Annotated in this window: 56 protein-coding genes (2 of these 56 running past the window's edge); 31 read left to right on the top strand and 25 right to left on the bottom strand. The window is 72.0% G+C overall.

From position 1 onward, the window contains the following. The 4 genes in view from ACIPSE_RS01020 to ACIPSE_RS01005 are tightly spaced (at most 56 nt apart) and all read left to right on the top strand, a layout consistent with a single transcriptional unit that may run on beyond the window. A protein-coding gene (locus ACIPSE_RS01020) for a S41 family peptidase (protein WP_401655995.1) crosses the window boundary here: on the top strand, positions 1 to 914 show its end. Its footprint begins 2,287 nt before the window's first position; 914 of the gene's 3,201 nt are visible here — the last part of the coding sequence; the start codon falls outside the window, past its left edge; it ends in the stop codon at positions 912 to 914. 56 nt (positions 915 to 970) lie between these two features. Beyond that, positions 971 to 1,324 carry a histidine triad nucleotide-binding protein gene (locus ACIPSE_RS01015; protein ID WP_401657616.1) on the top strand — a complete coding sequence of 118 codons (354 nt, stop codon included), beginning with the start codon at positions 971 to 973 and terminating at the stop codon, positions 1,322 to 1,324. Positions 1,325 to 1,330: 6 nt separating this feature from the next. Continuing rightward, the gene (locus tag ACIPSE_RS01010) at positions 1,331 to 2,236 is read left to right on the top strand and encodes a ribonuclease Z (RefSeq protein WP_401655993.1); all 906 of its coding nucleotides are present in this window, start codon (positions 1,331 to 1,333) and stop codon (positions 2,234 to 2,236) included. Positions 2,237 to 2,271: 35 nt separating this feature from the next. Then, positions 2,272 to 3,261 (top strand): adenosine deaminase, encoded by a 990-nt coding sequence (locus ACIPSE_RS01005; protein ID WP_401655991.1) that lies wholly within the window; start codon positions 2,272 to 2,274, stop codon positions 3,259 to 3,261. A 143-nt stretch (positions 3,262 to 3,404) separates the two neighbouring features. On the opposite strand, the gene ACIPSE_RS01000 is transcribed toward ACIPSE_RS01005, so the two are convergent. Further along, entirely contained in the window at positions 3,405 to 4,586 is a 1,182-nt protein-coding gene (locus tag ACIPSE_RS01000; RefSeq protein ID WP_401655989.1) for an MFS transporter, read from the bottom strand. A gap of 187 nt (positions 4,587 to 4,773) precedes the next feature. Continuing rightward, a complete protein-coding gene (locus ACIPSE_RS00995) occupies positions 4,774 to 5,556 on the bottom strand; it encodes an IclR family transcriptional regulator (protein WP_401655987.1) in 783 nt (260 codons plus the stop codon). A 157-nt stretch (positions 5,557 to 5,713) separates the two neighbouring features. Here ACIPSE_RS00995 and ACIPSE_RS00990 point away from each other — a divergent pair, with 157 nt between their 5' ends. From ACIPSE_RS00990 to ACIPSE_RS00980, 3 genes are all read left to right on the top strand, one after another. After that, entirely contained in the window at positions 5,714 to 6,610 is an 897-nt protein-coding gene (locus tag ACIPSE_RS00990; RefSeq protein ID WP_401657614.1) for a 5-dehydro-4-deoxyglucarate dehydratase, read from the top strand. Beyond that, on the top strand, positions 6,607 to 7,896 hold the full coding sequence (locus tag ACIPSE_RS00985) for a glucarate dehydratase family protein (protein ID WP_401655985.1): 1,290 nt from the start codon (positions 6,607 to 6,609) through the stop codon (positions 7,894 to 7,896). Before ACIPSE_RS00990 ends, ACIPSE_RS00985 begins: the two co-directional genes overlap by 4 nt. Before the next feature lie 93 nt (positions 7,897 to 7,989). Beyond that, positions 7,990 to 9,069, top strand: a complete 1,080-nt coding sequence (locus ACIPSE_RS00980) for a carbohydrate kinase family protein (protein WP_401655983.1) — start codon at positions 7,990 to 7,992, stop codon at positions 9,067 to 9,069. A gap of 30 nt (positions 9,070 to 9,099) precedes the next feature. Here ACIPSE_RS00980 and ACIPSE_RS00975 read toward each other — a convergent pair whose 3' ends face one another. After that, a complete protein-coding gene (locus ACIPSE_RS00975; protein WP_401655981.1) occupies positions 9,100 to 9,819 on the bottom strand; it encodes an FAD binding domain-containing protein in 720 nt (239 codons plus the stop codon). 278 nt (positions 9,820 to 10,097) lie between these two features. On the opposite strand from ACIPSE_RS00975, the gene ACIPSE_RS00970 reads away from it, so the two are divergent. From ACIPSE_RS00970 to ACIPSE_RS00935, 8 genes are all read left to right on the top strand, one after another. Beyond that, entirely contained in the window at positions 10,098 to 11,171 is a 1,074-nt protein-coding gene (locus ACIPSE_RS00970) for a PhoH family protein (RefSeq protein WP_401655979.1), read from the top strand. Positions 11,172 to 11,200: 29 nt separating this feature from the next. Further along, a complete protein-coding gene (ybeY, locus tag ACIPSE_RS00965) occupies positions 11,201 to 11,698 on the top strand; it encodes an rRNA maturation RNase YbeY (RefSeq protein WP_401655977.1) in 498 nt (165 codons plus the stop codon). Continuing rightward, positions 11,695 to 12,984 carry a hemolysin family protein gene (locus tag ACIPSE_RS00960; protein ID WP_401655975.1) on the top strand — a complete coding sequence of 430 codons (1,290 nt, stop codon included), beginning with the start codon at positions 11,695 to 11,697 and terminating at the stop codon, positions 12,982 to 12,984. Before ybeY ends, ACIPSE_RS00960 begins: the two co-directional genes overlap by 4 nt. Further along, on the top strand, positions 12,981 to 13,340 hold the full coding sequence (locus ACIPSE_RS00955) for an MmcQ/YjbR family DNA-binding protein (RefSeq protein WP_401655973.1): 360 nt from the start codon (positions 12,981 to 12,983) through the stop codon (positions 13,338 to 13,340). The genes ACIPSE_RS00960 and ACIPSE_RS00955 overlap by 4 nt, the downstream gene beginning before the upstream one ends. 63 nt (positions 13,341 to 13,403) lie before the next feature. Further along, positions 13,404 to 13,757 carry a cytidine deaminase gene (locus ACIPSE_RS00950; protein ID WP_401655971.1) on the top strand — a complete coding sequence of 118 codons (354 nt, stop codon included), beginning with the start codon at positions 13,404 to 13,406 and terminating at the stop codon, positions 13,755 to 13,757. A 242-nt stretch (positions 13,758 to 13,999) separates the two neighbouring features. Then, the gene (locus ACIPSE_RS00945) at positions 14,000 to 14,470 is read left to right on the top strand and encodes a hypothetical protein (RefSeq protein WP_401655969.1); all 471 of its coding nucleotides are present in this window, start codon (positions 14,000 to 14,002) and stop codon (positions 14,468 to 14,470) included. 147 nt (positions 14,471 to 14,617) lie between these two features. Next, positions 14,618 to 15,946, top strand: a complete 1,329-nt coding sequence (locus ACIPSE_RS00940; protein WP_401655967.1) for a beta-xylosidase — start codon at positions 14,618 to 14,620, stop codon at positions 15,944 to 15,946. Further along, a complete protein-coding gene (locus ACIPSE_RS00935; protein WP_401655965.1) occupies positions 15,946 to 16,989 on the top strand; it encodes a WxL protein peptidoglycan domain-containing protein in 1,044 nt (347 codons plus the stop codon). The genes ACIPSE_RS00940 and ACIPSE_RS00935 overlap by 1 nt, the downstream gene beginning before the upstream one ends. Before the next feature lie 4 nt (positions 16,990 to 16,993). Here the strand turns inward: ACIPSE_RS00935 and ACIPSE_RS00930 are convergent, their stop codons facing one another. Together ACIPSE_RS00930 and ACIPSE_RS00925 are read right to left on the bottom strand one after the other, a co-directional pair. After that, positions 16,994 to 17,332 (bottom strand): P-II family nitrogen regulator, encoded by a 339-nt coding sequence (locus ACIPSE_RS00930; protein WP_401655963.1) that lies wholly within the window; start codon positions 17,330 to 17,332, stop codon positions 16,994 to 16,996. Continuing rightward, complete coding sequence (locus tag ACIPSE_RS00925) at positions 17,329 to 18,636, bottom strand: ammonium transporter (RefSeq protein WP_401657612.1); 1,308 nt, start codon at positions 18,634 to 18,636, stop codon at positions 17,329 to 17,331. The genes ACIPSE_RS00930 and ACIPSE_RS00925 overlap by 4 nt, the downstream gene beginning before the upstream one ends. A gap of 192 nt (positions 18,637 to 18,828) precedes the next feature. Here ACIPSE_RS00925 and era point away from each other — a divergent pair, with 192 nt between their 5' ends. Further along, positions 18,829 to 19,833 (top strand): GTPase Era, encoded by a 1,005-nt coding sequence (gene era, locus ACIPSE_RS00920; RefSeq protein ID WP_401655961.1) that lies wholly within the window; start codon positions 18,829 to 18,831, stop codon positions 19,831 to 19,833. A 31-nt stretch (positions 19,834 to 19,864) separates the two neighbouring features. Here era and ACIPSE_RS00915 read toward each other — a convergent pair whose 3' ends face one another. Further along, entirely contained in the window at positions 19,865 to 20,710 is an 846-nt protein-coding gene (locus ACIPSE_RS00915) for a helix-turn-helix transcriptional regulator (protein ID WP_401655959.1), read from the bottom strand. Between the two features lie 119 nt (positions 20,711 to 20,829). Here ACIPSE_RS00915 and ACIPSE_RS00910 point away from each other — a divergent pair, with 119 nt between their 5' ends. Further along, complete coding sequence (locus ACIPSE_RS00910) at positions 20,830 to 21,684, top strand: NAD-dependent epimerase/dehydratase family protein (protein ID WP_401655957.1); 855 nt, start codon at positions 20,830 to 20,832, stop codon at positions 21,682 to 21,684. A gap of 19 nt (positions 21,685 to 21,703) precedes the next feature. Here the strand turns inward: ACIPSE_RS00910 and ACIPSE_RS00905 are convergent, their stop codons facing one another. Genes ACIPSE_RS00905 through ACIPSE_RS00895 form a run of 3 tightly spaced genes read right to left on the bottom strand, consistent with a single transcriptional unit; the run spans position 21,704 to position 24,444 of the window. Further along, positions 21,704 to 23,038, bottom strand: coding sequence for a GH1 family beta-glucosidase (locus tag ACIPSE_RS00905; RefSeq protein WP_401657610.1), 1,335 nt, complete (start codon positions 23,036 to 23,038; stop codon positions 21,704 to 21,706). Positions 23,039 to 23,086: 48 nt separating this feature from the next. Beyond that, positions 23,087 to 23,353 (bottom strand): protealysin inhibitor emfourin, encoded by a 267-nt coding sequence (locus tag ACIPSE_RS00900; RefSeq protein ID WP_401655955.1) that lies wholly within the window; start codon positions 23,351 to 23,353, stop codon positions 23,087 to 23,089. 20 nt (positions 23,354 to 23,373) lie between these two features. Then, the gene (locus tag ACIPSE_RS00895) at positions 23,374 to 24,444 is read right to left on the bottom strand and encodes a M4 family metallopeptidase (RefSeq protein WP_401655953.1); all 1,071 of its coding nucleotides are present in this window, start codon (positions 24,442 to 24,444) and stop codon (positions 23,374 to 23,376) included. 333 nt (positions 24,445 to 24,777) lie between these two features. Between ACIPSE_RS00895 and leuA the strand changes: the two genes are divergently transcribed. Then, the gene (gene leuA / locus ACIPSE_RS00890) at positions 24,778 to 26,499 is read left to right on the top strand and encodes a 2-isopropylmalate synthase (protein WP_401655951.1); all 1,722 of its coding nucleotides are present in this window, start codon (positions 24,778 to 24,780) and stop codon (positions 26,497 to 26,499) included. Between the two features lie 221 nt (positions 26,500 to 26,720). Then, complete coding sequence (locus ACIPSE_RS00885) at positions 26,721 to 27,416, top strand: TerB family tellurite resistance protein (RefSeq protein WP_401655949.1); 696 nt, start codon at positions 26,721 to 26,723, stop codon at positions 27,414 to 27,416. Between the two features lie 84 nt (positions 27,417 to 27,500). On the opposite strand, the gene ACIPSE_RS00880 is transcribed toward ACIPSE_RS00885, so the two are convergent. From ACIPSE_RS00880 to ACIPSE_RS00865, 4 genes are all read right to left on the bottom strand, one after another. Beyond that, a complete protein-coding gene (locus ACIPSE_RS00880) occupies positions 27,501 to 28,436 on the bottom strand; it encodes a dihydrodipicolinate synthase family protein (protein ID WP_401655947.1) in 936 nt (311 codons plus the stop codon). A gap of 68 nt (positions 28,437 to 28,504) precedes the next feature. Continuing rightward, complete coding sequence (gene bla, locus ACIPSE_RS00875) at positions 28,505 to 29,425, bottom strand: class A beta-lactamase (RefSeq protein WP_401655945.1); 921 nt, start codon at positions 29,423 to 29,425, stop codon at positions 28,505 to 28,507. A 110-nt stretch (positions 29,426 to 29,535) separates the two neighbouring features. Beyond that, a complete protein-coding gene (locus ACIPSE_RS00870) occupies positions 29,536 to 29,739 on the bottom strand; it encodes a DUF397 domain-containing protein (protein ID WP_401655943.1) in 204 nt (67 codons plus the stop codon). Further along, the gene (locus tag ACIPSE_RS00865; RefSeq protein WP_401655941.1) at positions 29,721 to 30,554 is read right to left on the bottom strand and encodes a helix-turn-helix domain-containing protein; all 834 of its coding nucleotides are present in this window, start codon (positions 30,552 to 30,554) and stop codon (positions 29,721 to 29,723) included. Before ACIPSE_RS00865 ends, ACIPSE_RS00870 begins: the two co-directional genes overlap by 19 nt. Before the next feature lie 114 nt (positions 30,555 to 30,668). Between ACIPSE_RS00865 and ACIPSE_RS00860 the strand changes: the two genes are divergently transcribed. From ACIPSE_RS00860 to ACIPSE_RS00835, 6 genes are all read left to right on the top strand, one after another. Next, the gene (locus ACIPSE_RS00860; RefSeq protein ID WP_401655939.1) at positions 30,669 to 30,875 is read left to right on the top strand and encodes a hypothetical protein; all 207 of its coding nucleotides are present in this window, start codon (positions 30,669 to 30,671) and stop codon (positions 30,873 to 30,875) included. After that, positions 30,872 to 31,096 carry a hypothetical protein gene (locus ACIPSE_RS00855; protein ID WP_401655937.1) on the top strand — a complete coding sequence of 75 codons (225 nt, stop codon included), beginning with the start codon at positions 30,872 to 30,874 and terminating at the stop codon, positions 31,094 to 31,096. The genes ACIPSE_RS00860 and ACIPSE_RS00855 overlap by 4 nt, the downstream gene beginning before the upstream one ends. A gap of 38 nt (positions 31,097 to 31,134) precedes the next feature. Further along, positions 31,135 to 31,758, top strand: coding sequence for a DUF1266 domain-containing protein (locus tag ACIPSE_RS00850; RefSeq protein WP_401655935.1), 624 nt, complete (start codon positions 31,135 to 31,137; stop codon positions 31,756 to 31,758). Positions 31,759 to 31,785: 27 nt separating this feature from the next. Beyond that, on the top strand, positions 31,786 to 32,532 hold the full coding sequence (gene recO / locus ACIPSE_RS00845) for a DNA repair protein RecO (RefSeq protein WP_401655933.1): 747 nt from the start codon (positions 31,786 to 31,788) through the stop codon (positions 32,530 to 32,532). 64 nt (positions 32,533 to 32,596) lie between these two features. Further along, positions 32,597 to 33,451: an isoprenyl transferase gene (locus ACIPSE_RS00840; protein WP_401655930.1), complete on the top strand. Its 855-nt coding sequence runs from the start codon at positions 32,597 to 32,599 to the stop codon at positions 33,449 to 33,451. 49 nt (positions 33,452 to 33,500) lie between these two features. Then, complete coding sequence (locus ACIPSE_RS00835; protein ID WP_401655928.1) at positions 33,501 to 34,841, top strand: histidine-type phosphatase; 1,341 nt, start codon at positions 33,501 to 33,503, stop codon at positions 34,839 to 34,841. A 191-nt stretch (positions 34,842 to 35,032) separates the two neighbouring features. Here the strand turns inward: ACIPSE_RS00835 and ACIPSE_RS00830 are convergent, their stop codons facing one another. The 4 genes from ACIPSE_RS00830 to ACIPSE_RS00815 all read right to left on the bottom strand — a co-directional run bounded on the left by ACIPSE_RS00830 (position 35,033) and on the right by ACIPSE_RS00815 (position 38,154). Next, positions 35,033 to 35,449 (bottom strand): Fur family transcriptional regulator, encoded by a 417-nt coding sequence (locus ACIPSE_RS00830; protein WP_401655926.1) that lies wholly within the window; start codon positions 35,447 to 35,449, stop codon positions 35,033 to 35,035. Between the two features lie 62 nt (positions 35,450 to 35,511). Beyond that, complete coding sequence (locus ACIPSE_RS00825) at positions 35,512 to 36,414, bottom strand: metal ABC transporter permease (RefSeq protein WP_401655924.1); 903 nt, start codon at positions 36,412 to 36,414, stop codon at positions 35,512 to 35,514. After that, complete coding sequence (locus ACIPSE_RS00820; protein ID WP_401655922.1) at positions 36,414 to 37,172, bottom strand: metal ABC transporter ATP-binding protein; 759 nt, start codon at positions 37,170 to 37,172, stop codon at positions 36,414 to 36,416. Before ACIPSE_RS00820 ends, ACIPSE_RS00825 begins: the two co-directional genes overlap by 1 nt. 22 nt (positions 37,173 to 37,194) lie before the next feature. Continuing rightward, positions 37,195 to 38,154 carry a metal ABC transporter substrate-binding protein gene (locus ACIPSE_RS00815; protein WP_401655920.1) on the bottom strand — a complete coding sequence of 320 codons (960 nt, stop codon included), beginning with the start codon at positions 38,152 to 38,154 and terminating at the stop codon, positions 37,195 to 37,197. 187 nt (positions 38,155 to 38,341) lie between these two features. On the opposite strand from ACIPSE_RS00815, the gene ACIPSE_RS00810 reads away from it, so the two are divergent. Then, the gene (locus ACIPSE_RS00810; RefSeq protein ID WP_401655918.1) at positions 38,342 to 39,724 is read left to right on the top strand and encodes a glycine--tRNA ligase; all 1,383 of its coding nucleotides are present in this window, start codon (positions 38,342 to 38,344) and stop codon (positions 39,722 to 39,724) included. A gap of 116 nt (positions 39,725 to 39,840) precedes the next feature. Next, positions 39,841 to 40,413, top strand: coding sequence for a 1,4-alpha-glucan branching protein (locus ACIPSE_RS00805; protein WP_401655916.1), 573 nt, complete (start codon positions 39,841 to 39,843; stop codon positions 40,411 to 40,413). 22 nt (positions 40,414 to 40,435) lie between these two features. Here ACIPSE_RS00805 and ACIPSE_RS00800 read toward each other — a convergent pair whose 3' ends face one another. Next, entirely contained in the window at positions 40,436 to 41,482 is a 1,047-nt protein-coding gene (locus ACIPSE_RS00800; protein WP_401655914.1) for a chitinase, read from the bottom strand. Between the two features lie 249 nt (positions 41,483 to 41,731). Here ACIPSE_RS00800 and ACIPSE_RS00795 point away from each other — a divergent pair, with 249 nt between their 5' ends. Together ACIPSE_RS00795 and ACIPSE_RS00790 are read left to right on the top strand one after the other, a co-directional pair. After that, positions 41,732 to 42,742, top strand: a complete 1,011-nt coding sequence (locus tag ACIPSE_RS00795; protein ID WP_401655911.1) for an aldo/keto reductase — start codon at positions 41,732 to 41,734, stop codon at positions 42,740 to 42,742. A gap of 26 nt (positions 42,743 to 42,768) precedes the next feature. After that, positions 42,769 to 43,374, top strand: a complete 606-nt coding sequence (locus ACIPSE_RS00790) for a TetR family transcriptional regulator (RefSeq protein ID WP_401655909.1) — start codon at positions 42,769 to 42,771, stop codon at positions 43,372 to 43,374. Here ACIPSE_RS00790 and ACIPSE_RS00785 read toward each other — a convergent pair. The 3 genes from ACIPSE_RS00785 to ACIPSE_RS00775 form a co-directional block, all read right to left on the bottom strand. Continuing rightward, entirely contained in the window at positions 43,371 to 43,898 is a 528-nt protein-coding gene (locus ACIPSE_RS00785; RefSeq protein WP_401655907.1) for a GNAT family N-acetyltransferase, read from the bottom strand. The genes ACIPSE_RS00790 and ACIPSE_RS00785 overlap by 4 nt on opposite strands. Positions 43,899 to 43,909: 11 nt before the next feature. Continuing rightward, a complete protein-coding gene (locus ACIPSE_RS00780) occupies positions 43,910 to 44,122 on the bottom strand; it encodes a hypothetical protein (RefSeq protein WP_401655905.1) in 213 nt (70 codons plus the stop codon). 112 nt (positions 44,123 to 44,234) lie between these two features. Then, entirely contained in the window at positions 44,235 to 45,665 is a 1,431-nt protein-coding gene (locus ACIPSE_RS00775) for an MFS transporter (RefSeq protein WP_401655903.1), read from the bottom strand. Positions 45,666 to 45,775: 110 nt separating this feature from the next. Here ACIPSE_RS00775 and ACIPSE_RS00770 point away from each other — a divergent pair, with 110 nt between their 5' ends. Further along, positions 45,776 to 46,663: a helix-turn-helix domain-containing protein gene (locus ACIPSE_RS00770; RefSeq protein WP_401655901.1), complete on the top strand. Its 888-nt coding sequence runs from the start codon at positions 45,776 to 45,778 to the stop codon at positions 46,661 to 46,663. Positions 46,664 to 46,986: 323 nt separating this feature from the next. Here ACIPSE_RS00770 and ACIPSE_RS00765 read toward each other — a convergent pair whose 3' ends face one another. Further along, on the bottom strand, positions 46,987 to 48,423 hold the full coding sequence (locus ACIPSE_RS00765) for an MFS transporter (RefSeq protein ID WP_401655899.1): 1,437 nt from the start codon (positions 48,421 to 48,423) through the stop codon (positions 46,987 to 46,989). A gap of 97 nt (positions 48,424 to 48,520) precedes the next feature. Between ACIPSE_RS00765 and dusB the strand changes: the two genes are divergently transcribed. Beyond that, positions 48,521 to 49,720, top strand: coding sequence for a tRNA dihydrouridine synthase DusB (gene dusB / locus ACIPSE_RS00760; protein ID WP_401655897.1), 1,200 nt, complete (start codon positions 48,521 to 48,523; stop codon positions 49,718 to 49,720). Between the two features lie 517 nt (positions 49,721 to 50,237). On the opposite strand, the gene ACIPSE_RS00755 is transcribed toward dusB, so the two are convergent. The 3 genes from ACIPSE_RS00755 to ACIPSE_RS00745 form a co-directional block, all read right to left on the bottom strand. Further along, complete coding sequence (locus tag ACIPSE_RS00755; RefSeq protein ID WP_401655895.1) at positions 50,238 to 52,004, bottom strand: CDP-alcohol phosphatidyltransferase; 1,767 nt, start codon at positions 52,002 to 52,004, stop codon at positions 50,238 to 50,240. 96 nt (positions 52,005 to 52,100) lie between these two features. Further along, positions 52,101 to 54,038 carry a glycogen debranching N-terminal domain-containing protein gene (locus tag ACIPSE_RS00750; RefSeq protein ID WP_401655893.1) on the bottom strand — a complete coding sequence of 646 codons (1,938 nt, stop codon included), beginning with the start codon at positions 54,036 to 54,038 and terminating at the stop codon, positions 52,101 to 52,103. Next, a protein-coding gene (locus ACIPSE_RS00745) for an MGH1-like glycoside hydrolase domain-containing protein (protein ID WP_401655891.1) crosses the window boundary here: on the bottom strand, positions 54,035 to 54,753 show its 3' portion. It continues 646 nt past the right edge of the window; 719 of the gene's 1,365 nt are visible here — the last part of the coding sequence; the start codon falls outside the window, past its right edge — the gene reads right to left on this strand; the stop codon is at positions 54,035 to 54,037. The genes ACIPSE_RS00750 and ACIPSE_RS00745 overlap by 4 nt, the downstream gene beginning before the upstream one ends.

The following is a 54,753-nucleotide window of genomic DNA, read 5'->3' as shown; positions in this document are numbered from 1 at the left end:
GCCACGAGGACGGCAGCTGGCGCATCGACCGGATCCTGCCCACCGAGACCTCCGACCCCGACGCCCGCTCCCCGCTCGCCGCGCCCGGGGTCGCCGTGCGCGCCGGGGACGCGATCGTCGCCGTGGGCGGGGTGCCCGTCGACCCGGTCACCGGACCCGGACCGCTGCTCGTCGGCACGGCGGGCAAGGCGATCGAGCTGACCGTCTCCCCGTCCGGCGGCGGCGAGTCACGGCACGCCGTCGTCGTCCCCGTCGCCGACGAGGAACCCCTGCGCTACCACGCCTGGGTCGAGGACCGGCGGGCCTACGTCCACGAGCGGTCCGACGGACGGCTCGGCTATCTCCACGTGCCCGACATGCAGGCGCCCGGCTGGGCCCAGATCCACCGTGACCTGCGGGTCGAGGTCGCCCGCGAGGGCCTCGTCGTCGACGTGCGGGAGAACCGGGGCGGCCACACCTCCCAGCTCGTCGTGGAGAAGCTGGCGCGGCGGATCGTCGGCTGGGGCGTGCCGCGCGGCATGCGGCCCTACAGCTACCCGATGGACTCCCCGCGCGGACCCGTGGTGGCCGTCGCGAACGAGTTCTCCGGCTCCGACGGCGACATCGTCAACGCGGCCATCAAGGCGCTCGGCATCGGCCCCGTCGTCGGCACCCGTACCTGGGGCGGCGTGATCGGCATCGACAGCCGCTACCGCCTCGTCGACGGCACCCTCGTCACCCAGCCCAAGTACGCGTTCTGGCTGGAGGGTTACGAGTGGGGCGTGGAGAACCACGGTGTCGACCCGGACGTCGAGGTCGTCCAACGGCCGCAGGACCACGCCGCGGGCCGCGACCCCCAGCTCGACGAGGCGATCAGGATCGCCCTGGAGGCCCTGGAGACGACCCCGGCCAGGACACCTCCGTCGCTGCCGTAGCCCGCCCGCTGGATACGATGCCTCCACACCTGATCGAGCTGGCCGAAGGGACCGACATGGCAGGGGAACCCCAGGACGACTGTCTGTTCTGCAAGATCGCCGCGGGACAGATCCCGGCGACGATCGTGCGGGAGACGGAGACCACCGTCGCCTTCCGGGACATCAGCCCGCAGGCCCCCACCCATGTCCTGGTGATCCCCAGGGCGCACTACGAGAACGCCGCCGCGCTCGCCGCGGGCGCGCCCGAGGTCGCCGCGGACGTGCTGCGCGAGGCACAGGCCGTCGCCGACGAGGACAAGGCGGAGAGCTACCGCGTCGTCTTCAACACCGGTGCCGGCGCCGGGCAGACCGTCTTCCACGCGCACGCCCACGTCCTCGCCGGCCGCGGGCTGCACTGGCCCCCCGGATAGCCCGCGATGTCCGTACGCGAACTCGTCGTCCTCGGGACCGCCAGCCAGGTCCCCACCCGGCACCGCAACCACAACGGCTATCTGCTGCGCTGGGACGGCGAGGGCATCCTCTTCGACCCCGGTGAGGGCACGCAGCGGCAGATGCTGCGCGCCGGGGTCGCCGCGCACGACCTCAACCGGATCTGCGTCACCCACTTCCACGGCGACCACTCCCTCGGCCTCGCGGGTGTCATCCAGCGCATCAACCTCGACCGGGTCCCGCACGAGGTCACCGCGCACTACCCGCGCTCCGGGCAGCGCTTCTTCGACCGCCTGCGGTACGCCACCGCCTACCGCGAGACGGTCGCGCTCACCGAGGCGCCGGTCGACGCCGACACCGACCTCGCCGTGACCGGCTCGTACACCCTCCAGGCCCGCAAGCTGTCCCATCCCGTCGAGTCGTACGGCTACCGGCTCGTCGAGCCCGACGGGCGCCGCATGCTGCCCGAGCGGCTCGCCGCGCACGGCGTCAAGGGGCCGGACGTGGGCCGTATCCAGCGCGAGGGCGCGGTGGGCGGGGTGACGCTGGCGGACGTCAGCGAGGTGCGGCGCGGGCAGCGGTTCGGGTTCGTCATGGACACCCGGCTCTGCGACGGCGTGCACGCGCTCGCCGAGGGCTGCGACCTGCTCGTCATCGAGTCCACGTTCCTGGACGAGGACACCCACCTCGCCGTCGAGCACGGCCACCTCACGGCGGGGCAGGCCGCCGCGGTCGCCCGGGAGGCGGGCGTACGACACCTGGTCCTCACCCACTTCAGTCAGCGCTACTCCGACCCCGACGAGTTCGAGCGGCAGGCCAGGGCGGCCGGTTTCGAGGGCGAGCTGACGGTGGCGCACGACCTGCTGCGGGTGCCGGTACCGAAGCGGCGGTGACATGTTCCTTAACCGAACCGCCGTACGATACTTCGATGCCCCTCCCCAAAGCTGAACTGCACCTGCACATCGAAGGCACCCTGGAACCGGAGCTCGCCTTCGCGCTCGCGGGCCGCAACGGCGTCGCCCTCCCTTACGAGACCGCCGGCGACCTGAGCAAGGCGTACGAGTTCGAGGACCTCCAGTCCTTCCTGGACCTGTACTACGAACTCATGGCGGTCCTGCGGACCGAGCGGGACTTCGAGGACCTCGCCGACGCCTACCTCGCGCGGGCCGCCGCGCAGGGCGTGCGGCACGCGGAGATCTTCTTCGACCCGCAGGCGCACATCGCCCGCGGAGTACCGCTGGGGACCGTCGTCGAGGGGCTGTGGCGGGCGCTCGGGGAGAGCGAGGCACGGCACGGGATCTCCACCCAGCTCATCATGTGCTTCCTGCGGGACGAGTCCGCCGAGAGCGCGCTGGAGACCCTGGAGGCCGCGAAGCCCTACCTGGACCGGATCGTCGGCGTCGGCCTGGACTCCGCCGAGGTCGGGCATCCGCCGGTCAAGTTCCGCGAGGTGTACGAGGCCGCCGCCGCGCTGGGCCTGCGCCGCGTGGCGCACGCCGGCGAGGAGGGCCCGCCGGAGTACATCACCGAGGCGCTGGACGTGCTCGGCGCGGAGCGGATCGACCACGGGCTGCGCTGCATGGAGGACCCGGAGCTGGTCGAGCGACTGGTCCGCGACCAGGTCCCCCTCACCCTGTGCCCCTTCTCCAACGTCCGCCTGCGCACGGTCGACACCCTCGCCGACCACCCGCTGCCCGCCATGCTCGACGCCGGGCTCCTGTGCACGGTCAACTCCGACGACCCGGCCTACTTCGGCGGCTACGCGGGCGACAACTTCGACGGCGTCCGCGACACCCTCGGCCTCACCGAGGACCGCCTCCGCCTCCTCGCCCGCAACTCGTTCACCGCGTCCTTCCTGAACCACGACGAGGCCCGCCGGGCGAGGTACCTGGCCGAGGTGGACGCGTACGAGTTCTGACCACCCGCCCCCGCTGGGCCCGCGCCCTCTTGAGGGCGCGGGGAACTGCGCGATCGGCCACGACGGCGCCGCAGCCGGAAGCCGACCGGCCGTGACGGTGCCGCAGGCGGGAGGCAACTCGTACGGCGCCCTCGGCGAAACGCTTACGCCGCCGTCGTCGTCCGCGGGGTCGGGGAGTCGACCGGGATCTCCATGACGGTGACCGTGCGGCCCCCGGTGCGCAGGGCCACCGCCGTCATCGGGACGGCGATGACGAGCAGACCGGCCGCCAGCAGCAGACCCATCGCCGGGAAGCCCGCCTGGGCCGACAGGAGGCTCCCGGTCAGGGGACCCGCCGCCGTGCCGAGGGAGGACGCCGAGCCGACCAGGACCGCCCAGCGCCCGCGCGGGTCGAGGGAGGCGGCGAGGCCGAGGACGTACGACAGGACGACCGGGTAGGCGAGGTTCCAGGCGATCTCGCCGGTGGCGAAGGTCGTCAGGTCGGTCGCGGAGGCGCTCAGCGCGATGCACCCGGCGATCAGGACCGTGCCCGCGCCGATGGGCAGCGCCCGGCCGAGCCGCGGCCCGAGGGCGCCCGCGCCGACCACGCCGAGCAGTCCCGCCCCGAGGGCGATCGCGAAGATCACGCCGACGGTCGCCTCGGACAGGTGCGCCTGGTGCAGCCCGATCCGGCCGCTGACGCCCCAGAGGGAGTTCTGCGCCATGGACCAGCAGGGCAGCGTGGCGGCGAGGAGGAGTCCGGCCCGGCGATGGGGCAGCGGGGTGCGTTCCCGGCGGACCCGTGAGGTGCCCACGCGCCGGGGGAGACGGCCCGTCAGGGGCCAGACGGCGAGCGCGGTGAGGGCGATCGCGGCCAGCGGCTGGCCGTGCCCCGCGCCGAGGTGCGGGACCGTCAGATAGACGGCGCCCGCGAGCGCGGACACCGCGAGCAGCCCGACCGTGGTCGTACGGTGCGCGTCCCGCTCGGCGGCGATGCCGGTCGCGGCGACCGCCGTCGCCGTACCGGAGCCGAAGCCGCCGAGCAGGGCGCCGACGACGACGGCCGGGACGTCGGTGGTGAGGGCGGCGCCGCCGTAGCCGAGGACGGCGAGGGTCAGACCGGCGCGGGCCAGGACGCGCGGGCCGATCCGGTCGACGCGCGAGGCGAACAGGAAGCCCGCCGCGGCCGAGCAGAGCAGCAGCGCGCTGCCCACGGCACCGGCTTGGGTGGCGGTCAGCGGAAGGCCCGCGTCGAGTCTGCCGACGGTGGTGGGCAGGAGGTACGGGGCGAGGTACCCGGCCGTGAAGAGGGCGATCAGGGGCCAGGGGGTGGTGCGGGCGAACACGGGCGTTCCCAGGGCATGCGAAAGGAGCGGTTCAAGAAGGGGGAGGGGCGCAGCCGTCGACGGACAGGGACGCGCGGGCAATTTGTATCAAGCACGCGGTTCCTGAAAGAAGGGGCACAGATGTGATCTGGAGCACCTTTTGTTTGGTGACAGGGGTCCCGGGTAGACGAGCGCGTTTCCGCTGGTGTCAGCGCCAGTTGGGGGCGCCCCCGGCGCCCGGTGCGGTCGCCTCGATCCGCGTCCTGATCTCGCGCATCACCGCGATGATCTGTTCCTCGTGCGCGGGCGTCAGCCGGGCCACCGGGACCGAGCAGCTGATGGCGTCCTGGGCGGGCGAGTCGTAGCGCAGGGCGAAGCCGAAGCCGATGATGCCGGTGACGCCCTCTTCGCGGTCGACGGAGAAGCCCCGGGACCGGATGTTCGTCAGATCGGCCCGCAGGGACTCCCGGTCCGTGTGGGTGCGGGGCGTGAGTGCCTCGTAGGGGCCCTGGGGCAGGTCGGCGTCGGGGCGTTCGGCGAGCAGCGCCTTGCCCAGGGCGCCCACATGGGCGGGCAGGCGGCGTCCGACCCGGCTGATGGTCCGCAGGTATTCGTGCGACTCCCGGGTCGCCAGGTAGGCCACGTCCCGGCCGTCGAGGCGGCCCATGTGGACGGTCTCGCCGAGCGCCTGCGACGCCTCGTCGAGATACGGCCGTACGGCGCGCACGCGCGGGTCGGTGTCCAGATAGCTGGTGCCGGTCAGCAGGGCGTGGATGCCGATGCCGTAGAGCGAGCCGGTGCTGTCGGTGCGGACCCAGCCGCGCGAGATGAGGGTCTGGAGCAGCGCGTACATCGAGCTGCGCGGCACCTGGAGCTCCTCCGCCAGCTCCTGGAGCCTGGCCGGCCGGTCGCCGCGGGCCGCGAGGAGTTCGAGCAGCTCGACCGTGCGCGCGGCCGACTTCACTTCGCGGACGCCGCCTGTCTCTGACATGGGCCGATGGTAATCCGGCAGGGCGGCCCCATTGACGGCTTCCGTTCGCGTATCTAACCTCCATCTACATACGCAGATAGCGTCTACATAGGGAGATGTCAGGGAGATGCTCAGGGTGCCGATCGACACGGACACCGTCCGGCGGCTGCGCGACGGGATGGCGGCCGGAGTGCTGTCCTTCCCGCTCACCAGCTTCCACGACGACGGCTCGCTCGACCCGGACGGCTTCCGCGCCCACGTCGCCGCCCAGCTCGCCACCGCACCCGGCGCCGTCTTCCCGGCCTGCGGCACCGGCGAGTTCTTCTCCCTCGACGAGGACGAGTACCGGCAGGTCGTCACCGTCGCCGTCGAGGAAGCGGCCGGCCGCACCCCCGTCGTCGCCGGCACCGGATACGGCTGGGCCCAGGCCCTGCGGTTCGCGCGGATCGCCGAGGAGGCCGGCGCGGACGCCCTGCTGGTCCTCCCGCACTACCTCGTCGCCGCCCCGCAGGACGGACTCGTCGGCCAGCTCGAACGCATCGCCGCCGGCACCCGGCTGCCCCTCATCGCCTACCAGCGCGGCCAGGTCACCTTCACCGCCGACACGGTGCGGCGCATCGCCGCCGTCCCCGGCGTCATCGGCCTCAAGGACGGCCACAGCGACCTCGACCGCCTCCAGCGCCTGACCCTCGCCGCCCCCGAGGACTTCCTCTTCTTCAACGGCGCCTCCACCGCGGAGATCCAGGCCCGCGCCTACGCGACCGTCGGCGTCCCCGCCTACTCCTCCGCCGTCCACGCCTTCGCCCCCGAGATCGCCGACGCCTTCTTCCGCGCGCTGCGCGACGGCGACGACAAGACGGCGAACCGGCTCCTGCGGGACTTCTACGTCCCCCTCGTCGAGATCCGCGACCGCGTCCCCGGATACGCCGTGTCCCTCGTCAAGGCCGCCGCCCGACTGCGCGGACGCCCCGTCGGACCCGTCCGCGCCCCGCTCACCGACCCCACGGACAGCGACCTCGCCGACCTGCGGACCCTGCTCGCCACCGGCCTCGACCTCGTAGGAGCCACGCTGTGAACCTCACCGTCACCGACGTACGCCTCACCCCGATCCTCGTCGCCGACCCGCCGCTGCTGAACACCCAGGGCGTGCACCAGCCCTACACGCCCCGGCTGATCGTCGAGGTCGAGACGGCCGACGGGATCGTCGGCGTCGGCGAGACCTACGGCGACACCAAGTACCTCGAACTCGCCCGCCCGTTCGCCGAGCACCTCGTCGGACGCCAGGTCGGCGACCTCAACGGCCTGTTCACCCTCGCCGACCAGGTCGCCGTGGACGCCTCCCGGGTCTCCGGACAGGTCGACGTCGGCGGGCTGCGCGGCGTCCAGACCGCCGACAAGCTGCGGCTGTCCGTGGTCTCCGGGTTCGAGGTCGCCTGCCTCGACGCCCTCGGCAAGGCCCTCGGACTGCCCGTGCACGCGCTGCTCGGCGGCAAGGTCCGCGACAGCGTCGAGTACAGCGCCTACCTGTTCTACAAGTGGGCCGGCCACCCCGACGGCGTCGCCTGCGAGAAGGACGACTGGGGCGCCGCCCTCGACCCCGCCGGAGTCGTCGAGCAGGCCCGGCTGTTCAAGGAGCGGTACGGGTTCACCTCCTTCAAGCTGAAGGGCGGCGTCTTCCCGCCGGACGAGGAGATCGCCGCCGTACGCGCCCTCGCGGACGCCTTCCCCGGGCACCCCCTGCGGCTCGACCCCAACGGGGCCTGGAGCGTGGCCACCTCGCTGCGGGTCGCGGCGGAACTCGGCGACGTCCTGGAGTACCTGGAGGACCCCGCCCTCGGCACGCCCGCCATGGCCGAGGTGTCCGCGGGGACCTCGGTGCCGCTCGCCACCAACATGTGCGTGACGACGTTCGCGGAGATCAAGGAGGCGTTCGCCGCGGACGCCGTGCAGGTCGTGCTCTCCGACCACCACTACTGGGGCGGGCTGCGCAACACGCAGCAACTCGCCGCGATCTGCCGGACGTTCGGGGTGGGGGTGTCCATGCACTCCAACACCCACCTCGGTATCTCGCTGGCCGCGATGACCCATGTGGCGGCCACCGTCCCCGACCTGCACCACGCCTGCGACTCCCACTACCCCTGGCAGTCGGAGGACGTGCTGGAGGAGCGGCTGGTGTTCGAGGGCGGGCGGCTCGCGGTGCCGGACGGGCCCGGACTGGGGGTCGCGCTCGACCCGGAGAAGGTGCGCGTGCTGCACCGGCGGTGGCTGGACGACGACGGGACGCTGCGCGAGCGGGACGACGCGGCGGCGATGCGCGTCGCCGACCCGGCCTGGGTCACCCCCGCGGTGCCCCGCTGGTAGGGACGGCTCCTGCGTGCGGCGGGGCGACACGTGGTGCGGGGGGCTCCGGAGTGACCGGGGCCGGGGTGAGGGGTGGTGGCAGACTGGCTGGATATGGATGCTGTCGACCCCCTCGCCGCCCTGCGCGCCCCCGGCGACCCGGGCTGTGACGTCTACCTGACCGGCACCGTCTTCCTGGACATCGTCTTCACCGGCCTGGCCACCGCCCCGGTGCGCGGCACCGAGTCCTGGGCCCGCGGCATGGGATCCAGCCCCGGCGGCGTCGCCAACATGGCCACCGCCCTCGCCCGTCTCGGCCTGCGCACCTCGCTCGCCGCCGCGTTCGGCGACGACCACTACGGCGAGTACTGCTGGGACGCCCTGGAACAGGGCGAGGGCATCGACCTGACCCCGTCGCGCACCGTACGCGGCTGGCACTCCCCGGTCACCGTCTCGATGGCCTACGAGGGCGAGCGCACGATGGTCTCGCACGGCCACGAGCCGCCCCCGGAGGAGCCCGCCCCCGACTGCCCGCCCCGCGCGAGAGCCGCCGTCGCCTCCCTCACCCCCGGCGAACGCGCCCCGTGGATCGCCCAGGCGGCGAGCGGGGGCACCCGGATCTTCGCCGACGTCGGCTGGGACGACACCGGCGCCTGGGACCTGGCCGGACTGGCCGACCTGGAGCACTGCGAGGCGTTCCTGCCCAACGCGGAGGAGGCGATGCGCTACACGCGCACCACCTGCCCCCGCGAGGCCGCGCACGCCCTCACCGAACACGTCCCGCTGGCGGTCGTCACCCTCGGCGCGGACGGCGCCTACGCCGTCGACCGCCGCACCGGCGAGACCGCCGAGGTCCCCGCCATCGCCGTCGAGGCCCTCGACCCCACCGGCGCGGGAGACGTCTTCGTCGCCGGGTTCGTCACCGGCACCCTCGCGGGCTGGCCGCTCGCCGACCGCCTCGCCTTCGCGGGCCTCACCGCCGCGCTCTCCGTGCAGGAGTTCGGCGGCTCGCTGTCCGCGCCCGGCTGGTCCGAGATCGGCGCCTGGTGGCGCCGCATCCAGTCCTACGACGAGCAGGACCCGGCCGCGCTCCGGCGCTACGCGTTCCTGCGGGACCTCGTGCCCGCGGAGCAGGCGCGACCGTGGCCGCTGCGCCGGGCCGTCCCGACGATCGGCTTCGGCCGTTCCGCGTAGCGGCGACGGGACGATCAGGCGACGGGCCGGTCAGACGCCAGGCCGGTCCAGGATCTCCGTGACCTGCTCCCGCACCACCGCCCGGGCCTCGACGGGCAGCGCGCTGATCGCCGTACCGCCGAGCGCCTGCATGGCCTGCTCCGGGCCGCCGTCGGTCGGCACGCTCTCCGACAGCACCTCGTACCCGTCCCGGACCGCGACGCGCAGCACCGGGCGCGGGCCCGTCGTGTGCACGGCGGTCGCCACCACCAGCGGGGGCGGGCCGCCCGCCTCCTCGGCGAGCTTGCGGTAGCCGGAGACGGCCGGATCGCGCCAGCGCAGGCCGAGGAGCAGCGGCTGCTTGGCGATCAGCTCGGCGAGGTCGGTCTCGTAGGGGCCGTCGGTGTCCAGGACGACCGCGCGCGCGTCCAGGACGAGCGCCGCGGGCAGCAGACAGCGCAGGGTGCTGCCGACGATGTTGCCGCCGACCGTGGCGGTCCGGCGCACCGCGCCCGTGCCGACTCCGCCGGCCGCCCGGCGCAGCACCTCCGGGACCCGCTCGTCGACGACCCGGTGCAGCAGCACCGCCGAGCCCAGCTCCCCGGGGCCCTGGACGTTGGCCTCCGGCAGCTCGCGCAGCGACATCGCCTGCTCCGGGAAGCCCTCCCGTTGCCAGACGGCCCACTGGAGGGTGGCACCCCCGATGGGTATCGCCCCCTCGGACAGGCACTGCTGTGCCTCGGACACGGACGTGGGCAGACGCAAGAACACGACCGACCTGCCTTCCCCGGACTCACGGCGACGAGCCATGCCGCCGGCCTTGACGCGTGTAACGCTGACGGCGCGAAGCATGCCCACGCACGCGGGGGGCGTATGCAGGGCTCACCGTTTCACTCAGGGCGCCCTCACGTGGCGACCCGCTCGGTGAAGCCCGCGCGAAAAGGCCTTCGGGGATGTCAGTGGCCCGGCGTACCCTTGAAATCGCCAGGCCGCCCCTGTGGCGGAGGAGTCTTTTCGAGGAGGACGAGCAAGGCCTACAGAGCCGGCCCATGACTCAGACACCCACAGATCGCACACCCGCGCAGGGACAGGCGAGAGCACATTTCACCGTCCCCGCCCAGCACCCCATGGTGACCGTGCTGGGGTCCGGCGACTCCCTGTTGCGCGTGATCGAGAAGGCCTTCCCGGCGGCTGACATCCATGTCCGGGGCAATGAGATCAGCGCGGTCGGCGACGCCGCCGAAGTGGCCATCGTCCAGCGCCTGTTCGACCAGATGATGCTGGTGCTCCGCACCGGGCAGCCGATGACGGAGGACGCAGTGGAACGCTCGATCGCCATGCTCAGGGCGAGCGGCAACGGCGACGGGGACGGCCAGGAGACCCCGGCCGAGGTGCTCACCCAGAACATCCTGTCCTCGCGCGGCCGGACCATCCGCCCCAAGACCCTCAACCAGAAGCGGTACGTCGACGCGATCGACAAGCACACGATCGTCTTCGGCATCGGCCCCGCCGGCACCGGCAAGACCTACCTCGCCATGGCCAAGGCGGTGCAGGCCCTGCAGTCCAAGCAGGTCAACCGCATCATCCTGACCCGTCCCGCGGTGGAGGCGGGGGAGCGGCTCGGCTTCCTGCCGGGCACGCTCTACGAGAAGATCGACCCGTATCTGCGCCCGCTGTACGACGCGCTGCACGACATGCTCGACCCGGACTCCATCCCGCGGCTCATGGCGGCGGGGACGATCGAGGTCGCGCCCCTGGCATACATGCGTGGTCGCACGCTCAACGACGCCTTCATCATCCTCGACGAGGCCCAGAACACCTCGCCCGAGCAGATGAAGATGTTCCTGACCCGGCTCGGCTTCGACTCGAAGATCGTGATCACGGGTGACGTGACCCAGGTCGACCTGCCCTCGGGCACCAAGTCCGGTCTGCGTCAGGTCCAGGACATCCTGGAGGGCCTCGACGACGTGCACTTCTCGCGTCTCACGTCCCAGGATGTCGTCCGGCACAAGCTCGTCGGCCGTATCGTCGACGCGTACGAGAAGTACGACAGCACGCACGGCACCGAGAACGGCTCCCGCAAGGGCGGCCGGGGCAGAGCGGCCGGCCACAGCGCGCTGTAACACCTGACAGCAGGAGACACCGCCGCACCATGTCGATCGACGTCAACAACGAGTCCGGAACCGAGGTCGACGAGCAGGCGATCCTCGACATCGCCCGCTACGCCCTCGCGCGGATGCGCATCCACCCGCTCTCCGAGCTCTCGGTGATCGTCGTGGACGACGACGCCATGGAGCAGCTGCACATCCAGTGGATGGACCTGCCGGGGCCGACCGATGTCATGTCCTTCCCGATGGACGAGCTGCGTCCGCCGTCGAAGGACGACGAGGAGCCCCCGCAGGGCCTCCTCGGCGACATCGTGCTCTGCCCCGAGGTCGCCAAGAAGCAGGGCGAGGAAGCGGCCACGCAGCACACCATGGACGAGGAGCTCCAGCTGCTCACCGTCCACGGTGTGCTGCACCTGCTCGGCTACGACCACGAGGAGCCCGACGAGAAGGCCGAGATGTTCGGTCTCCAGGCGGCCATCGTGGACGGGTGGAGGGCGGAGAAGGGGATGGAGGGTCCGTCGCCGGCCCCGACCGTGTCATGAGCCTTCCCCTGGTCTCCGGCGCGATCGCCCTGGTCGTCGTCGCCTGGCTCGCCGCCTGCGCGGAGGCGGGCATCGCACGGGTCTCCAGCTTCCGTGCCGCGGAAGCCGTCCGCTCCGGGCGGCGCGGCGCCGCCCGGCTCGCCCAGGTCGCCGCCGACCCGACCCGCTATCTCAACGTGGCGCTGCTGGTCCGGGTGGCCTGCGAGATGGCCGCGGCGGCCCTGGTCACCTACGCCTGCCTGAACGAGTTCGACGGCACCACCGAGGCCCTCCTCGTCGCGATCGGCGTCATGGTCCTGGTGTCGTACGTGGCCGTCGGGGTCTCCCCGCGCACCATCGGCCGCCAGCACCCGATCAACACGGCGACGGCCGCGGCGTACGTGCTGCTGCCGCTCGCGCGGATCATGGGCCCGATCCCCTCGCTGTTGATCCTCATCGGCAACGCGCTCACCCCCGGCAAGGGCTTCCGGCGCGGTCCGTTCGCCTCCGAGGCGGAGCTGCGCGCGCTGGTCGACCTCGCGGAGGCGGAGTCGCTGATCGAGGACGACGAGCGCCGGATGGTGCACTCGGTCTTCGAGCTGGGCGACACCCTGGTGCGGGAGGTCATGGTCCCGCGCACCGATCTCGTCGTCATCGAGCGGTACAAGACGATCCGTCAGGCCCTCACCCTGGCCCTGCGGTCCGGTTTCTCGCGCATCCCGGTCACCGGGGAGAGCGAGGACGACATCGTCGGGATCGTGTATCTGAAGGACCTGGTCCGCAAGACGCACATCAGCCGGGACGCGGAGAGCGAGCTGGTCTCCACGGCGATGCGCCCGGCGGCCTTCGTCCCGGACACCAAGAACGCCGGTGACCTGCTGCGCGAGATGCAGCGGGACCGCAACCACGTCGCCGTCGTCATCGACGAGTACGGCGGCACGGCCGGGATCGTCACCATCGAGGACATCCTGGAGGAGATCGTCGGGGAGATCACCGACGAGTACGACCGTGAGCTGCCGCCGGTGGAGGACCTCGGCAAGGACCGCTTCCGGGTCACCGCCCGCCTCGACATCACCGACCTCGGCGAGCTGTACGGCCTCGACGAGTACGACGACGAGGACGTGGAGACCGTCGGCGGGCTGCTGGCCAAGGCGCTGGGCCGGGTGCCGATCGCCGGTGCCTCGGCGCTCGTGACGCTGCCGGACGAGCGGGAGCTCAGGCTGACCGCGGAGGCGGCGGCCGGCCGCCGGAACAAGATCGTGACCGTGCTGGTGGAGCCTGTCGAGGTGCCCGGGGAGGCGGCGTGACCCCTGAGGAGCTGCGCGGCTTCTGTCTGTCCTTCAACGCGGCGGCGGAGGATTTCCCCTTCTCGCCGGAGATCTCGGTCTTCAAGGTGCTGGGCAAGATGTTCGCGCTCTCCTGGACGGACCGCCGTCCGCTGAAGGTCAACCTCAAGTGCGACCCGGAGGACGCGGTCCGGCTGCGCGCCGAGCACGAGGGCCTGGTCCTGCCCGGCTACCACATGAACAAGCGGCACTGGAACACGGTGATCGTCGACGGTGAGCTCCCGGACCGGGTGGTCCGGGAGCTGATCGAGGACTCCTACGACCTGGTCGTGGCCGGGCTGCCGCGCGCCGAGCGGCTCCGCCTCGACCGTTCCTGACCGGGCCGGGGGCGCGGCCGGGCGGGGTGATGAGCGTTCCGCCGGCTTACGTATCCTCACCTCATGACCGACAGCAGCGCGCTCGACCCCGAGGACCGCAAGATCGTCACCCTGGCCCGTTCCGCGCGGGCCCGCAACGGTGTGCCCGAGGGGGCGGCCGTGCGGGACGAGACGGGGCGGACGTATGTCGCGGCGACCGTCGCGCTGGAGTCGCTGAGGCTCAGCGCGCTGCGGACGGCGGTGGCGATGGCCGCGGCGTCCGGGGCGAAGGCGCTGGAGGCCGCCGCGGTGGTGACGGAGGCGGAGTCGGTGTCCGCCGAGGACCTCGCGGCGGTGCGGGACCTGGGCGGGGCGGGGACCCCGGTGCTGGTGGCGGGGCCCGACGGCACCGTGCGCACGACGCTCGCCGCGGGCTGAGCGGCCCGACCGCGCCAGCTGATACCGGCGGTAACACTTGGCCGGAATTACTGCTTGCCGTTGCTCTTCCCTCGCGTATCAATGGAACCGGTAGTTCCGACGGTCCGTCAGATCTACACCGTTCCACCTTCACGCCACCCCCCACTCGACGCGTTCCGCGCCACGCGTCGCAGGCGACCGCTCGGAGCTCCCGTCCATCCCCACATGGCAATTCCCCCCACGGGAAGGGAGCCGGAACCCCCATGAAGCGAATAGCAACAGGTGCGGCGTTGGTGACCGGGGCGCTCGCGGTCACCGGGCTGGTGCTCGCGCCCTCCGCCCTCGCCGTCACACCCGACACCGCGACGATCAACGCGGACTGCGGCGCCTTCGGCGGTGGTGAAGCCACCATCACCGCCACGCAGGACGGCACCGCCGCGACCATGACCGTCGATTCCTCGGCCATCACCGCACCCATCGGTCTGGCCGCGGACTCGATCACCTCCACCCTCACCCTGGTGAACGCCTCCGGCGGCACCAGGTCCTTCACCGCCACCGAGAACCCGGCGATGGCCGCGGGCGACCCCGTACAGGTCGGTCCGCTGCCGGGCACCGTGGCCTCCGGGGACAGCCTTGAGGCCTACGGCGGTTCGCTCACGATGACCGTCTTCGGCATCACCATCACCTGTACGGCCACCGCGGCGCAGTCGCCGAGCCCGTTCGTCTTCGACTGAGCCGTGCACGTTCGCTAGGCGGACCGTCAACTTCCGACCGGTGCAGGAAGTTGACGGTCCATCAGTTCACAGCTTCATCTCCATTGACTTCTCACGCGATCCCCACATCAATGCCCCCAACGAGCCATCAGAGAGGGGGCACACCCAATGGGTTCGACATCCGGCTCGACCTCACGAAGACGCCGCTGGGCCGCGCTGCTCGGAGCGGGCGCGCTGGCGGTCGCCGGGGCCGGCGGACTGGCCGGTCCGGCCGCCGCCGCGACCGACGTGGCCTTTGCCACCCACTGCATCCCGCCCGCCGTCGCCGGCATCCCGCCGATCGACGGCACCACCACCGCGCGCATCACGGTGGACAACGCCACCCCGGAGGTCGGGGACACCGTCACGGTGACCTACACCGTGGTCACACCCGCCGCCAGCAACCCCACCGCGATCAGCCTGCCCGCCGACATCATGACGCCGTCCGGCAAGGTGGTCCTCGGCGGGGCGCAGACCGGGGACGTGACCGTGGCCGGGCCCAAGAAGAACGATCCGGTGGCGGGCAACGCGCCCTTCCCGGGGTTCTCCATGACCGGCACCTTCACCGTCACCGCCCCGGGAGCCATCACGCTCTCGCCCGGCGACTACAACATCCACACCAGCTACATCCTGGAGCTGGACACTCCCTGCACCGTCACCAACCCGCCCGCGCCGGTCTCCGAGACCGTCACCGCGAGCGACGCACCGGCGCCCAACACCCGTGCCATCCAGCTCGGTTCGGCATCCGGCAGCCCCGGCGCCGGCGTCACCGTCACCGGCAGCGACTTCACGCCGGGCGCCACCGTCACCCTCGCCGGACGGTCCGGGGCCACCCAGACCGCCGACACGGCGACCGTCACCGCGGACGCCGCGGGCGACTTCAGCGGTTCCCTGACCGTCAACGACAAGACGACGACGGGCATCGTGGCCTACGAGGGCGCCGCCTGGAGCAGCGACCTGGGGGCCGGACCGGCCACCTACGTCGTCATCGACGACACCCCGATCCCGGACAACGCCCAGAAGCTCACCACCACGGTGCGCGCCGGCACCCTGTCCATGACCCAGGCCGGGGACTCCGTCTCGATGGGGGCGGTCGACTACGGCGTGGGCGGAACCTCCTCCGGCGACCTGAACACCGTCACCGTCAAGGACTTCCGCGGCGGCCCCGCCGGCTGGTCCCTCACCGGCAAGGTCACCGACTTCACCGGACCCGGCGCCAAGATCGACGCCGGAGCGCTCGCCTGGACTCCCGCCTGCGCCACCGAGACGGGCAGCCCGAGCACCTGCGTACCCGGCTCGCCGGGCACCGTGGGCTCCTCCGGCGCGACCCTCGCGTCCACCCCCAACGGCACGCTCACCGGCGGTGAGTTCACCGTGGACGCCTCGCTCGCCCTGAACGTACCGGCGTACACGCCCCCGGGCACGTACTCCGGCGTCCTCACCCTCACGCTCAGCTGATGACGGGGCGTCCGCACCCGCCCTTCATCCGGGGGTCCGCAGCCATGCGTCCGTACCGCACCGCCTGTGTCCTGCTCGCCGGGCTGCTGCTCGGCCTGTTCGCCGTGCCCGCCGCCCGCGCCGCCGACAACGGGAGCTGGTCCGTCTACCCGGTCTCCTCGCGGATCGCCGCCCGGCCCTACTTCTATCTCTCCGCCGATCCCGGCCAGACCCTCACCGACAAGGTCGTCGTCGCCAACAAGACCGACGAGCCCATGACGTTCCGGCTGTACGCCGCCGACGCCTACAACACCGCGCGCGACGGCGGCTTCGCCGTACGGACGCTGGACGAGCGGATGCGCGGCGTCGGGGTCTGGGCCGAACCCGCCCGCACCCGGATCGAGGTGCCCGCCCGGGGAAAGGTCACCGTCCCCTTCACGCTCAAGGTCCCCGAGGGCGCCGAACCCGGCGACCACCCCGGCGCGCTGGTCGCCCTCGACGAACGCGTCGACCGCGGGGACGGCTCCGTCGCGCTCGGCGTGCAGCGGGCCGTGGCCGCCCGGGTGTACCTGCGGGTCGGCGGGCCCGCCCTGTCCGCGATCGCCGTGGAGAACGTCCGGGTGAGCCACCACCAGCCGCTCGTGCCCGGCTTCGGCGACTCCACCGCGACCGTGTCGTACACCCTCCACAACACCGGCAACGTCACCCTGAACCCGAAGGTGGAGCTGCGCGCGACGGGTCTGTTCGGCCGCACCCTGCTGGCCCGGGACCTCACGAGGATCCCCGCCGAGCTGCTGCCGGGGGAGAAGGTGCGGCTCACCGAGCCCTGGCGGGGGGCGCCCCAGCTCGACTGGGGGGACGTGAAGCTGACGGCGAGCGCCAAGGACACCAGGGAATCGGCGAGCGCCGGGTTCTTCGCCCTGCCGTGGCTGGTGGCGGTGGTGCTGCTGGTGGCCGCCGCCGTCGGGACGGTGCTGCTGGTCCGGGCGCGCCGGGCCCGCGCCGCCCGCCCGGCGTCCGACGGGGCGCGCGGCTCCCCGGCGCGGGACGTTCAGCGGGCGTGAGGTGTCACAGGGCGTCCGGGCCGCGTTCCCCGGTGCGGACCCGGACGACCGTCTCGACGGGCAGGGCCCACACCTTGCCGTCGCCGATCTTGCCGGTCTGGGCGGCCTTGACGATCGCGTCGATCACGGCCTCGGAGTCGGCGTCCTCGACGACGACCTCGATGCGGACCTTGGGCACCAGGTCGACCTGGTACTCGGCGCCGCGGTACACCTCGGTGTGGCCGCGCTGCCGGCCGTAGCCACTGGCCTCGCTGACGGTCAGGCCGTGGATGCCCAGCTCCTGGAGGGCGGTCTTCACCTCGTCGAGGCGGTAGGGCTTGACGATCGCGGTGATGAGCTTCATGGCTGGCTCTTGACCTTCTGGGCGCTGGAGAGGGACGAGCTGACCGGGGCGCCGTGGCCCAGGACGCCGTGATCGTATGCGGTCTCGGCGTGCACCGTAAGGTCCAGGCCGGTGTGCTCGTGCTCCTCGTCGGCGCGGAAGCCCATCACCTTGTCGATGGCCTTGCCGATGCCGTACGTGACGGCGAAGGCGTACAGGCCGACGGCGATCACCGCCACGAGCTGCTTGCCGAGCTGGCCGAACCCGCCGCCGTACGCCAGGCCCTCGGCGCCGCCGGTCATCGACTCCACGGCGAAGACGCCGATGAGCAGGGTGCCGATGACACCGCCGACCAGGTGCACGCCGACGACGTCGAGGGAGTCGTCGTAGTCGAAGCGGAACTTCCAGCCGACCGCGTAGGAGCAGACGACACCGGCGGCGAGGCCGACGACCAGCGCGCCGGGCAGCGAGACCGAGCCGCAGGACGGGGTGATCGCGACCAGGCCCGCGACCGCGCCGGACGCGGCGCCCAGGGTGGTGGGGTGGCCGTCGCGCCGCTGCTCGACGAAGAGCCAGCCCAGCAGGCCGGTGCAGCCCGCCGCGAGGGTGTTCAGGAAGGCCGCGGCGGCGAGACCGTTGGCGCCGAGCGCGGAGCCGGCGTTGAAGCCGAACCAGCCGAACCACAGCAGACCGGCGCCGAGCACCACCATGGGGAGGTTGTGCGGGCGCATCGCGTCCTTCTTGAACCCGAGCCGCGGTCCGAGGACCAGGCACAGGGCCAGTCCCGAGGCGCCGGAGGTGATCTCGACGGGGAGGCCGCCCGCGAAGTCGAGGGCGTCGAGACGGTCGAGGATCCAGCCGCCGGGGCCCCACACCCAGTGCGCCACGGGAACGTATACGAGCAGCGCCCACACCGGGACGAAGACCAGCCACGCGGCGAATTTCGCCCGGTCCGCGATCGCGCCGCTGACCAGGGCGGCCGTGATGATCGCGAAGGTGAGCTGGAAGGTCGCGAACAGCAGGGTGGGGACCGTCCCGTGCACGCTGTCGGGCCCGAGACCGGCCATGCCGGCGTGCTCCAGCCCGCCGATGAGGCCGCCGCCGGCGTCGTCCCCGAAGGCGAGGGAGTAGCCGGCCGTCAGCCAGACGACCGTGACCAGCGCGATCGACACGAAGCTCATCATCAGCATGTTCAGGACGCTCTTCGTGCGGACCATGCCGCCGTAGAAGAGGGCCAGGCCCGGGGTCATCAGCAGGACCAGGGCGGTGGCGGCGAGCAGCCAGGCGGTGTCACCGGTGTCGATGCCCTGGGCGGCCAGGGGCATGGGGTGCGGGGAGCTCAGGGAGGTCATGGATGTCTCCGACGAGGTGGGGGCTCGTCAGAGGGTCACCGGCGTGCGTTTCCGGAGGCGTACCGATGTGTTTCGTCCAGGTTTCATTGCGTGAGGGTTTCCGGAAGCTCACGTGTGTGCGGGTGATCGGTCTGTTGTGCGGCGCGGCTCTGTGGATCAGGGAGAATGGGCGCCATGAGCGTTCGCAGTCAGTCATCCGAGCCGTCCGGGCCGTCCGGGTCGTCCATGGCGTCCGAGCCGTCCGTGACGTCCGCGGCTCCCCACCGCGCCGGCTTCGCCTGCTTCGTGGGCCGCCCCAACGCGGGCAAGTCCACCCTCACGAACGCTCTGGTCGGGCAGAAGGTGGCCATCACCGCCGACCAGCCGCAGACCACCCGCCACACGGTGCGCGGCATCGTGCACCGGCCCGACGCCCAGCTGATCCTGGTGGACACCCCCGGGCTGCACAAGCCGCGCACCCTGCTGGGCGAGCGGCTGAACGACGTGGTCCGCACGACCTGGGCCGAGGTCGACGTGATCGGCTTCTGCCTCCCGGCGAACGAGAAGATCGGCCCCGGCGACCGCTTCATCGCCAAGGAGCTGGCCGGGATCAAGAAGTCGCCGAAGGTCGCCATCGTCACCAAGACGGACCTCGTCGACTCCAAGGCCCTCGCCGAGCAGCTCATCGCGATCGACCAGCTCGGCCGGGAGCTGGGGATCGACTGGGCGCAGATCGTGCCGGTGTCGGCGACCGCGAACAAGCAGGTCGACCTGCTCGCCGACCTGCTGATCCCGATGCTGCCCGAGGGACCCGCGCTGTATCCGGAGGGCGACCTCACGGACGAGCCCGAGCAGATCATGATCGCGGAGCTGATCCGGGAGGCCGCGCTGGAGGGCGTCCGCGACGAGCTGCCGCACTCGATCGCCGTCGTCGTGGAGGAGATGCTCCCCCGCGAGGACCGGCCGGCCGACAAGCCGCTGCTCGACATCCACGCCTTCGTGTACATCGAGCGGCCCAGCCAGAAGGGGATCATCATCGGCCCCAAGGGCAAGCGGCTCAAGGAGGTCGGGATCAAGTCCCGCAAGCAGATCGAGGCGCTGCTCGGCACCCCGGTCTTCCTCGACCTGCACGTCAAGGTCGCCAAGGACTGGCAGCGCGACCCCAGGCAGCTGCGCCGCCTGGGCTTCTGACCCCGCCCAGGCCCGCCCGGCCCCGCGCCGCTCAGCGGGACCGGGTCAGGTCCTGGAGGCCCACCACCCGCAGGAGCTGGAGCCGCTCGTAGGACTCCGTGCCGGGGCGGGCGGTGTGCACGACGAGCTGCTGGACGCCGTCCTCGCCGAGCAGGATCTCGCAGTCCAGTTCCAGCAGACCGACCTGCGGATGCCGGAACCGCTTCGTCGCCTGCCGCCGCACGGACACCTCGTGCTCCTCCCACAGCCGGGCGAACTCCTCGCTGCCCGACCGCAGTTCGGCCACCAGGGCGGCCGGTGCCGGATCGTCGGGGCGGGCCGCGGCCACCGCGCGCAGGCTCGCCACATGCTGCCGGGCGTGCTCGGCCACGTCCTCCGGCGGGAACAGTTCACGCGCCCCGGGCTCCAGGAAGAACCGGCGCAGCATGTTCCGCTCCCGCGGCGGCCGGGCCATCATGTCGCCGCTCAGCGCCCGTGACATCGCGTTCTGCGCGAGGGCGTCGCCGCAGTCGCCGACCACCATCGCCGGGGTGTCGTGGAGCCGGTCCAGGATCAGCAGCAGCCCCGGCTTCACATGGTGCGAGCCGCCTCCCCGGCGCGGCGGCTCCTCACCGGCCAGGTGGAACAGATGGTCGCGCTCGTCGTTCGTCAGCCGCAGCGAACGGGCCAGCGCGGCCAGCATCTGACGGGACGGCCGCGGGCCCCGGCGCTGTTCGAGGCGCGTGTAGTAGTCCACCGACATGCCCGTCAGCTGGGCCACCTCCTCGCGGCGCAGTCCGGGCGTACGGCGCCGGGCGCCGGGCGTGAGCCCCACGTCGGAGGGGTTCAGGCGGGCGCGGGCGCGACGCAGGAAGTCGGCGAGTTCGGTTCGGTCCACCCCTCCAGGGTGCGGCACCCGGGCCGCCGTATCCAGGGACCGCCGATCCCCCGATCGACGGGGCTCTCCCGCCCGCCGCCGCCCCGCCCCAGGCTGGTCACCGACGAGAGGAGCACATCGTGCTGACACTGGTGACGGGTACGACGGGGCAGGTCGGGAAGCGCTTCGTGCCGAGGCTGCTGGCCCAGACGGAGCCGGGGGAGGAGGTCCGGGTGCTGGTCCGGGACGAGGCGCGCGCCGAGCCGTTCGCCGCGCTCGGCGCGCAGGTCGCCGTCGGGGACCTGCGGGACGAGGACACCCTCGGCAAGGCGCTGGCCGGGGTCGACGCGGTCGTGAACATCGCCGCGTCCTTCCGCGGGGTGCCGGACGAGGAGGCGTGGGCGGTCAACCGGGACGCGGCGGTCTCCCTGGGCAGGGCCGCGCGGGCCTCCGGGGTGGCGCGCTTCGTACAGGTGAGCACGAACAACGTGTACGGCACCGGACGCGGGCGTCCGCTGGTCGAGGAGGACGAGAGCGTGCCCGGCGGCGCGATGTGGGGCGCCTACCCGGCGTCCAAGGCCGAGGCCGAGCGGGAGCTGCTCGCCCTCGACGGCATGGACGTACGCGTGGCACGGCTGCCCTTCGTCTACGGCGAGGGCGACCCGCACCTGACCGCGGTGATGCGGTGGGCGGGGGGATGGGCCCCGGCCCAGCGGCTGCACATGGCGCACCACGTCGACGTGGCCCAGGGCCTGCTGCGGGTGCTGCACGCCCCGGGCATCGCCGGGCGGGTCTACAACGTCGCCGACGACGCGCCCGTCACCACGGTCGAGCTGTTCGGGCTCAACGGGATCGACGTCCCCGAGGAGCTGTACGGCAACACCGACCCGGACCCGTGGTGGGGGATCGTCTCGACCCGGCGGATCCGCCGTGAGCTGGGCTACCGTCCGCACTTCCCTTCGGTGTGGTCGGCGCGGGACGCCGGAGCGCTCTGAGGCCGCCGGGCCGCGCGCCTCAGCGCTGCCCCCGCAGCAGCTCCCGGTACCAGGCGTAGGAGTCCTTGGGGGTGCGTTCCCGGGTGGTGAAGTCCACGTGGACCAGGCCGAACCGTTGCGCGTACCCCTCGGCCCACTCGAAGTTGTCCATCAGCGACCAGACGAAGTAGCCGCGGACGTCCACCCCGGCCTCCACCGCCCGGTGCAGGGCCCGTACATGGCCGTCGAGGTAGTCGATGCGGGCCTGGTCGTGGAGGCCGTCGTAGGAGCAGCCGTTCTCGGTGACGACCACCGGGGGGAGCCGGTCGCCGTAGCGGGCGTGGAAGGTGGTCAGGATCTCCGTGAGGCCCTCGGGGACCACCGGCCAGCCGAAGTCCGTCGTCGGGACGCCCTCGATCTCCCGCACGGAGAAGGGAAGTTCGGCGGGGATGGTCAGGCCGCCGAACTCGATGTCGGCGCCCTGCGGGGCGCCGACGCGGGTCGGGGCGTAGTAGTTGACGCCGTAGAAGTCCAGCGGCTCCGCGATGACCTTGAGGTCGGCGGCCACGTCCCCCGGCATCAACTCACCCAGTCCGGCCGGGTATTCGCCGAGCAGGACCGGGTCGGCGAACAGACGGTTCAGCAGGATGTCGTAGAAGTCCGCCGCCCCCGTGTCCTCGGCGCTGTCGGAGGCCGGCCAGGTGGGGCCGTGGGAGTTGGCGATGCCGATGTCCCGCGCGCCGGACGCGCGCAGGGCCTGGACGGCGAGTCCGTGGGCCAGGAGCTGGTGGTGGGCGACGGGCAGCGCGTCGAACATGAGCTGCTTGCCGGGGGCGTGGGCGCCGAGCGCGTGGCCGAACAGGGTGTGCTCGGCGGGCTCGTTGAGGGTGATCCACTTGTGGACGCGGTCGCCGAGGCGGTCGGCGACCTTGGTGACGTGCTCGGCGAAGCGGGCCGCGGTGTCCCGCTCCAGCCAGTCCAGGGCGACCGGCAGGTCCCAGTGGAAGAGGGTGGGCACCGGGGTGATCCCGGCCGCGCCCACCTCGTCCACCAGACGGTCGTAGAAGTCCAGGCCACCGGGGGAGTTCACCCGCGGCCAGGAGACCGAGAAGCGGTACGCGTCCACGCCGAGGCCGGCCAGCAGTGCCACGTCCTCGCGGTAGCGGTGGTAGTGGTCGCAGGCCGTCGCCGCGTCGGAGCCGTCCTTCACCCGGCCCGGCTCGGCGGTGAAGGCGTCCCACACGGACGGCTCGCGCAGCTCCACCGCGCCCTCGATCTGATGGGCCGAGGTGGAGACACCCCACAGGAAGCCGTCCGGGAACCGGGGCACCGCACGCTCGTCGTCACGCTCTTCAGTCGCCATGCGCCGGATCATCGGCACCGCGGCCGACGGAAGTCAACGGTCCGGCACAGCGGTCCCGTGTCAGGCGCCCTCCTTCAACACCCGTGAGATCAGCTCCCGTTGTTCCTCGGTGAGCCGGGGATCGGCCGCGTACACCGTTCGTCCGTCGACGCTGATCTCATAGCCGAAGCCGTCGGGGACACCGGCGGGCGGCGCGTCCCGGCCGGAGGCGACGGCCGCCTCGGCCAGGGTGCGCCAGCCGGCCGCGTCGGGCCGGCCCGCCGTGTCCACCTCGGCCTGCCGCTCGATGCCGGCGAAGCCGCCGGTGCGTGTCACTCGAATCCGCATAGGACGTGTCTAGTACGGATTCACGTCGTCGGCACCCCGACCTGCTCCCACGCCTTCTGCACGGCGCCGAGTTCCGCGGCCTCGCCGTAGCGGGCCCTGGCGGCGGCGACGGTCAGCCTGGCGAAGTCGGTGAACTCCGCGGTCTTCGTCAGCTCGCCCCCGGTCAGCACGTCGTACCAGATCTGTCCCGCGCGTTCCCAGGCGTGGCCGCCGAGTTCGGTGGCGAGGAGGTAGAACGCGTGATTGGGGATGCCGGAGTTGATGTGGACGCCGCCGTTGTCGCGGCCGGTGCGGACGAAGTCGGCCATGATCGCGGGCTGCGGGTCCTTGCCGAGGACGTCGTCGTCGTAGGCGGTGCCCGGGGCCTTCATGGAGCGCAGGGCGGTGCCGGTGACGCGCGGGGCGAGCAGGCCCGCGCCGATGAGCCAGTCGGCGTCGGCGGCGGTCTGGCCGAGCGTGTACTGCTTGATGAGGGAGCCGAAGACGTCCGAGACCGACTCGTTGAGGGCGCCCGACTGGTCGAAGTAGGCGAGGTTGGCGGTGTACTGGGTGACGCCGTGGGTGAGTTCGTGGCCGATGACGTCGATCGGGATGGTGAAGTCGAGGAAGATCTCGCCGTCGCCGTCCCCGAACACCATCTGCTCGCCGTTCCAGAACGCGTTGTTGTAGCCGTGGTCGTAGTGGACGGTCGCGTCCAGCGGCAGACCGCTCGCGTCGATGGAGTCGCGGGCGAAGGCGTTGAGGTACAGCTCGAAGGTGGCGCCGAGACCGGCGTAGGCACGGTTGACCGTGGCGTCCTTGCCGGGGGCGGAGCCCTCGGTGCGGACCTTCTTGCCGGGCAGGTCGGTGCGGTGCCGCGCGTCGTGGATCGTGCGGTGCGCCGTGTCCGGCTCCGCGCCGCGCGGCGCCGCGACGGACGGGGCGCCGATGACGGTGGTCAGCCGGCGCTGGGTGCGCTCGTAGGCGTCGCGCTGCAGGGTCCTGCGGGCGGGTCCGGAGAGCGCGGGGTCCTCGGCCCGGGCGAGCTTGTCGAGGACGTGTGGCGGTACGACGGTGCAGAAGACGGGCTCGTGGCCCCCGTGAGTCGTCATGCCCGGCACCATTGCACTGCGTGATGGCGGTGTCACTACCCTCCGCCATGATTGATGAAATATACGGACACAGCGCCGCACTCTCCGTGACGGAGTGGTATGACGAAGTGGCGTGGCGCACTTTTCGGCCGTTTTGTGCCACCGGTCCCGCATACTGATACGGCGCCCCGCATCCGAACCGGCTCGGCTAGCATGCTTCGCATCATGCGTTTCGGGCTGCTTCTTCTTAGCTGCCGCGGCGAGGGCCTGTAGTCCAGGTCGACTCCCTCCCCGCGGAGCTTTGTGTTGCGTCGTCGGCCGTCCTTCCCGGACATCCTGAGGAGCCCCGCAATCATGGCGAACCGCCAGCAGCCCAGCACCATGCCGATCCACAAGTACGGCCAGTACGACCAGGTCGACATCCCCGACCGCACCTGGCCCGACAACCGGATCACCACCGCTCCCCGCTGGCTCTCCACCGACCTGCGTGACGGCAACCAGGCCCTGATCGACCCGATGTCGCCCGAGCGCAAGCGCCGGATGTTCGACCAGCTGGTCAAGATGGGCTACAAGGAGATCGAGGTCGGCTTCCCTGCCTCCGGCCAGACCGACTTCGACTTCGTGCGCTCCATCATCGAGGAGCCCGGCGCGATCCCCGACGACGTCACCATCTCCGTACTGACCCAGGCCCGCGAGGACCTGATCGAGCGCACGGTGGAGTCCCTGAAGGGCGCCAAGCGCGCCACGGTCCACCTGTACAACGCCACCGCCCCGGTCTTCCGCCGGGTCGTCTTCCGCGGCTCCAAGGACGACATCAAGCAGATCGCCGTCGACGGCACCCGCCTGGTGATGGAGTACGCCGAGAAGCTGCTGGGTCCGGAGACGGAGTTCGGCTACCAGTACAGCCCCGAGATCTTCACCGACACCGAGCTGGACTTCGCCCTGGAGGTCTGCGAGGCCGTCATGGACGTCTACCAGCCGGGTCCGGGCCGCGAGATCATCCTCAACCTGCCCGCCACGGTGGAGCGTTCGACCCCCTCCACGCACGCGGACCGCTTCGAGTGGATGAGCCGCAACGTCTCGCGCCGCGAGCACGTCGTCATCTCCGTCCACCCGCACAACGACCGCGGCACCGCCGTCGCCGCCGCCGAACTGGCCCTGATGGCCGGCGCCGACCGCGTCGAGGGCTGTCTGTTCGGACAGGGCGAGCGCACCGGCAACGTCGACCTGGTCACCCTGGGCATGAACCTGTTCTCCCAGGGCGTCGACCCGCAGATCGACTTCTCCGACATCGACGAGATCCGTCGCACGTGGGAGTACTGCAACCAGATGGAGGTCCACCCGCGCCACCCGTACGTGGGCGACCTGGTCTACACGTCCTTCTCCGGCTCCCACCAGGACGCCATCAAGAAGGGCTTCGACGCCATGGAGGCCGACGCGAAGGCCAAGGGCGTCACCGTCGACGACATCGAGTGGGCCGTGCCGTACCTGCCCATCGACCCGAAGGACGTCGGCCGCTCCTACGAGGCCGTCATCCGCGTCAACTCGCAGTCCGGCAAGGGCGGTATCGCCTACGTCCTGAAGAACGACCACAAGCTGGACCTGCCGCGCCGGATGCAGATCGAGTTCTCGAAGCTCATCCAGGCCAAGACCGACGCCGAGGGCGGCGAGGTCACCGGCGGCGACATCTGGCACGTCTTCCAGGACGAGTACCTGCCCAACCCCGAGAACCCGTGGGGCCGCATCCAGGTCAGGAACGGCCAGTCGACGACCGACACCGACGGCGTGGACACCCTGCGCGTCGAGGCCACCCTGGACGGTGAGGACACCGTCCTGACCGGGTCCGGCAACGGTCCGATCTCGGCCTTCTTCGACGCGCTGGCGCAGGTCGGCGTCGACGCGCGGCTGCTGGACTACCAGGAGCACACGATGAGCGAGGGCGCGTCCGCGCAGGCCGCCTCGTACATCGAGTGCGCCATCGACGGCAAGGTCCTGTGGGGGATCGGGATCGACGCGAACACGACCCGTGCGTCGCTGAAGGCCGTCGTCTCCGCCGTCAACCGGGCCGCCCGCTAGGGCGTGTCCGCCGGGGCCCCAGGGCCCCCGGCGGCGCTTGCCGCACGTGTGTCACAGGGTCCCGTTCGTCGTCCGCCGACGAGCGGGACCCGTCCGTTTTCGGCCATCGACCTGTGCAGGTCACGGAAAGGTCTCGTCCTGGGTGATGACTGGACCTGGCGGATGTGGCTAACATCACGCCAGCGCGGCGATGTTGCCGCGGCGTAACGCGGAGGTGCGACGTGCTGCCAGGACGGGGACGAAACGGCCGAGCCGCCAGGCCTGCCCGCATCCTGGGTGTGCGCACCGCGTGGACACCCGTGGGCGACGGCGAGTTCTTCTGCCCGGGCTGCGGAGGCGACCGCAACTACCAGCGGCTCACCGGCCGCCGCCGCTTCACCTGCCTCGGCATCCCGGTCCTCCCGCGCGGCGAGACCGGCCCGGTCGTCGAGTGCGCCGCCTGCCGCCGGCACTTCGGCACCGACGTCCTCGACCACCCCACCACCACCCGCTTCTCGGCGATGCTCCGCGACGCCGTGCACACCGTCGTCCTCGCCGTCCTCGCCGCGGGCGGCACCTGCTCCCGCGCCTCCCTGGAGGCCGCCGCGGCCACCGTGCGCGCCGCCGGGTTCGACGACTGCACGGAGGACCAGCTCGGCGCGCTCGTCGAGGCGCTCGCCGCCGACACCGGACGCCTCTTCGGCCAGCCCTGCGGCGCGGGGCTCGCCATCGAGCTGCACGAGGCCCTCGACCCGCTCGCCCCGCACCTCGCGCCCCCCGGCCGGGAGTCGATCCTGCTCCAGGGCGCCCGGATCGCCCTCGCCGACGGCCCCTACACGCCCGCCGAGCGGGACGCGCTGGCCACCGTCGGCGCGGCGCTCACCATCCGCGCCGAGGACGTCACCCGCCTGCTGGTCGCGGCCCGCACCCCTTCGTAGAAGGCCCGCCGCGCACCGGCCGGGGGTGAACTTCGTATACCGACCGATGGGGGCGTGCCGGACGCCTGTTCCCGTCCGGTCGTCCTAGAGCAGGCCCGCTGCCGCCAGGTGCCGGGCGACCCGCTCCACCTCGTCCCGCGACAGGGGGATCTGGGGTTCGGCGGTCGCCGGGCAGGCGATCACGCCGCGCAGATGCAGTGCCGCCTTGAACGCGCCCAGCGCGGACGACGAGCCGCCCATGCGGGCCGGGTCGCCGGCCGCCGTCAGGCCGAACAGGGCGCACAGGCGGTCCTGCTCGGTCCGGGCGGCCGTCCAGTCCCCGGCGCGGCACAGCCGGTCGAGGCGCACGTACGCCTCGGGGTCGACGTTCGCCAGGCCGGGGACCGCGCCGTCCGCTCCGGCGGCCATCGCCGAGTCGACGATCAGCTCGGAGCCGGTGAGGACGGCGAAACCGCCGCCGCCGGTCCGTCCGCGCACCCCGCGCAGCACCTCGCGGAAAGCGGTCAGGTCGCCGCTGGAGTCCTTCAGACCCGCCAGGGTGCCCTCCGCCGCCAGCTCCACCACCACGTCGGCGGGCAGCTTGGTGCGCACACCGGAGGGCAGGTCGTAGGCGATGACCGGGAGCGGGCCGCGCTCGGCGAGGAGCCGGTAGTGGCGGGCGATCTCCGCCGGGTGGGTGCGGGTGTAGTAGGGGGCCGTGGCGACCACGGCGTCCGCGCCCGCCGCCGCCACCGCGCGGACATGGTCCAGGACCCGGGGGGTCGTCATGTCGATCACCCCGGCCAGGACCGGCAGCCGGCCGCCCACGTGGTCCGCCACGGTCCGCACCACCAGCGCCCGCTGCGCGTCCGTGAGATAGGCGGCCTCCGACGTGGAGCCGAGGACGAACAGCCCGCTCACCCCGGCCGCCACCAGATGGTCCACCAGGTTCACCAGCGAGGGGACGTCCACCTCACGGTCCGGTGTCAGGGGGGTGCAGACGGGCGGTACGACTCCGGTCAGCGGGGCGGGGAAGGGCATGCACGGCTCCTCGGGTCCAGGGGTCCCGGGGCCCGGCGCGTACCGGGCCCCGGGGCGGCTCCTTCTCCCTACCCGAGCTCGCCCGCCAGCAACTCGGCCGCCTCGGCCACCAGCGCGTCGTCCCGCGCCGCGTCCTGGGCCGGCAGGGTGGTCAGGATCGCGAGCACGAGCGGGCTGCCGTCGTCGGTCCAGGCGATGCCCGCGTTGTTGTTGGTGCCGTAGGAGCCGCCGCCGGTCTTGTCGGCGACCGTCCAGGTGTCCGGCAGGCCGGCGCGCAGCCGGGTGCCGCTCGTCGTGTTGTGCAGCAGCCAGTGCGTGAGCAGCTCGCGGTCGGGGCCGTCCAGGGCGTTCCCGAGGACGAGACGGCCGTACGTCCGGCCGATCGCCCGCGGGCTCGTCGTGTCCGTGATCCGCCACGGTTCGGCCGAGTTGAGCTCCGTCTCCCAGCGGTCCAGGCGGGTCACCCGGTCGCCGAGGGAACGGGCGAACCGGGTGATCGCGGTGGGGCCGCCGAGTTCGCGCAGCAGCAGGTTGCCCGCGCCGTTGTCGCTGTAGGTGATGGCGACCTCGGCGAGTTCGGCGACCGTCATGCCGTCGGCGATGTGCTCCAAGGTCTTGTCGGAGCCGGACTCCGGGAGGTCGTCCGCGGTGTAGAAGATCCGCCGGGACAGGAACTCGCCGTCGCGGTCGAGGTCGCGCAGGACGGCCGCGGCGGCGAGCGTCTTGAACAGCGAGCACATCGGGAAGAGTTCGTCGGCGCGGTACCGGACCGTCCGGCCGGTGGCGAGGTTGCGCGCGTACACGCCGAGCCGGGCGCCGTGCCGTGACTCCAGCGCGGCCAGCCCGGCCGACCCGTCGGGGGCCGCGGCGGCGGTCGAGGTGCCCGCGAGGGCGGTCGCGGCGGTCACTGCGGTCGCGGTGAGGAACGTGCGTCGGGTGGGGATGGTGTTCTCCTCTGCTCGGACGTGCTCGACAAAGGTTCTCCCCATGATCGACGCGGTGTCCGGGCGCGACGGTTGCGCGGCCTCGCCCGGCCTCGGTCGCAGCGCAGGTCGGCCAACCGGCTTTTCCTCAGGGGGGTTTGCCCCCTGAGGGGCGATCAGGGGTGTCGGGGCAGTCCGTCGAGGAACTGTGTCCAGGCGCGAGCCGGGACGAGGAGCACGGGGCCGTCTCCGGTGAGCTTGGAGTCGCGGACGGGGACGACCCCGGGGAGGCCGCTCGCCACCTCGACGCAGTTGCCACCCTCGCCGTTGCTGTGACTGCTCTTGCGCCAGCGGGCGTTGCTCAGGTCGTACGCGCGCATTGTCTGTAGTCCTCAGCTGCTGATTCGATCAGGTCGAGGGACGCCTCCGGCGACAGCGCGGCGACCCTGAGCAGATCGTAGGTGCGCTGTGCCCGCTTCACCACAGCCGGATCGTCGACCAGTGTCCCCGTGAACGAGGTCTCCGTGTAGGCGACCGGTGGGGCGTCGTCGAAGTCCATGAGCCGCAGGTCCCCGGCCATCAGCGCGTGCGCTCCGGCCGCGAACGGAACCACCGTCACCCACGCCGTGCGCTCGCGCATCAGCCCCGCGACATGGTCCAGTTGCCTGCCCATCGCCGCCCGGCCGCCGACCGGGACGCGCAGCACCGTCTCGTGCAGGATCACCCAGTACTCCGGCCGCGTCGCGTCCTTGAGGACCGCCTGCCGTTCCAGCCGGCCCGAGACCGTCTCCTCCACGTACTCGTCCGTGACGAACGGGTTGGCCGCGAGGGTGACCGCGCGGGCGTAGGCCGCCGACTGCAACAGGCCCGGCATCACCGTCGGCGCGAACTCGCAGATTCGGGTGGCGAGCCGTTCGAGGCCCACGACCTCCGCGAAGTAATCGGCGTACCGGCGGTCATTGATGAGCTTCCTGCACAACCGCTCGAAAATACCGTCGGTTTGCAGAGCGTCATCAATCCGCTGGGCGATATCGAGCTGAGGTTTTCGAATTGCCTGCTCGAACTGCCCGATATAGGCGCCGGAGACGAACACCCGGACGCCCAACTCGACTTGGGTGAGCCCGGCGTCCTCGCGGCGGCGTTTGAGTTCGGCGCCGAAGAACTCCCAGACAGCCTGACGTGAACCGTTGGCCATGGCCAACCCCCTTGTGCTGCTTTGCACTTGTAGACCACAGACTCCTGCCGAGTGTAGGGACGACACGTCACTGTGGAGAGGCGAAGAGTGAAATCCGAAGGAGAGGGGAGTCAGGTGGAGGAACACCACTCGGCGTACTGCGTCGGAGAAGCGGAGGAAACGGTGAAGGAATTGCGGACGCTGTTGGAGAGAGCGGGGATCGTGCTCCCGACACTCCGACTCGATCCGGGGAGTCTCGCCCGCGAGGCGCCGTGTCCCCTGGTCGAACTGGGCCGCTGTTCCGTCGAGACCGCCCGGCGCCTCACGGCGGTGCTGCGATGAGGCCGCCGGGGCCGCCGGTCGGGTCGTACGTCGTGGACACCCGGTCCGGACGCCTGGGGATGGTGATGGGGCATGAGGGGCCCTATGTCCAGCTCCGGCCGTACGGCGGGGGACGGGAGTGGGACGTGGCACCGGACGCGCTGCGGCAGGCGACGCTCGCGGAGCGGCTCAGCGCGGCCACGGCGTACGCGAACGCCAGAAGCCGCGGGGAGGTCCCTTGAGGCCGTGCCCCGGGCGCGGTGACGTAGGGTGCGGGCGCATGGGTCTGTGGAGCGTACGGAGCTGGACGAAGCCCAGGACGAGGAGCCGCTACCCGGCGGCGCTGACCGCGCACCAGCTGTGGATGGTGTCGCTCGGCGCCCCCGTGAGCCGGGACCGCACCGCCTCGCGCAGCACCCTGTACCCGTTCACGCGGATCGACGACGACAGCGCCCGGAGCTGGCTGGCCGACCAGTGGGAGATCACCACCCGCGACGAGCTGAGCGCGCGCCTCGACGAGCTGGCCGCCGTCGGATACCGGGCCCGCGCCCGGCAGCTGCTCGGGGTGGAGCCGCTGGCCTGGGACGCGGCCCTGTACGTCGACATCTCCCGGCGCGGGTTCGCCGCCGGGATGATCACCGAGGCCGAGGCGTGGACCGCGCTGAAGAACATCGTGCCCGCGGTGGTCTCGGCGTACGGCTCGTGGCGCGAGTACGCCGATCACTATCTGCTGGGGCGCAGCGTGTGGCGCGAGCGCCTGGAACGGCTCGATCCCGGTGACCTGCCCGCCCCGCAGGCGACCGCCGACGCCCATCTGCGGGCGCTGCTCGACCCCGCCAACCGGGCCAGCCCCTGGAACCTGGCCCCCTGGGACACCATCGGCCTCCCCGACAGGACACGCTGACCCCCCGGCGTACGGGACAATGGGGCCATGAGTCTGTTCCGGGATGACGGCGTCGTGCTGCGCACCCAGAAGCTCGGCGAGGCCGACCGGATCATCACCCTCCTCACCCGCGGTCACGGGCGGGTGCGGGCCGTCGCGCGCGGGGTCCGGCGCACCAAGTCGAAGTTCGGCGCCCGGCTCGAACCCTTCTCCCACGTGGACGTGCAGTTCTTCGCGCGGGGCGGCGAGCTGATCGGCCGCGGGCTGCCGCTGTGCACACAGAGCGAGACGATCGCGGCGTACGGCGGCGGCATCGTCACCGACTACGCCCGCTACACCGCCGGCACGGCGATGCTGGAGACCGCCGAGCGGTTCACCGACCACGAGGGCGAACCGGCCGTGCAGCAGTACCTGCTGCTCGTCGGGGCGCTGCGGACCCTCGCCAACGGGGAGCACGCGCCGCATCTCGTGCTCGACGCGTTCCTCCTCAGGTCGCTCGCCGTCAACGGCTACGCGCCCAGCTTCAGCGGCTGCGCGAAGTGCGGGATGCCCGGGCCGAACCGGTTCTTCTCGGTCGGCGCGGGCGGTTCCGTGTGCGTGGACTGCCGGGTGCCGGGGAGCGTCGTACCCTCACCGCGGACCCTGGAGCTGCTGGGCGCGCTGCTTACGGGAGACTGGGAGACCGCGGACGCGTGCGAGCCGCGGTACGTGCGGGAGGGGAGCGGGCTGGTCTCCGCCTATCTGCACTGGCATCTGGAACGCGGGCTCCGGTCACTGCGTTACGTGGAGAAGTAGCCACGTACCGCGCGGCAGCGGCCCGCCCGTGGTGAAGCAAAGCCGTTAAGGAGACGAGAAGCACATGGTCGTACGCGGGATCCTGGGGCGTCAGCGCCGCGAGCACAAGGCGCCGGAGCCGCACCCGTCGGGTGCCCGCGCCCCGAAGCTCCCCGGCGAGCTCGTGCCCAAGCACGTGGCGATCGTCATGGACGGCAACGGCCGCTGGGCCAAGGAGCGCGGGCTGCCGCGCACCGAGGGGCACAAGGTCGGCGCCGAGCGGGTCCTCGACGTGCTCCAGGGCGCCATCGAGATGGGCGTCGGCAACATCTCCCTCTACGCCTTCTCCACCGAGAACTGGAAGCGCTCGCCCGACGAGGTCCGCTTCCTCATGAACTTCAACCGCGACTTCATCCGCAAGACCCGTGACCAGCTCGACGAGCTCGGGGTGCGGGTGCGGTGGGTGGGGCGGATGCCCAAGCTGTGGAAGTCGGTGGCCAAGGAGCTCCAGGTCGCCCAGGAGCAGACCAAGGACAACGACCTGCTCACCCTGTACTTCTGCATGAACTACGGCGGGCGCGCGGAGATCGCGGACGCGGCGCAGGCCATGGCGGAGGACGTGCGGGCCGGGCGCCTGGACCCGTCGAAGGTCAACGAGAAGACCCTCGCCAAGTACCTGTACTACCCGGACATGCCGGACGTGGACATGTTCCTGCGGCCCAGCGGCGAGCAGCGCACCTCCAACTACCTGCTGTGGCAGAGCGCGTACGCCGAGCTGGTCTTCCAGGACGTCCTGTGGCCCGACTTCGACCGCCGTGACCTGTGGCGGGCCTGCGTCGAGTTCGCCTCCCGCGACCGCCGCTTCGGCGGGGCCGTCCCCAACGAGGACCTCCTGGCCATGGAAGCGGCCATGCGGGGCCGCGTCGACGACGACCAGTAGGTCATCTTCCGGTCTCCCGCCGTTCACGCGGGTCGCGCACGATCCGGCCATGAACCGCGTGATCCCCGCCTCCCTCGCCCTGGGCACCCTGCTGGTCGCGGCCCTGCCCGCGCAGGCCGCGCACCAGCCGGCGCACTCCGCCGACGCCCGCACGAGCTACGGCACGAAGGCCGTCTACGCCCCGCAGCAGAACGCGCGGACGTACCAGCGTCCGCCCGCCGGGTACCGGCCCGTCTTCACCGAGAACGTGTCCCGGCACGGCTCCCGCGCCGCCTCCGACAGCGAGGACGCCGACCTGGTCCTCGCCCTGTGGGACCAGGCCGACGCGTCCGGTCAGCTCACCCGCAAGGGCGAGGGGTTCGGGCCCACGGTGCGGGCGCTGGCCGCCGCCATGGCGAAGGTCGGGTACGGGAACCTCAGCGGGCGCGGCGAGCAGGAGATGCGGGACACGGCCACGCGCATGGCCGACCGGCTGCCGTCCCTCTTCTCGAAGATCGCCGCGGACGGCGAGACGATCGACGTCGTCAGCTCCGGACAGGGGCGCGCCATCGCCAGCGCCGACCGGTACGCGGGCGCGCTCGCCGCGGCCGAACCGGACCTGACGGACCTCATCGGCGCCACCCGGACCGACAAGGACCTGCTCTACTTCCACAAGGCCGCGGGCGGCGCCGCCTACCGCGACTACATCGACAACGACGAACGGCTGGCCGCCACCCTGAAGTCGGTCACCGGGCAGCCGCGCACCGCCAAGGCCGCGGCCGGCGTCCTGCGGGGCCTGTTCACGCCCGCCTTCGTCGCCGGGATCGAGGACCCGGTCGCCGCCGCCGAGGCCGTCTACAACCTGTACGCCATCGCGCCCGCCATGAGCGAGGAGAGCCCCGGCGGCAGGGGCTGGGGCATGGAGCGGTACATCTCGCGCGCGGACGCCGCCTGGTTCGGGTACCTGGGCGACGCCGAGGACTTCTACGAGAAGGGCCCCGGCTTCGCGGACAGCGACATCACGTACAAGATGGCCGACGTCCTCCTCGACGACCTCTTCCGGCAGGTCGAGGCCAAGCGCGACGGCACCAGCACGCTGGGCGCCGAGCTCCGCTTCACCCATGCCGAGGAGCTCATCCCGCTGGCCGCCCTGATGGGCCTGCCGGGCAGCACGGACGCCGTCACCGAGGCCGGGCCCTACACCTACGCCACCAACACCTGGCGCGGCTCCTCCGTCGCCCCGCTCGGCGCGAACATCCAGTGGGACGTCTTCCAGAAGGGCGACCGCTACCTGGTCCGCATGCTCTACAACGAGCGGGAAACCGCCTTCAAGGCCACCTGCCGCCCCGTCGCCAAGGGCAGCAAGTTCTACGACCTGGACGAACTGGAGCGGTGCTTCGGACGCGGCTGAGGCGCGGGAGCGCGGCGGGGTGGCGGGCCTGCTCTGCCACCCCGTGTTCGCGGTCTGCGCGATCCTGGCGGGTGCGGCGGTGCCGGCGCCGGGGTTCCGCGGCGGCGGCTCCCTCAACCCGGTCGGGGTCATGTTCATCGTGTGGGGGCTGGTGATCCCCTTCACCCGGTCCCGCGTCCGAGCGCCGGGCCTCAGCCCGCGTCCGCCGCGCAGTCCGCGCAGGTGCCGAAGATCTCCACGGTGTGGGCGACGTTGACGTAGCCGTGCTCCGCGGCGATGGCCTCGGCCCACTTCTCGACCGCGGGGCCCTCGACCTCCACGGCCTTGCCGCAGACGCGGCAGACCAGGTGGTGGTGGTGCTCGCCGGTGGAGCAGCGGCGGTAGACGGACTCGCCCTCGGAGGTGCGCAGGACGTCCACCTCACCGGAGTCGGCGAGGGACTGGAGGGTGCGGTAGACCGTGGTGAGGCCGACCGAGTCGCCCTTGTGCTTGAGCATGTCGTGCAGCTCCTGCGCGCTGCGGAACTCCTCGACCTCGTCCAGGGCCGCCGCCACGGCGGCCCGCTGCCGGGTGGCACGGCCCTTCACGGGCGGTCCAGCGGTTGTCACCGTTGCCTCCTACCTGACGTCTGCGGCTGCCGGGCCATTGTGCCAGCCCGGCCTGTCACCAGTCAGACGCCGACCTCGCCGGCCGCCTCCCTGCTGGCCGGAATCACGCACTCCGCCGGGTCCGCCGCCGGGTGCGCCGCCGCTGCCGCCCGGGCCCGGCGCCGGGCCAGCGGGGCCGCCAGGGCGGTGAGCGCGATGAACGCGCCGATGGTCAGCAGCACGATCGTCGCGCCGGGCGGGACGTCCTGGTAGTACGAGGTGACCGTGCCGCTGATCGTGACCGTCACGCCGATGGCGACCGCGATCGCGAAGGTCGCCGCGAAACTCCGGCTGAGCTGCTGCGCCGCCGCCACCGGCACCACCATCAGGGCCGAGACCAGCAGCAGGCCGACCACGCGCATGGCGACGGTGACCGTCACGGCCGCCGTGACCGCCGTCAGCAGGTTCAGCGCGCGCACCGGCAGGCCGGTGACCCGTGCGAACTCCTCGTCCTGGCTCACCGCGAAGAGCTGGCGCCGCAGCCCCAGGGTGACCAGCACCACGAACGCCGCCAGCCACAGGATCGCGGTCACGTCCGACTCGGACACCGTCGACAGGGAGCCGAAGAGGTACGAGGTCAGGTTGGCGTTGGAGCCGGTCGGCGCGAGGTTGATGAACATCACGCCGCCCGCCATGCCGCCGTAGAACAGCATCGCCAGCGCGATGTCGCCGCGCGTCCTGCCGTACCAGCGGATCAGCTCCATCAGGACCGCGCCGAGGACGGAGACGGCCGCGGCCATCCACACCGGGGAGGCGTTCAGGAGGAAGCCGAGGCCCACGCCGGTCATCGCGACATGGCCGATGCCGTCGCCCATGAGGGCCTGGCGGCGCTGGACGAGGTAGATGCCGACGGCGGGGGCCGTGATGCCGACCAGGACGGCGGCGAGCAGCGCCCGCTGCATGAAGGCGTAGTCGAGGAGGTCCATCAGCTCAGCAGTCCCGTGTGGATCGGCGCGTGCTCGTGCGGGTGTACGTGGTCGTGGCCGGGCAGGGCGTGCTGGCCGACGGCCTTGGGGGGCGGGCCGTCGTGCAGCACGCAGCCGTCCCTGAGGACCACCGCCCGGTCGATCAGGGGCTCCAGGGGGCCCAGTTCGTGCAGGACGAGCAGGACCGTCGTACCGGCCGCGACCTGTTTCTCCAGGGTCCTGGCCAGGACCTCCTGGCTGGCCAGGTCGACGCCCGCCATCGGCTCGTCCATGATCAGCAGCTCGGGTTCGGCGGCGAGGGCGCGGGCGATCAGGACGCGCTGGTGCTGGCCGCCGGACAGGGCGTCGACCGGGTCCTTGGCCCGGTCCGCCATGCCGACCAGCTCCAGGGCGCGGTGCACGGCCTCACGGTCGGCCCTGCGGAGCATCCCGAAGCGGGCGCGGGAGAGCCGGCCGCTGGTCACGACCTCGGTCACGGTCGCCGGGACGCCGCCCGCGGCGGTGGTGCGCTGCGGGACGTAGCCGATGCGGGCCCAGTCGCGGAACTGCCCGCGGTCCGTGCCGAACAGGCGGATCGCGCCCTCGGCGAGGGCCACCTGGCCGATGATCGCGCGGATCGCGGTCGACTTGCCCGAGCCGTTGGCGCCGAGCAGGGCGACGACCTCACCGCGCTCCACGGTGAGGTCGATGCCGCGCAGGACGGGCCGCGAACCCAGGTCGGCGCGGACGCCGCGCAGGGATATGACGGGCTCGGTCATGCCGTCCTCCGTTGTTCGCTGATCACTTGGCTCCCAGAGCCGTCTGGAGGGCCTTCAGGTTCGATTCCATGACCTCGAAGTAGTCGTCGCCCTCGGACTTGGACGTGATGCCCTCGATCGGGTCGAGGACGTCCGTCTTCAGCCCGGAGTCGGAGGCGATGGTCTTCGCGGTCTTGTCGCTGACGAGCGTCTCGTAGAACACCGTGGTGACACCGTCGGCCGCGGCCATCTTCTCAAGGTCCTTGACGCGGGCCGCGCTCGGCTCGGACTCGGGGTCGAGGCCGTTGATGGCCTCCTCGGTCAGGCCGTAGCGCTCGGCGAGGTAGCCGAAGGCGGCGTGGGTGGTGATGAACACCTTGGTCTTCGTGTTCTTCAGCCCGTCCTCGAACCGCGTGTTGAGTCCGTCGAGCTTCTCGACCAGGGCCGCGGTGTTCTTCTTGTAGTCGGCGGCGTTGTCCGGGTCGGCCTTCTCGAAGGCCTTGCCGACGCCCTCGGCGACCTCGGCGTAGCGCACCGGGTCGAGCCAGATGTGGGGGTCGAGGCCGGAGAGTTCCTCGTCCTCGTGGTCGTCGTGCTCGGCCGCGTGGCCGCCGACCTCGTTGCCGTGCTCCTCCAGGGTGGTCAGCGCGGCGGCGTCGATCTTCGTCTTGATCTCGGACTGGGCGACGGCGTCGTCCACGGAGGGCTGGAGGTTCTTGAGGTAGAGCACCGCGTCGGACTCCTGGAGCTGCGCGGTCTGCTTGGCGCTGATCTCCAGGTCGTGCGGTTCCTGGCCGGGCTCGGTCAGGCTCGTGACGTTCACGTGGTCGCCGCCGATCTGCTCGGCGAGGAAGGCCATCGGATAGAACGAGGCGACGACGTCGAACTTGTCCGTGTTGCCGGACGCGGCGTTCGCGCCTGAGCAGGCGGAGAGGGTGACCAGACCGAGGGCGGTGGCAGCGGCCGTGGCCACCGTGGGTATGAGGCGTCGTCGTACGTTCATGACAGTCATTTTCAACAAAAATGGAAACGGTTGTCAACAAGCGTGAGCGGCCGTCCACAGAGGGCTACCGATTTGATTGAGGGGGAGAGTGCGCCGGTACGCTGAAGCATTCGCTCTGAAGTCGCGCTCCGGGGACCTCCTCGCGAGGGCGCGCTTCGTCGCCCGTCGTCGTAATGAAGAGAGCACCGTGGCCGCCGACAAGATCGACACCATCGTCAGCCTGAGCAAGCGCCGTGGCTTCGTTTTCCCCTGTAGCGAGATCTACGGCGGCCAGAAGGCCGCCTGGGACTACGGACCGCTGGGTGTCGAGCTCAAGGAGAACCTCAAGCGCCAGTGGTGGCGCTACATGGTGACGTCGCGCGAGGACGTCGTCGGTATCGACTCGTCCGTCATCCTGGCCCCCGAGGTCTGGGTCGCCTCCGGTCACGTCGCCACGTTCTCCGACCCGCTGACCGAGTGCACCTCCTGCCACAAGCGCTACCGCGCGGACCACCTGGAAGAGGCGTACGAGGAGAAGAAGGGCCGCGCCCCCGAGAACGGCCTCGCCGACATCAACTGCCCCAACTGCGGTACCAAGGGCCAGTTCACCGAGCCCAAGCAGTTCTCCGGCCTGCTGTCGACGCACCTCGGCCCGACCCAGGACTCCGGTTCGGTCGCCTACCTGCGCCCCGAGACCGCGCAGGGCATCTTCACCAACTTCGCCCAGGTGCAGGTCGCCGCGCGCAAGAAGCCGCCGTTCGGCATCGCGCAGATGGGCAAGTCCTTCCGCAACGAGATCACGCCCGGCAACTTCATCTTCCGCACCCGCGAGTTCGAGCAGATGGAGATGGAGTTCTTCGTCAAGCCGGGCGAGGACGAGAAGTGGCAGGAGTACTGGATGCAGGAGCGGTGGAACTGGTACACCGGCCTGGGTCTGCGGGAAGAGAACATGCGGTGGTTCGAGCACCCGCAGGAGAAGCTCTCCCACTACTCCAAGCGCACCGCCGACATCGAGTACCGCTTCCAGTTCGGCGGCAGCGAGTGGGGCGAGCTGGAAGGTGTCGCCAACCGCACCGACTACGACCTCAACGCGCACTCCAAGGCCTCCGGCACGGACCTCGTCTACTACGACCAGGAGGCCGGCGAGCGCTGGACCCCCTACGTCATCGAGCCCGCCGCCGGTGTCGGCCGCACCATGCTGGCCTTCCTGCTCGACGCGTACGTCGAGGACGAGGCGCCCAACGCCAAGGGCAAGCTGGAGAAGCGCACGGTGCTGCGCCTCGACCACCGCATCGCCCCGGTGAAGGTCGCGGTGCTCCCGCTCTCCCGCAACCCCGAGCTGTCCCCGAAGGCCAAGGGCCTCGCCCAGGCGCTGCGCCAGCACTGGAACATCGAGTTCGACGACGCCGGCGCCATCGGCCGCCGCTACCGCCGCCAGGACGAGATCGGCACCCCGTTCTGCGTCACCGTCGACTTCGACACCCTTGAGGACAACGCGGTGACCGTGCGCGAGCGCGACTCCATGAAGCAGGAGCGCGTCTCCCTCGACCAGGTCGAGGGCTACCTCGCGGCCCGTCTGATCGGCGCGTAGGTCAGGATCGTCAGCTGAGCGCCGGGCGGGTCGAGCCGATCGACCCGCCCGGCGCCGCTGCGTGCGGGCGTCCCCTGCGGACGTCCCGCGCGGGTATTTCGTGAGAGTGTGCGGACATGGCGATCATCCACCGCACCACCCTCACCCCGACCAAGCTGGAACTGCTCACCGCCTGGCTGCCCGGCACCCCCTGGTACGACGCCGCCGGGGAGCCCGAACTCGCCAAGGCGGGCGGATTCCGGCTGGACGATCCCGCGGGCGAGGTGGGGATCGAGTTCATGGTGGTCACCGACACCGCCGGTGCCGGGACGGTCAGCCTGCTGGTCCCGATGACCTACCGCGGGGCCCCGGCCGACGGCCTGGAGCACGCGCTCATCGGCACCACCGAACACGGCGTCCTCGGCACCCGCTGGGTGTACGACGGCGTCCACGACCCGGTGCTGCTCGCGCAGTTGGGGGCGCTGCTGGAGGGCCGCGCACAGCCGCAGGCGCAGAGCGTCAGCGACGCCGTGGACCAGGAGGTCACCTGGTCCCGCGACCCGGCCGCCGCCGAGGGCACGACACCGCGCCCGCTGCGGGTCCTGCGGCCCGGCTCGGAGGTTCCCGAGGGGGCCGCGGGGCACGTCGAGGGCGCGTGGCAGCTCCCGGACGGCAGCCGGGTGCGCGGGGTGTTCGCCGTCCTCGGGTAGCCCCGGCCGGCCGGCTTTCGGCTCAACGCCCTTGCAGGGACTTCACGTTGTCGCCGAACGTCCAGTTCTTCGAGCCGTCCCAGTTGACCGACCAGGTCATCAGGCCCTTGAGGGCGTTCCCGTAGGCGCGCCAGGCCTGGGAGACCAGGGACGGGGCCATGTAGCCGCCTCCGGCACCGGACTGGGCGGGCAGGCCGGGGACCTGCTTGTCGTAGGGCACCTTGATCGTCGTCCCCTGCACCACAAGCCCCTTGTCGAGGCAGTCGGTCTGGGCGGTGAAGCCCTGGACGGTGCCCGCGGAGTAGGAGTCGCCGGAGCAGCCGTACATGCTGCCGTTGTAGTACTGCATGTTCAGCCACCACAAACGGCCGTTGTCCGCGTACTTCTTGATGACCGGGAGGTACGCGCCCCAGATGGAGCCGTAGACGACGCTGCCGCCGGTGACGTACGCCGTCTCCGGGGCCATCGTCAGGCCGAAGCCGGCCGGCATCCGGGCGAGGACGCCGTCGATGATGCGGATCAGGTTGGCCTGGGACGTGGAGAGCCGGGAGATGTTCCCGCTGCCGACCAGGCCCGTCTCGATGTCGATGTCGATGCCGTCGAAGTTGTACTTCTTCAGGATCGGGACGATCGTCGCGACGAACCTGTCCGCCACGGCGGTCGAGTTGAGGTCGATGCCGGCCGTCGCGCCGCCGATCGAGAGCAGGATCGTCCGGCCGGACGCCTTCGCCGCGCACATCTCCGCGGGCGTGGCCACCTTCACCCCGCTGTCCATGCCGTCCTCCCACAGCGCGGTGCCGTCGGAGCGGATGACGGGAAAGGCCGCGTTGATCACGTTGTAACCGTGCGCGGCGATCGCGGGGTCGGTGATCGGCGTCCAGCCGAACGGCGGGTGGACGCCGTTGGCGGAGCCGTCCCAGTTCTCCCAGTACCCCTGGAGCACCTTGCCCGCCGGCTTCGCCTTCACGGCGCAGGTGTCGGCGGCGGACGCGGGCCCGGCGGCGGGGAGTTGGGCGAGACAGGCGGTCGCGAGCGCGGCTGCGAGCAGGCTCAGGGCGCGACGGATCATGCGAGGCCTCCCGGTGGGGGTGCGGTGAGGTGTCGTAGCCATGACAGTGCTCGTGGTCCAGACCTCTCGTCAATAGGTCTGGACCAAATCGCGCCGAGGGGGGTGGGGTGGGGAGGCGGGGCGGGGAGGGGTGATGGGGAGAGGGTGGCGGGGAGAGGGTGGCGGGGAGAGGCGGGTTTGGAATGACAGGTTTGGAATGACAGCTGACAGATATTGAAATCTGTCAGCCGTTAGGGCAAGGTGGAGGACATGACGATGCGAACCCGACCCCTCGGAACCACCGGCCCTCAGGTCTCCGCCCTCGGCCTCGGCTGCATGGGCATGTCCGCGCTCTACGGCGACGCGGACCGGACCGAGTCGATCGCGACCATCCACGCCGCGCTGGAGGCGGGCGTCACCCTGCTCGACACCGGCGACTTCTACGCCATGGGCCACAACGAGATGCTGATCGGCGAGGCCCTGCGCGCCGCGCCCGCCGCCCGGCGCGAACAGGCGCTGCTGAGCGTCAAGTTCGGCGCGCTGCGCGGACCCGGCGGCGAGTGGACCGGCTACGACGGCCGGCCCGCCGCCGTGAAGAACTTCGCCGCGTACTCGCTCCAGCGGCTCGGCGTCGACCACATCGACGTCTACCGGATCGCCCGGCTCGACCCGGACGTGCCGATCGAGGAGACCGTCGGCGCGATCTCCGAACTGATCGAGCAGGGATACGTCCGGCATGTGGGCCTCAGCGAGGTCGGCGCGGAGACGATCCGCCGTGCCGCCGCGACCGCGCCGATCGCCGACCTCCAGATCGAGTACTCGCTGATCTCCCGCGGCGTCGAGGAGTCGATCCTGCCGGTCACCCGCGAGCTGGGCATCTCCATCACCGCGTACGGCGTCCTGTCCCGGGGGCTCATCTCCGGCAACTTCGCCCGTGACCGGCAGCTCGCCGCGAACGACTTCCGCCGCTACTCGCCCCGCTTCCAGGGCGACAACCTCCAGCGCAACCTGGACCTGGCGGACGCGCTCGCGAAGATCGCCGAGCAGAAGGGCGTGAGCGTGGCGCAGCTCGCCATCGCGTGGGTGCTCGGACGCGGCGACGACATCGTGCCGCTGATCGGCGCCCGCTCCCGGGAGCGGCTCGACGAGTCGCTGGGCGCCCTCGACGTCGACCTGGACGCGGCGGACCTCGCGGCGATCGAGGCGGCCGTACCGGCGGACGCGGCGGCGGGGGAGCGGTACGCGGCGGCGCAGATGGCGCACCTCGACAGCGAGCGCTGATCCCGGCTCCGGGTACGGTCTGTGCCATGGCCCCGACCAGCGAGATCCTGACCGCCGAGCGCATCCTCGAAGCCACCGAGGAGGTGCTGCGGCGGCACGGCCCCGCCAAGGCGACCGTCGTCGACGTGGCGCGGGCGCTCGGCGTCAGCCACGGCAGCGTCTACCGGCACTTCCGTACGAAGGCCGCGCTGCGGGAGGCGGTCACCAAGCGGTGGCTGGACCGTACCTCGGAGGCGCTCACCGGGATCGCCTCCGACGAGGGCCGTGACCCGGGGACCCGGCTGCGGGACTGGCTCGCCGCCCTCTTCACCGCCAAGCGGCGCAAGGCGGGCCACGATCCCGAGCTGTTCGCCACGTACCAGGTTCTCGCGACCGAGAACGGCGAGGCGGTGAACGCCCATCTCGTCGACCTGATCGACCAGTTGACCCGGATCGTCCAGGCCGGGAACGCCACCGGCGCCTTCGCCGTCCCCTCCCCGGCCACGGCCGCCCGAGCCGTCTTCCACGCCACCGGCCGCTTCCACGACCCCTTTTACGCCCCCGCCTGGGAAGAACCCGGCATCGAGGCGGAGTTCGACGCGGTGATCGCCCTCCTGCTCCAGGGCCTACGGGGCGGGACGGGTAGGGCCTAGGACGCGGGGCGCCGGCCCAGCCACTGTTCCGCGTCCCAGGCGGTGAAGCGTTCGACCTCGGTGAAGCCGAGCCTCGCCGCGAGGCGCATCGAGCGGGTGTTGGCGCTCTGGGTGGTGAGGAGCACCGGCTCGCCGGGGCAGACGGTGGCGAACCAGTCGAGGGCCGCCGCGCACGCCTCGGCGGCGTAGCCGAAGCCCCAGGCCCGGGGCAGGAACAGATAGCCCAGATCGGCCTTGCCCGCGGCGGCGGGACGGCTGTGCGCGGGCGACCGTCTGAGCAGAATGTGGCCGATCATCGCCCCGTCGAGCTCGACGACGAAGCTCCCGGGCCGCCGCTGGGGCACCTCGGGCGTCTCCCGCTCCAGCTCCTCCCGTGACCGGGGGCCGCCCAGGTAGGTGTGCACCGGCGCGGACGCGAGCAGCTCGACGAACGTGCCGCGGTCCCGCGCCTCGGCCGCGCGCAACGTGAGCCGCCCGGTCCTCAACGGTCCGGGCGGCCATGCCACGGGTCCCAGATCGTCCATCGGGGCACCCCCTAGCCTTCGGTCGGGTCCACCGTGGCCTGGTGCTCCTCCGCCAGGTGTTCCTCCGCCTTGAGCCAGGGCAGGAACTGGGCGCGTTGGTGCCAGCCGCAGGTGTCGCACTTGATCGTGCGTTGGGGGCCCTTGCGCAGCACGTGAACGACGTGTTCGCGGCCGTGCTGGTCCCAGCGGCTCACCTTGCTCGTACCTGTGTTGGTCTGCGGCATGCGGCCTCGCCTCCGGGTAGGCAGTGTGCCCCAGCAACAACATCAACAGCAGCATCTTCACCGTGAGTTCGCAGAATCGTGAACAGGGCCGCGAGGAACGGGCCCGTCGCGCTCAGCCGATCGCGCGGGGCAGCCGCAGGCTCAGCAGGCCCGTCAGGGCCACTCCCGCGAGCTGGGTCAGCAGGGCCGTGATCAGGGCGTTCCGCATGCCGACGGCGGGCGCCAGGGAGAGGAACAGCGTGCCGAGGGTGGCCACCCCGAGGGCGAGCGAGGACTGCTGGGTCGTCGCCATCACGCCGCTGCCGACGCCCGCCCGGGCCGGCGGCACCTCCGAGAGGACGATCCGCAGGATCACCGGGAGCTGGAGCGCCTGACCGGCGCCCGCGACCGTCGCGCCGGGAAGCAGCTCCAGCAGGCCGAGGTCCGGCCAGGCACGCCACGCCGCCAGGGCGATCAGCGTCAGGCCCAGGCCCTGGAGGACGGAGCCCGCCGTCACCACCCGGGTGCCGTACTTCGCGACCAGGCGGGGTCCCGCCAGCGACACGAAGAAGAACGCGACCGCCAGCGGCGCCAGCGCGAGCCCCGCGTCGACCGGACCGAGGCCCGCACCCCGCTGGAGGGCCACCGCGATGACGAACATGAAGCCGCTGAAGCCGATCGAGAAGGGGACGATCAGGAGCAGCCCCCGACGCAGGGAGTCCAGCCGCAGCAGGCTCGGCGGGACCAGCGGCGTACGGCCTCGCCGGTCCGCCCGGCGCTCCACCGCGCAGAACCCCGCCGCCGCGAACGGGAACACCGCGAGCGACAGCCACGTCCACAGCGGCCAGCCCGCCGACCGGCCCTCGGTCAGGGGCGCGAGCAGGGAGATCAGGGAGGCGGCCAGCAGGAGCGTGCCGGGGACGTCCACCGGCTCGGGCCGCTGCGACCGGGTCTCCGGCACGGTCCGCACGGCGAGCACGAGACCCACGACGACGACCGGGACGTTCACCAGGAACACCGACCGCCAGCCCGTGCCCCACAGGTCCGCCGCGACGAGCAGCCCGCCCAGGATCTGGCCCGCCACCATGGACAGCCCCGCCGTCGCCCCGTACAGGCCCATCGCCTTGGCGCGGCGCGGCCCGGACGTGGCCGCCTGGATCGTGGCGAGGACCTGCGGCAGCATCGCGGCGGACGCGGCGCCCTGGGCGATCCGCGCGGCGACCAGCGTCCACGCGGTGGGCGCGAGTCCGCAGGCCAGCGAGGTCACGCCGAACGCGGCCATGCCGGCGAGGAAGAGCCGGCGGCGGCCGAACAGGTCGCCGAGCCGTCCGCCGAGGACGAGGAGCACGGCGTACGCGAGTCCGTAGCCGGACACGACGAGTTCGAGGACGGACTCGCTCGCCGCGAGGTCCTCGCCGATGGTGGGCAGGGCGACGTTGACGATGAAGAAGTCGATGAGCGGGAGCGCCGCCGCGAGCAGCACCGTGAACAGGCCGGACGGGCCGAGTTCCGGTGCCGCGGCCGGCGGGCGGATCTTGTGGGCGAGGGTGGTTTCCGTGGTCACGGGAACCACCCTGCGTCGCCGTGGAGCCTGGTACCAGAGTCTCCTTATCCTGGTAGAACCCGTACCTGGCAACAGGCTGCGCCGGACGGCAGGCTGGAGGGATGACGACGATGACCACGCTCCCGGGCGCGACGGCGGTCCGCCGCCACGAGCTCGCCGCCTTCCTGCGCCACCGTCGCGAGCACATCACCCCGGAGCAGGTCGGCCTGGAGCGGGGCCGCAGGCGCCGTACGCCGGGGCTGCGCCGCGAGGAGGTCGCGTATCTCTCGGCGGTGGGCGTCACCTGGTACACGTGGCTGGAGCAGGCCCGTGACATCCAGGTCTCCGTGCAGGTCCTCGACGCCCTCGCCCGCGCCCTGCTGCTGGACCCCGGCGAGCGCGCCCACCTCTTCCAGCTCGCCGGTCACGTCGACCCGACGCCGGCCACGAGCTGCCCGTCGATCACCCCGGCCCTGCGGCAGCTCATCGAGCAGCTGGAGCCCGTGCCGGCCTGCGTGCAGAACAGCCGGTACGACATCCTGGCCTACAACCGCACCTACGGGCTGCTGCTGTGCGACATGGACGCGGTGCCGCCCGAGGACCGCAACTGCCTGGTCCTGTCCTACACGTACGAGCCCTGGCGCTCCTCGATCGTGCGTCTGGAGGAGGCCCAGCGGCTCATGGCCGCCCGGTTCCGCGCGGCGATGGCCGGACACCTGGGCGAGCCCGCCTGGAAGCTCCTCCTCAAGCGCCTGCGCGCCGAGTCCGCCGACTTCCGCGCCGCCTGGGACCGTCACGAGGTCGAGGAGCCGCACGGCAGGCGCAAGCAGTTCCGCAACGCCCACGTCGGCCTCGTCACCGTCGACCACACCGACCTGTGGCTCGGCCCCCAGCTGGGCCCCCGCGTGGTCACCTACGCCCCGGCCGACGACGAGTCCCGCACCCGCCTGGAACGCCTCCACCGCATAGCCCTCCAACGCCCACCCCGACCAACGGCAACGCCCGCCCGGGGCGCCTAGAGCAACCTGCCTCCGGACCACGCGCGGCGCCCGCCGCTGACACGGAGGGGGAGCGGGGGTGCTCGTCGGTGTTCCGGGGCTCGGTCACGCCCGGTCGCACGGCGCCTCGGGCGGCCCGCCGGAACGTCTGGCCGACGGCAACGCTCTCCCAGGGCGCCTGGAGCCGTCCGTACCCCTGGTTCCCGTGGGCGGGCGGGGTTTACGGCTCCGGCGGGTAGGGGGAGCGGGGCGCTCGCCGGTGTTCCGGGGTTCCGGTGCGACCGGTCGTACCGTCGCTTGGGCGGATCGCCGGAACGTCTCCGCCGGGTCGCCCCAAGGGTGTCCTAGGCGCTCACCCGTGTGCGTGTCTCCGTAGTGTCGGGTGTCGACAGGCGGTCCGCCGTGGCGCGGGCCCAGGGGCCGCTGCTGATGTAGCCGATGACCAGGACCGCGAAGCCGCAGCCGGTGAGGATCCACCAGCCGGGGCCGGCGGCGGGGACGAAGCTCTCCGCGTACGTCGAGGTGCCCACCCCGGCCGCCAGGACCGAGCCGATCACGGCGACGCCGAGGGTCTGGCCGAGCTGGCGGCTGGTCGAGGCGACGGCCGCCGCGACTCCGGCCTGGGTGCGGGGCATGCCGGAGACGGCCGTGTTGGTGATGGGGGCGTTCACGAAGCCGAAGCCGATGCCGAACAGGACGTATCCGAGGAACAGGGTGACGTCGGAGGTCTCCGCGTCGAACGCCGCGAACATCACGCCGCTCACCGTCATGGCGGCCCCGGCGACCAGCAGGGACAGCCGGGGGCCGCGGCTGCCGACGAGGCGGCCCGACACCGGTGCCGTCAGGAACATCGGCACCGCCATCGGCAGCATCCACAGCCCGGCGTGCAGCGCGTCCAGGCCGCGGACGTTCTGGAGGTACAGCGTCGACAGGAACAGGAACCCGCCGAGGGCCGCGAAGGCGCTGATCGCGATGACCGTGGCCCCGCTGAACGGCGCCGAGCGGAAGAAGCGCAGCTCGATCAGGGGCTCGGCGCGGCGCGGCTCGTAGCGCAGCAGCCCCGCCAGCGCGACGACGGCCACCGCCACGAACGGCAGGACGCGGGCGACCCCGGACTCCGGCGCCTCGATGATCGCGTACGTCAGCGAGCCGAACAGGGCGATGACCAGGACCTGTCCGACCGGGTCGGGCCGCCGCCCCTTGGGCGCACGGGACTCCGGGACGTACCGCAGCGTCAGCAGGAGCGCGGCGAGGCCCACCGGCAGGTTGACCCAGAAGATCGAGCGCCAGCCGACGGAGTCCACGAGCAGCCCCCCGACCAGTGGCCCGGCCGCCATGGAGAGGCCGACCACCGCGCCCCACACCCCGATCGCGCGGGCGCGCTCGCCCGGATCGGTGAAGGTGTTCGTGATGATCGACATCGCGACCGGGTTGAGCATCGAGCCGCCGACCGCCTGGACCATGCGGAAGACGATCAGGGTGTCGAGATCGGGGGCGACGGAGCACAGCGCCGAGCCGATCGTGAAGATCACCAGGCCCGCCATGAAGACGCGCTTGCGTCCGATCCGGTCCGCCGTCGACCCCGCGAGCATCAGCAGCGAGGCGAGGACGAGCGTGTAGGCGTCGATCGTCCACTGGAGCCCCGACGTCGTGGCGTCGAGTTCGTGCTGCATGGAGGGGAGGGCGACATTGAGGATCGTGTTGTCGAGGCTCACGATCAGCAGGCTCATGCAGCAGATCGCGAGGACGAGGAAACGCCGGCGACGGCTGAGCTCGGGCATGGAAGGCATCGTACGCCGATTTCGATAGTGCGTCTAACTAATGGTCGATACAAGATCATACGTCCGCGCGGTGCCCGGCGTACGCCACAATGGGGGAATGTCCACGACCGCACCGCCTCTCGCCGCACCCCTCCGGATCGGGCCCCACACCGTTCAGCCGCCCGTCGTCCTGGCCCCCATGGCCGGGATCACCAACGCGCCCTTCCGGACCCTGTGCAGGCACTTCGCCTCCGGCGAAGCCTTCGCCGGAGGCGAAGCAAAGGGTGCGGCCAGTGGTGGCAAGGGGTTGTTCGTCAGCGAGATGATCACCACCCGGGCGCTGGTCGAGCGCAACGAGAAGACCATGCAGCTGATCCACTTCGACGCGACCGAGAAGCCCCGCTCGATCCAGCTGTACGGCGTCGACCCCGCCACCGTCGGCAAGGCCGTCCGCATGATCGCGGAGGAGGGCCTCGCCGACCACATCGACCTGAACTTCGGCTGCCCGGTCCCCAAGGTCACCCGCAAGGGCGGCGGCTCGGCCCTCCCGTACAAGCGGAACCTGCTGCGCGCCATCCTGCGCGAGGCCGTCTCCGGCGCCGGGGACCTCCCCGTCACGATGAAGATGCGCAAGGGCATCGACGACGACCACATCACCTACCTCGACGCCGGACGCATCGCCGTCGAGGAGGGCGTGACCGCCATCGCCCTGCACGGCAGGACCGCGGCCCAGCACTACGGCGGCACCGCCGACTGGGACGCCATCGCCCGGCTGAAGGAACACGTCCCGGAGATCCCCGTCCTCGGCAACGGCGACATCTGGTCCGCCGAGGACGCGCTGCGCATGGTCCGCGAGACCGGCTGCGACGGTGTCGTCGTGGGGCGCGGCTGCCTGGGCCGGCCGTGGCTGTTCGCGGACCTGGTCGCGGCGTTCGAGGGCCGCACCGACGACATCGCGCGCCCCGCGCTGCGCGAGGTCGCCGACATCATGGTCCGCCACGCGCGCCTGCTGGGGGAGTGGAGCGGCGACGAGACCAAGGGTGTCGTCGACTTCCGCAAGCACGTCGCCTGGTACCTCAAGGGCTTCGCCGTCGGCAGCGAGATGCGCAAGCGGCTCGCGATCACCTCCTCCCTGGAGGAACTCCGCGCCGGCCTCGACGAGCTGGACCTCGACCAGCCCTGGCCGACCGGCGCGGACGGCCCCCGCGGACGCACCTCCGGCAACAACCGGGTCGTGCTGCCGGACGGCTGGCTCAAGGACCCCTACGACTGCGCGGGCGTGACCGAGGACGCGGAACTGGACACGTCGGGAGGCTGACGCGCCCTCGACACGGGCGGGGTGCTCCCGGACACTGGTCGCCGTGGCGATCGACAGCACGGTGTGGGTCGCGGCGTTCACCGGCGGCACGGCGGTCCTCGCGGGCTGGGTGACCACCCTCGGGAACGTCCGCGCGGCCCGGACGCAGGCGGAGTCGACGGCACAGGCCCAGCACCGCAGCCGTGTACGGGAGTTGCGGCGCGCCGCCTATCTGGACGTGATGGAGCACGCGCACCTCACCAGCCAGCTCCACTACCGGGTGGGCGACGCCTACGTCCAACTCGCCTCCCCGGACGCCCGGTCGGCGCGGTTCGAGGAACTGCGCGTCGAACTCCGCTCGGCCTACGACCCGTTCATGCGCAGCGTCCGGGTCGTCGTCCTGGAGGGCCCGGCCCCGGCCGCCCAGGCCGCCGAAGCCGTTCTGCGGGCCGCCGCGACGACCAACAGCGCCCTGTGGCGGATCGCGCTCGGCGAGGACGGCGCGCGGGGCGATCGAGGTGGCCTGACGGCCTGCCGCTCAGCCCTCCGACGGATGCGGAGTCGAGCCGTACGCCGTCAGGAAGCGGTCGCGGAACGCGCTCATCTTCCACACCGGCGCGTCCGCAGCCGGCCGCAGGCCGTCCGTCCAGTTCCAGTCGGCGACCTTGTCGAGGACCTTCGGGTCCTTGGCCACGATGGAGACCGGGACGTCCCGGCTCGCGTGGTCGCCGCTGACGCGGGCGATGGGCTGGTGGTCGCCGAGGAAGACGAGGACGGTGTCGTCGGTGCCGTAGCGCTCCAGCCACTCGGTGAGCGCGGTGACCGAGTACTGGATCGACTTGCCGTACTCCTCACGGGACTCGGTGGAGTCGGAGATGATGTCCGACGGCTTCCTGCCCGCCTTCTGGACCGCGTCGAACAGTGAACCGTCGCCCAGGTCGTCCCAGTCGACCATCTTCGGGATCGGCGCCCACGGCTGGTGGCTGGAGGTGAGGATGACCTCCGACATCAGGGGCTTGTCCCGCTTCTTGCCGTGCACTTGGCGCTGGAACGCCTCGAGGGCGTACTGGTCGGGCATCGTCGACCAGCTGAACTTCGGTCCCTGGTAGCCGAGCTGGAAGGCGTTGTAGACCTTGTCGAGCCCGTAGTACGCCTGCTCGGGCCAGCCCTTCTGGATGCCGGGCATCACCCCCACCGTGTCCCAGGCGCCCGACTTCTTGAACGCCTTGGTCAGGCTCAGATGGTCGCTCGCCATGACGGTGCGGTACCGCTGCTGGTTGTCGATCCACAGGCCGGACATCGTCGTCGAGTGCCCGAGCCAGCTGCTGCCGCCGTACGTCGCCGACGTCAGCCAGCCGCTCCTGGCGTGGTACCCGGCCGCGGCGAGCGCCGCCGTCCGCGCCTTGAGCGTGGCGTCGACGCCCGGCGCCATCACCGGGTCCTCGATCGCGCTGCGGCCGTAGCTCTCGATGAAGGTGAAGATCACGTCCTTGCCGCGCAGGTCGGGCAGCAGCTGGTCCGGGGGCGTCGCGCCGAACGTGTCGCTCCGGGTCTCCTTCGCGAACGCGGCCTCGTCCCGCAGGGTGTCCATCACCCGGCGCGCCTGGATCGTCACGGCGTTGGCCGTGCGGTCGGAGGCGACCGGCATCCCGAAGAGCTGGAGCCCGAGCGCCGAGCACGCGACCCACACGGTCGCGCTCACCAGGGTCGCCCGGGTCGCCGTCCGCCGGTGCGCCACCAGCAGCTCGCTGAGCCGGACCATCGCCAGCGCCATCAGCCCGAGCAGCAGGAGCACCAGCACGAACACGCCCACCGTCGCCGCCGTCGCGACCGTCGGGCCCATCGCGTCCGACACGTACGCCTGGGCGTCGTCCAGCAGCTCCCAGTCGAGCACCGGGTTGAAGCCCCGGCCGAGATAGTCGACGAAGCCCATGTCGAGCAGGTTCAGGACCGTCAGCGTCCCGAGCGCCACCCCGGACAGCACCGCCACCACCCGGCGCGGCATCCGCGGCAGGGCCAGCGCGACCGCCGCGCCGAGGATCGCCTCCGCCGGGATCCGGGTGAACCGGTTGGGCTGGAGCGCAGGCAGCGTGTTCGGCATCAGCAGCGCGCCGAGCACGAGCACCGCCGCCAGCACCGTCACCGTGCGGCCGACGATCCGGACGGCCTTCGGATGCGCCGCGCGCCACCTCGCCGACCGCCCGCGCACGGGCACCTCGGCCTCGGCGGGTGTGCTCTCAGCGATGATGTCGGTCACCCGAAGGCCCTTCCGTACGGGACTGACGCGGTGCGGCGGGTCCGACATGGGGTCTCGGACCCGCCGCAATCTCGTACGCGAGGGCCACCGGGGCTGTTCACGCCCCGGGGCAAACACCGAGCAAACGGTCGGTCAACGAAGGGGTCAGGCGCCGCCGACGGCGGTCAGGAGGGCGAGCGGCGCCGCCGCGGACCGGGCCTCGCGGACGCACGCGTGCGGGTACGGCACCGGCTCCGGGTGTGTGGACCGGCCGTAGCCGGCGATGACCTCGGGCAGCCGGTGCCCCGTCGCGGTCGCCGCGTCGACCAGCGAGTGCGCCACCGTCCGGGCCTCGTCGTGCAGCCCGTAGCGGGCCAGCCCCAGCGTGATGAGCGCGTTGTCGTGCGGCCACACCGAACCCCGGTGGTAGGACAGCGGGTGGTACGCCGCCTGTCCCGAAGCCAGCGTCCGTACGCCCCACCCGGAGAAGAAGTCGGGCTCCAGGAGGCGCCGGCCCACCTTCTCGCCGTACTCCTTGTCGAGCAGCCCCGACCACAGCAGATGCCCGGCGTCGGAGGCGAGCGCGTCCACCTGGCGGCCCTCCCCGTCCAGGGCGAGCGCCGGGAAGGAGCGGTCCCGCATCCAGAAGTCCTGCTGGAAGCGGTCCCGCAGGTCCCCGGCGGCCTGTTCGAGGAGCGCCGCGTACGTGTCGTCCGACCAGACGGTCCGGGCGAGCCACGCGGTGCGCCGCAGCGCGTCGTAGGCGTAGCCCTGGGCGCCCGCGGCCGTCACCGCGCCGGTGGCCCGGGTGCCGTCGGCGGAGCAGATCGCGCCGGGGGAGTCCTTCCAGTTCTGGTTGGCGAGGCCGCCCTGGTCGGAGCGGTACACCAGATAACCGCGCGAGGTGAGCCCGCCGTGGTCGAGCATCCAGCCGATCGCCGCGCGGGCGTGCTGCTCCAGGCGGCGGGCCATCGCCGTGTCCCCGGTGTGCTCGACGTACGCGCCGAGCAGGACGAGGAACAGCGGCGTCGCGTCCACCGAGCCGTAGTAGCGGCCGTACGGCACCTGCCCGAAGTGCGCGAGCTCGCCGTGCCGCACCTCGTGCACGATCTTGCCGGGCTGGGCCACCGCGTCCGTGCCGGTCTCGGTCGCCTGGGTCGCGGCGAGCGCGGGGAGCGTCGCGGCGGCGAGGCCGGGTCGGTAGGGGAGGGCGAACAGGGAGGTGAGCAGGGCGTCGCGGCCCAGCAGGGTCAGGAACCAGGGCGCGCCCGCCGCCGGGACCCGCAGCTCCTCGCCGTCCGGGCCGGTCGCCGGGACCTGGAGGGACGCGAGGTCCGCGAGGCCCCGCGCGCATGCCGCCGCCAGTTCGGGCCAGCCCGTCGGGAAGGCCACGCCCTCCACGAACTCGCCCTCCAGCGCTATGAGCTGGGCGTTCAGCGCGGCCGGCGACCGCGGTACCCGCCGCGCCCGTTTGTCGCCGTGCGGGCGGGCCATCACGCGCAGGGTGAGCTCCGCGGTGCCGTGCGGCTCCAGCTCCAGCGTCCAGACCAGGCGGCGCGCTCCGGTGCCGGTCTCCTCGACGCCGTCGGGGGCGGGGTCGGCCGTCACCGTCGTACAGGACTGCCATGCGCCGCGCCGGTAGGTGAACTCCACTCCGGAGTCGAGGACTTCGCGGGAGCGGGTGGCGCCGGTCTTGGCGTAGGTGCGGAAGTCGGAGCGCAGCTCGAACTGGTCGGTGAAGTCGGCGTCGGCGGTGAGCGCGAGACGCACGGTGGAGGGGACGGCGCGGTTGCTGGTGACGCGCAGGGACTCCACGAACGCGCCGTCCCCCACGGCCTGTTCACGGAAGAGCGTGCACGCCGGGGGTTCGGCCCGGCCGCCTCGCGGGACCAGGACGCAGCGCGCGGTGTCGCCGTCGGCCACCGGGGTGAGGGTCTCGGGCACCGCGCCGTCGACCGTGAGCTGCCAGCGGCTCAGATGGCGGGCGTCGCGTACGAACAGCCCGTCCGGTGTGCCGCCGCCGCGCACTCCGCTGATGTCGCCGCCGTCGCCCACGGCGGCGAACGTCCCCCCGTGCACGAGCAGATGATGCCGGTCCGTCATGCCCGGTCCCCTCCGTTGTCTGCCAGCAGGTCCAGTGCCAGTGCCGCCGTCCATCCGAAGCCGGCCGTCCCGCACGCCTCGCCGGTGTACGGGTCGACGTACTCCGCGAAACCGGACGAGTCGGCCAACTCCACCACGGCGTCCCGTAGTTCGTCCGCCCTGTGCTGCTCACCGTGGGTGCGCAGTCCGCGCTCGATCAGCCAGGCGGTGTTGAACCAGGCGGGCCCCCGCCAGTAGCGGTGCGGGTCGAAGGCCTCGCCGAGCAGGTCGTAGCTGGGGACCAGACGGCAGGGGCCGCCGAGTCCGAAGTGCCCGGACGTCGCCGTGCCGACGAGGGCGGTGACGACGTCCCGAGGGAGCGTGGGCAGCAGGAGCGGGATCAGCCCGGAGACCCCGCGCTCGCCGATGAGTTCCCCGCCCCGCACGTCCCGGCACAGGAACATGCCCGCCGCCGGGTCCCACAGCCGCTCCACGAGCGCGCCCGTCAGCCGCTCCGCCCGCGCCCGGCGGGCCGTGCCCCGCGCCCCGAGCTCCTCGGCGATCCGGGCCAGCGCCTGTTCGGAGGCGATCAGCAGGGCGTTGAAGGCAGGGTCCTCGACCGCGAACTCCCCTTCCCCGTCGGCGTATCCGCTGTCCCGGTACTCCGTCGCCAGGCGCACGTACCGCCCGTAGTCCAGGTCCGTCGGCCGGTCCTCCGGCGCCCCGTGGTCGAGGT

The sequence above is a fragment of the Streptomyces sp. NPDC090106 genome (assembly GCF_044747265.1).
Classification (GTDB): Bacteria; Actinomycetota; Actinomycetes; order Streptomycetales; family Streptomycetaceae; genus Streptomyces.
Note: the sequence above shows the minus strand (reverse complement) of the source record. Positions and strands in the feature narration are given on the sequence as shown.

Coding starts and splice junctions, on each gene's coding strand:
- ACIPSE_RS00785 (WP_401655907.1), bottom strand. CDS start 43,898: ATGGACGATCTGGGACCCGTGGCATGGCCGCCCGGACCGTTGAGGACC.
- era (WP_401655961.1), top strand. CDS start 18,829: ATGGGCGCCATGAGCGTTCGCAGTCAGTCATCCGAGCCGTCCGGGCCG.
- ACIPSE_RS00940 (WP_401655967.1), top strand. CDS start 14,618: ATGGGTTCGACATCCGGCTCGACCTCACGAAGACGCCGCTGGGCCGCG.
- ACIPSE_RS00795 (WP_401655911.1), top strand. CDS start 41,732: ATGACGATGCGAACCCGACCCCTCGGAACCACCGGCCCTCAGGTCTCC.
- ACIPSE_RS00755 (WP_401655895.1), bottom strand. CDS start 52,004: ATGTCGGACCCGCCGCACCGCGTCAGTCCCGTACGGAAGGGCCTTCGG.
- ACIPSE_RS00900 (WP_401655955.1), bottom strand. CDS start 23,353: ATGCGGATTCGAGTGACACGCACCGGCGGCTTCGCCGGCATCGAGCGG.
- ACIPSE_RS00750 (WP_401655893.1), bottom strand. CDS start 54,038: ATGACGGACCGGCATCATCTGCTCGTGCACGGGGGGACGTTCGCCGCC.
- ACIPSE_RS00980 (WP_401655983.1), top strand. CDS start 7,990: ATGGATGCTGTCGACCCCCTCGCCGCCCTGCGCGCCCCCGGCGACCCG.
- recO (WP_401655933.1), top strand. CDS start 31,786: ATGAGTCTGTTCCGGGATGACGGCGTCGTGCTGCGCACCCAGAAGCTC.
- ACIPSE_RS00930 (WP_401655963.1), bottom strand. CDS start 17,332: ATGAAGCTCATCACCGCGATCGTCAAGCCCTACCGCCTCGACGAGGTG.
- ACIPSE_RS00765 (WP_401655899.1), bottom strand. CDS start 48,423: ATGCCCGAGCTCAGCCGTCGCCGGCGTTTCCTCGTCCTCGCGATCTGC.
- ACIPSE_RS00865 (WP_401655941.1), bottom strand. CDS start 30,554: ATGGCCAACGGTTCACGTCAGGCTGTCTGGGAGTTCTTCGGCGCCGAA.
- ACIPSE_RS00850 (WP_401655935.1), top strand. CDS start 31,135: ATGGGTCTGTGGAGCGTACGGAGCTGGACGAAGCCCAGGACGAGGAGC.
- ACIPSE_RS00840 (WP_401655930.1), top strand. CDS start 32,597: ATGGTCGTACGCGGGATCCTGGGGCGTCAGCGCCGCGAGCACAAGGCG.
- ACIPSE_RS01015 (WP_401657616.1), top strand. CDS start 971: ATGGCAGGGGAACCCCAGGACGACTGTCTGTTCTGCAAGATCGCCGCG.
- ACIPSE_RS00995 (WP_401655987.1), bottom strand. CDS start 5,556: ATGTCAGAGACAGGCGGCGTCCGCGAAGTGAAGTCGGCCGCGCGCACG.
- ACIPSE_RS00855 (WP_401655937.1), top strand. CDS start 30,872: ATGAGGCCGCCGGGGCCGCCGGTCGGGTCGTACGTCGTGGACACCCGG.
- ACIPSE_RS00950 (WP_401655971.1), top strand. CDS start 13,404: ATGACCGACAGCAGCGCGCTCGACCCCGAGGACCGCAAGATCGTCACC.
- ACIPSE_RS00905 (WP_401657610.1), bottom strand. CDS start 23,038: ATGATCCGGCGCATGGCGACTGAAGAGCGTGACGACGAGCGTGCGGTG.
- ACIPSE_RS01005 (WP_401655991.1), top strand. CDS start 2,272: ATGCCCCTCCCCAAAGCTGAACTGCACCTGCACATCGAAGGCACCCTG.
- ACIPSE_RS01010 (WP_401655993.1), top strand. CDS start 1,331: ATGTCCGTACGCGAACTCGTCGTCCTCGGGACCGCCAGCCAGGTCCCC.
- ACIPSE_RS00835 (WP_401655928.1), top strand. CDS start 33,501: ATGAACCGCGTGATCCCCGCCTCCCTCGCCCTGGGCACCCTGCTGGTC.
- ACIPSE_RS00960 (WP_401655975.1), top strand. CDS start 11,695: ATGAGCCTTCCCCTGGTCTCCGGCGCGATCGCCCTGGTCGTCGTCGCC.
- ACIPSE_RS00970 (WP_401655979.1), top strand. CDS start 10,098: ATGACTCAGACACCCACAGATCGCACACCCGCGCAGGGACAGGCGAGA.
- ACIPSE_RS00805 (WP_401655916.1), top strand. CDS start 39,841: ATGGCGATCATCCACCGCACCACCCTCACCCCGACCAAGCTGGAACTG.
- ACIPSE_RS00895 (WP_401655953.1), bottom strand. CDS start 24,444: ATGACGACTCACGGGGGCCACGAGCCCGTCTTCTGCACCGTCGTACCG.
- bla (WP_401655945.1), bottom strand. CDS start 29,425: ATGGGGAGAACCTTTGTCGAGCACGTCCGAGCAGAGGAGAACACCATC.
- ACIPSE_RS00820 (WP_401655922.1), bottom strand. CDS start 37,172: ATGACCGAGCCCGTCATATCCCTGCGCGGCGTCCGCGCCGACCTGGGT.
- ACIPSE_RS00800 (WP_401655914.1), bottom strand. CDS start 41,482: ATGATCCGTCGCGCCCTGAGCCTGCTCGCAGCCGCGCTCGCGACCGCC.
- ACIPSE_RS00870 (WP_401655943.1), bottom strand. CDS start 29,739: ATGCGCGCGTACGACCTGAGCAACGCCCGCTGGCGCAAGAGCAGTCAC.
- dusB (WP_401655897.1), top strand. CDS start 48,521: ATGTCCACGACCGCACCGCCTCTCGCCGCACCCCTCCGGATCGGGCCC.
- ACIPSE_RS00925 (WP_401657612.1), bottom strand. CDS start 18,636: ATGCCCCTGGCCGCCCAGGGCATCGACACCGGTGACACCGCCTGGCTG.
- leuA (WP_401655951.1), top strand. CDS start 24,778: ATGGCGAACCGCCAGCAGCCCAGCACCATGCCGATCCACAAGTACGGC.
- ACIPSE_RS00815 (WP_401655920.1), bottom strand. CDS start 38,154: ATGAACGTACGACGACGCCTCATACCCACGGTGGCCACGGCCGCTGCC.
- ybeY (WP_401655977.1), top strand. CDS start 11,201: ATGTCGATCGACGTCAACAACGAGTCCGGAACCGAGGTCGACGAGCAG.
- ACIPSE_RS00935 (WP_401655965.1), top strand. CDS start 15,946: ATGACGGGGCGTCCGCACCCGCCCTTCATCCGGGGGTCCGCAGCCATG.
- ACIPSE_RS00990 (WP_401657614.1), top strand. CDS start 5,714: ATGGCGGCCGGAGTGCTGTCCTTCCCGCTCACCAGCTTCCACGACGAC.
- ACIPSE_RS00825 (WP_401655924.1), bottom strand. CDS start 36,414: ATGGACCTCCTCGACTACGCCTTCATGCAGCGGGCGCTGCTCGCCGCC.
- ACIPSE_RS00880 (WP_401655947.1), bottom strand. CDS start 28,436: ATGCCCTTCCCCGCCCCGCTGACCGGAGTCGTACCGCCCGTCTGCACC.
- ACIPSE_RS00770 (WP_401655901.1), top strand. CDS start 45,776: ATGACCACGCTCCCGGGCGCGACGGCGGTCCGCCGCCACGAGCTCGCC.
- ACIPSE_RS00780 (WP_401655905.1), bottom strand. CDS start 44,122: ATGCCGCAGACCAACACAGGTACGAGCAAGGTGAGCCGCTGGGACCAG.
- ACIPSE_RS00945 (WP_401655969.1), top strand. CDS start 14,000: ATGAAGCGAATAGCAACAGGTGCGGCGTTGGTGACCGGGGCGCTCGCG.
- ACIPSE_RS00790 (WP_401655909.1), top strand. CDS start 42,769: ATGGCCCCGACCAGCGAGATCCTGACCGCCGAGCGCATCCTCGAAGCC.